At 62.9% G+C, this 55061-nt stretch carries 59 protein-coding genes and 1 pseudogene (2 of these 60 cut by a window edge); 32 read left to right on the top strand and 28 right to left on the bottom strand.

The window, feature by feature from the left end:
• Positions 1 to 171, top strand: the 3' end of a protein-coding gene (locus C8N32_RS09080; protein WP_107892668.1) for an acetate/propionate family kinase. It extends 1062 nt beyond the left edge of the window; the window shows 171 of its 1233 coding nt (coding positions 1063–1233); its start codon lies off the left edge, out of view; it ends in the stop codon at positions 169 to 171.
• Between the two features lie 91 nt (positions 172 to 262).
• On the opposite strand, the gene gyrB is transcribed toward C8N32_RS09080, so the two are convergent.
• The 9 genes from gyrB to mutM all read right to left on the bottom strand — a co-directional run bounded on the left by gyrB (position 263) and on the right by mutM (position 10103).
• Positions 263 to 2680, bottom strand: a complete 2418-nt coding sequence (gyrB, locus tag C8N32_RS09075) for a DNA topoisomerase (ATP-hydrolyzing) subunit B (RefSeq protein ID WP_107892667.1) — start codon at positions 2678 to 2680, stop codon at positions 263 to 265.
• Positions 2681 to 2770: 90 nt separating this feature from the next.
• A complete protein-coding gene (locus C8N32_RS09070; RefSeq protein ID WP_107892666.1) occupies positions 2771 to 3391 on the bottom strand; it encodes a LysE family translocator in 621 nt (206 codons plus the stop codon).
• A complete protein-coding gene (locus C8N32_RS09065; protein WP_107892665.1) occupies positions 3388 to 3813 on the bottom strand; it encodes a VOC family protein in 426 nt (141 codons plus the stop codon). The genes C8N32_RS09070 and C8N32_RS09065 overlap by 4 nt, the downstream gene beginning before the upstream one ends.
• Entirely contained in the window at positions 3810 to 4922 is a 1113-nt protein-coding gene (gene recF / locus C8N32_RS09060; protein ID WP_107892664.1) for a DNA replication/repair protein RecF, read from the bottom strand. The genes C8N32_RS09065 and recF overlap by 4 nt, the downstream gene beginning before the upstream one ends.
• 28 nt (positions 4923 to 4950) lie before the next feature.
• Positions 4951 to 6069 carry a DNA polymerase III subunit beta gene (gene dnaN / locus C8N32_RS09055; protein ID WP_107892663.1) on the bottom strand — a complete coding sequence of 373 codons (1119 nt, stop codon included), beginning with the start codon at positions 6067 to 6069 and terminating at the stop codon, positions 4951 to 4953.
• Between the two features lie 110 nt (positions 6070 to 6179).
• Positions 6180 to 7511, bottom strand: a complete 1332-nt coding sequence (dnaA, locus tag C8N32_RS09050; protein WP_107892697.1) for a chromosomal replication initiator protein DnaA — start codon at positions 7509 to 7511, stop codon at positions 6180 to 6182.
• Between the two features lie 538 nt (positions 7512 to 8049).
• Positions 8050 to 8316 carry a 30S ribosomal protein S20 gene (rpsT, locus tag C8N32_RS09045; RefSeq protein ID WP_107892662.1) on the bottom strand — a complete coding sequence of 89 codons (267 nt, stop codon included), beginning with the start codon at positions 8314 to 8316 and terminating at the stop codon, positions 8050 to 8052.
• Between the two features lie 96 nt (positions 8317 to 8412).
• Entirely contained in the window at positions 8413 to 9189 is a 777-nt protein-coding gene (locus C8N32_RS09040) for an enoyl-CoA hydratase (protein WP_107892661.1), read from the bottom strand.
• A 62-nt stretch (positions 9190 to 9251) separates the two neighbouring features.
• A complete protein-coding gene (gene mutM / locus C8N32_RS09035) occupies positions 9252 to 10103 on the bottom strand; it encodes a bifunctional DNA-formamidopyrimidine glycosylase/DNA-(apurinic or apyrimidinic site) lyase (protein ID WP_107892660.1) in 852 nt (283 codons plus the stop codon).
• Positions 10104 to 10188: 85 nt separating this feature from the next.
• On the opposite strand from mutM, the gene ubiE reads away from it, so the two are divergent.
• Both ubiE and ubiB read left to right on the top strand, forming a co-directional pair.
• Positions 10189 to 10941 carry a bifunctional demethylmenaquinone methyltransferase/2-methoxy-6-polyprenyl-1,4-benzoquinol methylase UbiE gene (ubiE, locus tag C8N32_RS09030; protein ID WP_107892659.1) on the top strand — a complete coding sequence of 251 codons (753 nt, stop codon included), beginning with the start codon at positions 10189 to 10191 and terminating at the stop codon, positions 10939 to 10941.
• 1 nt (position 10942) lies between these two features.
• The gene (gene ubiB / locus C8N32_RS09025) at positions 10943 to 12472 is read left to right on the top strand and encodes a 2-polyprenylphenol 6-hydroxylase (RefSeq protein ID WP_107892658.1); all 1530 of its coding nucleotides are present in this window, start codon (positions 10943 to 10945) and stop codon (positions 12470 to 12472) included.
• 293 nt (positions 12473 to 12765) lie between these two features.
• On the opposite strand, the gene C8N32_RS09020 is transcribed toward ubiB, so the two are convergent.
• Entirely contained in the window at positions 12766 to 13413 is a 648-nt protein-coding gene (locus C8N32_RS09020; RefSeq protein WP_107892657.1) for a flagellar hook capping FlgD N-terminal domain-containing protein, read from the bottom strand.
• Between the two features lie 12 nt (positions 13414 to 13425).
• Positions 13426 to 14616, bottom strand: coding sequence for a flagellar hook-length control protein FliK (locus C8N32_RS09015; RefSeq protein ID WP_107892656.1), 1191 nt, complete (start codon positions 14614 to 14616; stop codon positions 13426 to 13428).
• A gap of 103 nt (positions 14617 to 14719) precedes the next feature.
• Between C8N32_RS09015 and C8N32_RS09010 the strand changes: the two genes are divergently transcribed.
• From C8N32_RS09010 to C8N32_RS08985, 5 genes are all read left to right on the top strand, one after another.
• Positions 14720 to 14986: a rod-binding protein gene (locus C8N32_RS09010; RefSeq protein ID WP_244905911.1), complete on the top strand. Its 267-nt coding sequence runs from the start codon at positions 14720 to 14722 to the stop codon at positions 14984 to 14986.
• The gene (locus C8N32_RS09005) at positions 14976 to 15302 is read left to right on the top strand and encodes a hypothetical protein (RefSeq protein ID WP_107892654.1); all 327 of its coding nucleotides are present in this window, start codon (positions 14976 to 14978) and stop codon (positions 15300 to 15302) included. Before C8N32_RS09010 ends, C8N32_RS09005 begins: the two co-directional genes overlap by 11 nt.
• 430 nt (positions 15303 to 15732) lie before the next feature.
• Positions 15733 to 16095: a flagellar biosynthesis regulator FlaF gene (gene flaF, locus C8N32_RS08995; RefSeq protein ID WP_242509519.1), complete on the top strand. Its 363-nt coding sequence runs from the start codon at positions 15733 to 15735 to the stop codon at positions 16093 to 16095.
• Positions 16092 to 16496: a flagellar biosynthesis repressor FlbT gene (gene flbT, locus C8N32_RS08990; protein WP_107892651.1), complete on the top strand. Its 405-nt coding sequence runs from the start codon at positions 16092 to 16094 to the stop codon at positions 16494 to 16496. Before flaF ends, flbT begins: the two co-directional genes overlap by 4 nt.
• A complete protein-coding gene (locus C8N32_RS08985) occupies positions 16493 to 17284 on the top strand; it encodes a DUF1217 domain-containing protein (RefSeq protein WP_107892650.1) in 792 nt (263 codons plus the stop codon). The genes flbT and C8N32_RS08985 overlap by 4 nt, the downstream gene beginning before the upstream one ends.
• A gap of 9 nt (positions 17285 to 17293) precedes the next feature.
• On the opposite strand, the gene C8N32_RS08980 is transcribed toward C8N32_RS08985, so the two are convergent.
• A complete protein-coding gene (locus C8N32_RS08980; protein ID WP_107892649.1) occupies positions 17294 to 18616 on the bottom strand; it encodes a FliI/YscN family ATPase in 1323 nt (440 codons plus the stop codon).
• Positions 18617 to 18697: 81 nt separating this feature from the next.
• Here C8N32_RS08980 and C8N32_RS08975 point away from each other — a divergent pair, with 81 nt between their 5' ends.
• The 9 genes from C8N32_RS08975 to C8N32_RS08935 are packed head-to-tail and all read left to right on the top strand — an operon-like array spanning position 18698 to position 23203.
• A complete protein-coding gene (locus C8N32_RS08975) occupies positions 18698 to 19078 on the top strand; it encodes a FlgB family protein (RefSeq protein WP_107892648.1) in 381 nt (126 codons plus the stop codon).
• A gap of 9 nt (positions 19079 to 19087) precedes the next feature.
• Positions 19088 to 19468 carry a flagellar basal body rod protein FlgC gene (flgC, locus tag C8N32_RS08970; RefSeq protein WP_107892647.1) on the top strand — a complete coding sequence of 127 codons (381 nt, stop codon included), beginning with the start codon at positions 19088 to 19090 and terminating at the stop codon, positions 19466 to 19468.
• Between the two features lie 13 nt (positions 19469 to 19481).
• Positions 19482 to 19778, top strand: coding sequence for a flagellar hook-basal body complex protein FliE (gene fliE, locus C8N32_RS08965; RefSeq protein ID WP_107892645.1), 297 nt, complete (start codon positions 19482 to 19484; stop codon positions 19776 to 19778).
• Entirely contained in the window at positions 19778 to 20044 is a 267-nt protein-coding gene (locus C8N32_RS08960) for a flagellar biosynthetic protein FliQ (RefSeq protein WP_107892643.1), read from the top strand. Before fliE ends, C8N32_RS08960 begins: the two co-directional genes overlap by 1 nt.
• A gap of 3 nt (positions 20045 to 20047) precedes the next feature.
• A complete protein-coding gene (locus tag C8N32_RS08955; RefSeq protein ID WP_107892641.1) occupies positions 20048 to 20764 on the top strand; it encodes a flagellar hook-basal body complex protein in 717 nt (238 codons plus the stop codon).
• A 13-nt stretch (positions 20765 to 20777) separates the two neighbouring features.
• A complete protein-coding gene (gene flgG / locus C8N32_RS08950; RefSeq protein ID WP_107892639.1) occupies positions 20778 to 21563 on the top strand; it encodes a flagellar basal-body rod protein FlgG in 786 nt (261 codons plus the stop codon).
• Positions 21563 to 21982 (top strand): flagellar basal body P-ring formation chaperone FlgA, encoded by a 420-nt coding sequence (gene flgA / locus C8N32_RS08945; protein WP_107892637.1) that lies wholly within the window; start codon positions 21563 to 21565, stop codon positions 21980 to 21982. Before flgG ends, flgA begins: the two co-directional genes overlap by 1 nt.
• Positions 21983 to 21995: 13 nt before the next feature.
• Positions 21996 to 22721, top strand: a complete 726-nt coding sequence (gene flgH / locus C8N32_RS08940) for a flagellar basal body L-ring protein FlgH (protein ID WP_207186974.1) — start codon at positions 21996 to 21998, stop codon at positions 22719 to 22721.
• Positions 22722 to 22732: 11 nt separating this feature from the next.
• The gene (locus tag C8N32_RS08935; RefSeq protein WP_107892635.1) at positions 22733 to 23203 is read left to right on the top strand and encodes a flagellar basal body-associated protein FliL; all 471 of its coding nucleotides are present in this window, start codon (positions 22733 to 22735) and stop codon (positions 23201 to 23203) included.
• Here C8N32_RS08935 and C8N32_RS08930 read toward each other — a convergent pair.
• From C8N32_RS08930 to C8N32_RS08885, 10 genes are all read right to left on the bottom strand, one after another.
• The gene (locus C8N32_RS08930; protein ID WP_146159698.1) at positions 23200 to 23478 is read right to left on the bottom strand and encodes a hypothetical protein; all 279 of its coding nucleotides are present in this window, start codon (positions 23476 to 23478) and stop codon (positions 23200 to 23202) included. The genes C8N32_RS08935 and C8N32_RS08930 overlap by 4 nt on opposite strands.
• A 65-nt stretch (positions 23479 to 23543) precedes the next feature.
• Positions 23544 to 24620 (bottom strand): EscU/YscU/HrcU family type III secretion system export apparatus switch protein, encoded by a 1077-nt coding sequence (locus tag C8N32_RS08925; RefSeq protein ID WP_107892631.1) that lies wholly within the window; start codon positions 24618 to 24620, stop codon positions 23544 to 23546.
• Entirely contained in the window at positions 24617 to 25363 is a 747-nt protein-coding gene (locus tag C8N32_RS08920) for a flagellar biosynthetic protein FliR (RefSeq protein WP_244905910.1), read from the bottom strand. Before C8N32_RS08920 ends, C8N32_RS08925 begins: the two co-directional genes overlap by 4 nt.
• Positions 25360 to 27453, bottom strand: a complete 2094-nt coding sequence (flhA, locus tag C8N32_RS08915; protein ID WP_242509532.1) for a flagellar biosynthesis protein FlhA — start codon at positions 27451 to 27453, stop codon at positions 25360 to 25362. The genes C8N32_RS08920 and flhA overlap by 4 nt, the downstream gene beginning before the upstream one ends.
• The gene (locus C8N32_RS08910) at positions 27446 to 28153 is read right to left on the bottom strand and encodes a lysozyme family protein (protein ID WP_107892627.1); all 708 of its coding nucleotides are present in this window, start codon (positions 28151 to 28153) and stop codon (positions 27446 to 27448) included. The genes flhA and C8N32_RS08910 overlap by 8 nt, the downstream gene beginning before the upstream one ends.
• Positions 28154 to 28219: 66 nt before the next feature.
• Complete coding sequence (locus C8N32_RS08905) at positions 28220 to 30181, bottom strand: hypothetical protein (protein WP_107892625.1); 1962 nt, start codon at positions 30179 to 30181, stop codon at positions 28220 to 28222.
• Complete coding sequence (gene motA / locus C8N32_RS08900) at positions 30178 to 31047, bottom strand: flagellar motor stator protein MotA (protein ID WP_107892623.1); 870 nt, start codon at positions 31045 to 31047, stop codon at positions 30178 to 30180. Before motA ends, C8N32_RS08905 begins: the two co-directional genes overlap by 4 nt.
• Positions 31048 to 31111: 64 nt before the next feature.
• Entirely contained in the window at positions 31112 to 31693 is a 582-nt protein-coding gene (locus C8N32_RS08895; RefSeq protein ID WP_107892621.1) for a MotE family protein, read from the bottom strand.
• On the bottom strand, positions 31693 to 32022 hold the full coding sequence (locus C8N32_RS08890; RefSeq protein WP_107892619.1) for a DUF6468 domain-containing protein: 330 nt from the start codon (positions 32020 to 32022) through the stop codon (positions 31693 to 31695). Before C8N32_RS08890 ends, C8N32_RS08895 begins: the two co-directional genes overlap by 1 nt.
• A gap of 10 nt (positions 32023 to 32032) precedes the next feature.
• A complete protein-coding gene (locus tag C8N32_RS08885; RefSeq protein ID WP_107892617.1) occupies positions 32033 to 32509 on the bottom strand; it encodes a flagellar basal body-associated FliL family protein in 477 nt (158 codons plus the stop codon).
• Positions 32510 to 32640: 131 nt separating this feature from the next.
• On the opposite strand from C8N32_RS08885, the gene fliF reads away from it, so the two are divergent.
• The 9 genes from fliF to C8N32_RS08840 all read left to right on the top strand — a co-directional run bounded on the left by fliF (position 32641) and on the right by C8N32_RS08840 (position 41619).
• On the top strand, positions 32641 to 34194 hold the full coding sequence (fliF, locus tag C8N32_RS08880) for a flagellar basal-body MS-ring/collar protein FliF (protein WP_107892694.1): 1554 nt from the start codon (positions 32641 to 32643) through the stop codon (positions 34192 to 34194).
• Positions 34194 to 34781: a FliH/SctL family protein gene (locus tag C8N32_RS08875; RefSeq protein ID WP_107892615.1), complete on the top strand. Its 588-nt coding sequence runs from the start codon at positions 34194 to 34196 to the stop codon at positions 34779 to 34781. Before fliF ends, C8N32_RS08875 begins: the two co-directional genes overlap by 1 nt.
• Positions 34774 to 35046 (top strand): FliM/FliN family flagellar motor switch protein, encoded by a 273-nt coding sequence (locus tag C8N32_RS08870; protein WP_107892613.1) that lies wholly within the window; start codon positions 34774 to 34776, stop codon positions 35044 to 35046. The genes C8N32_RS08875 and C8N32_RS08870 overlap by 8 nt, the downstream gene beginning before the upstream one ends.
• Positions 35047 to 35088: 42 nt before the next feature.
• Positions 35089 to 35778, top strand: coding sequence for a flagellar type III secretion system pore protein FliP (gene fliP / locus C8N32_RS08865; RefSeq protein WP_107892693.1), 690 nt, complete (start codon positions 35089 to 35091; stop codon positions 35776 to 35778).
• An 86-nt stretch (positions 35779 to 35864) separates the two neighbouring features.
• Positions 35865 to 36704, top strand: coding sequence for a flagellar motor protein MotB (locus C8N32_RS08860; protein WP_107892611.1), 840 nt, complete (start codon positions 35865 to 35867; stop codon positions 36702 to 36704).
• A gap of 59 nt (positions 36705 to 36763) precedes the next feature.
• Positions 36764 to 38035: a flagellar hook protein FlgE gene (locus C8N32_RS08855; RefSeq protein ID WP_107892609.1), complete on the top strand. Its 1272-nt coding sequence runs from the start codon at positions 36764 to 36766 to the stop codon at positions 38033 to 38035.
• A 12-nt stretch (positions 38036 to 38047) separates the two neighbouring features.
• Positions 38048 to 39508: a flagellar hook-associated protein FlgK gene (gene flgK / locus C8N32_RS08850; protein WP_107892607.1), complete on the top strand. Its 1461-nt coding sequence runs from the start codon at positions 38048 to 38050 to the stop codon at positions 39506 to 39508.
• A gap of 3 nt (positions 39509 to 39511) precedes the next feature.
• Positions 39512 to 40519 carry a hypothetical protein gene (locus C8N32_RS08845; RefSeq protein ID WP_107892605.1) on the top strand — a complete coding sequence of 336 codons (1008 nt, stop codon included), beginning with the start codon at positions 39512 to 39514 and terminating at the stop codon, positions 40517 to 40519.
• Positions 40519 to 41619 (top strand): flagellar basal body P-ring protein FlgI, encoded by a 1101-nt coding sequence (locus C8N32_RS08840; protein ID WP_107892603.1) that lies wholly within the window; start codon positions 40519 to 40521, stop codon positions 41617 to 41619. Before C8N32_RS08845 ends, C8N32_RS08840 begins: the two co-directional genes overlap by 1 nt.
• Here C8N32_RS08840 and C8N32_RS08835 read toward each other — a convergent pair.
• The 6 genes and pseudogenes from C8N32_RS08835 to C8N32_RS08810 form a co-directional block, all read right to left on the bottom strand.
• Positions 41606 to 43840: a hypothetical protein gene (locus tag C8N32_RS08835; RefSeq protein WP_107892601.1), complete on the bottom strand. Its 2235-nt coding sequence runs from the start codon at positions 43838 to 43840 to the stop codon at positions 41606 to 41608. The genes C8N32_RS08840 and C8N32_RS08835 overlap by 14 nt on opposite strands.
• Positions 43841 to 43915: 75 nt before the next feature.
• A complete protein-coding gene (locus C8N32_RS08830; protein ID WP_107892599.1) occupies positions 43916 to 44125 on the bottom strand; it encodes an RNA polymerase factor sigma-54 in 210 nt (69 codons plus the stop codon).
• Positions 44126 to 44188: 63 nt separating this feature from the next.
• Positions 44189 to 45577 carry a mechanosensitive ion channel family protein gene (locus C8N32_RS08825; protein WP_170106762.1) on the bottom strand — a complete coding sequence of 463 codons (1389 nt, stop codon included), beginning with the start codon at positions 45575 to 45577 and terminating at the stop codon, positions 44189 to 44191.
• A 66-nt stretch (positions 45578 to 45643) separates the two neighbouring features.
• Positions 45644 to 46346: pseudogene (locus tag C8N32_RS08820) on the bottom strand (IS6 family transposase).
• A gap of 170 nt (positions 46347 to 46516) precedes the next feature.
• Complete coding sequence (locus C8N32_RS08815; RefSeq protein ID WP_107892595.1) at positions 46517 to 47071, bottom strand: ActR/PrrA/RegA family redox response regulator transcription factor; 555 nt, start codon at positions 47069 to 47071, stop codon at positions 46517 to 46519.
• A 67-nt stretch (positions 47072 to 47138) separates the two neighbouring features.
• Positions 47139 to 47759 carry an SCO family protein gene (locus tag C8N32_RS08810; protein WP_107892692.1) on the bottom strand — a complete coding sequence of 207 codons (621 nt, stop codon included), beginning with the start codon at positions 47757 to 47759 and terminating at the stop codon, positions 47139 to 47141.
• A gap of 97 nt (positions 47760 to 47856) precedes the next feature.
• On the opposite strand from C8N32_RS08810, the gene regB reads away from it, so the two are divergent.
• The 6 genes from regB to addB form a co-directional block, all read left to right on the top strand.
• Positions 47857 to 49248, top strand: coding sequence for a sensor histidine kinase RegB (regB, locus tag C8N32_RS08805; protein ID WP_107892592.1), 1392 nt, complete (start codon positions 47857 to 47859; stop codon positions 49246 to 49248).
• 101 nt (positions 49249 to 49349) lie between these two features.
• Positions 49350 to 50921, top strand: a complete 1572-nt coding sequence (locus C8N32_RS08800) for a PAS domain-containing protein (protein ID WP_146159697.1) — start codon at positions 49350 to 49352, stop codon at positions 50919 to 50921.
• A gap of 42 nt (positions 50922 to 50963) precedes the next feature.
• Complete coding sequence (gene tsaE, locus C8N32_RS08795) at positions 50964 to 51452, top strand: tRNA (adenosine(37)-N6)-threonylcarbamoyltransferase complex ATPase subunit type 1 TsaE (RefSeq protein WP_107892587.1); 489 nt, start codon at positions 50964 to 50966, stop codon at positions 51450 to 51452.
• Complete coding sequence (locus tag C8N32_RS08790) at positions 51445 to 52464, top strand: aminoglycoside phosphotransferase family protein (protein WP_107892585.1); 1020 nt, start codon at positions 51445 to 51447, stop codon at positions 52462 to 52464. Before tsaE ends, C8N32_RS08790 begins: the two co-directional genes overlap by 8 nt.
• Entirely contained in the window at positions 52449 to 53132 is a 684-nt protein-coding gene (locus C8N32_RS08785; protein WP_107892583.1) for a nucleotidyltransferase family protein, read from the top strand. The genes C8N32_RS08790 and C8N32_RS08785 overlap by 16 nt, the downstream gene beginning before the upstream one ends.
• Positions 53125 to 55061, top strand: the 5' portion of a protein-coding gene (addB, locus tag C8N32_RS08780) for a double-strand break repair protein AddB (protein WP_107892581.1). It continues 970 nt past the right edge of the window; the window shows 1937 of its 2907 coding nt (coding positions 1–1937); its start codon is at positions 53125 to 53127; its stop codon lies off the right edge, out of view. The genes C8N32_RS08785 and addB overlap by 8 nt, the downstream gene beginning before the upstream one ends.

Genomic DNA, 55061 nt, shown 5'->3' with positions numbered 1-55061 from the left:
GCTGAAAATGCCACGGTCATTTCCCCGGATCACAGCCGCATCCAGGTAATGGTGATTCCCACCAGCGAAGAGCTTGTGATCGCACGGGCCATCAAGCGGTTTCGCGAGGCCCCGAATATGCCGGAAGCGGGCGGTAAACCTCTCGGTCAGGCGGGGCCGGACCCCGCTTGAAATATCCCGCGGCACGCGGCGGCGCGTTTCGGCCTTGCCGGGCCTGAAGGGCCCGGCTTCTCACATCATCGAGGCAAGGCCCCACCCGGTCTCAGAAATCGAGATTCGCAACGCTCAGGGCGTTTTGCTGGATGAATTCGCGGCGCGGTTCCACCACATCGCCCATCAGCTTGGTAAAGACTTCATCCGCCTGGGCGACATCTTCAATCTTCACCTGCAACAGCGTGCGCGCCTCCGGATCCAGGGTGGTTTCCCACAACTGGTCCGGGTTCATTTCCCCCAGACCCTTGTAGCGTTGCAGGGCCAGGCCCTTTTCACCTTCGGACAGGATTGCCTGTAACAATGTGCTCGGGGCATGAATCGGTTGCACACGATCCTTTCGGATCAGCCTTGCAGGCGCACCATAGGTTTCTTGCAGTTTCCCGGTCAGGCCGCCCAACCGCCGGGCTTCGGCAGAGCGCAGCGCCGGGCCGTCCAGCGTGCGAACCTCCTCCACCCCACGCAGCATGCGTGACAGACGCAGACCGTGGTCCTGGGTGGGGCGGCCCTGCCAGCCGCGTTCATATTCCAGCGCGACAAGATTCAGCCGCTCGGCCACGTCTTCGGCAATCCCCTGAAGGTCTCCATCCAGCTGGCCGGGCAGGAAGGCCCCGGCTATGGCGGCCTGCTCAAGGATATGGACCGGGTAATGAGTGGGGAAGGCGGCCAGGATGCGCCGGACCTGCCGGGCCTCGTCCACCAGCCGGGTCAGGTCCTGCCCGACGATCTCTTCGCCGGAACCAAGCCGTAGCACCGCGCCCTCGACCCCCATCTGGACAAGGTAATCCTCCAGCGCGTTCTGATCCTTCAGGTAAACCTCGGACTTGCCGCGCGCCACCTTGTAGAGTGGCGGTTGCGCAATGTAGAGATAGCCGCCCTCGATGATCTGAGGCATCTGCCGGAAGAAAAACGTCAACAGCAATGTCCGGATGTGGGCCCCATCCACATCCGCATCGGTCATGATGATGATCTTGTGGTAGCGCAGCTTCGAAATATCGAATTCATCGCGCCCAATACCAGTTCCCAGCGCAGTGATGAGCGTGCCGATCTCCTGGCTTGACAGCATCCGGTCAAAACGCGCGCGCTCCACGTTCAGAATTTTGCCGCGCAGGGGCAAAACGGCCTGATTGGCCCGCGCGCGGCCTTGCTTTGCGCTCCCTCCGGCGCTGTCCCCCTCGACGAGAAAAAGCTCGCTGTGGGCGGGGTCTTTTTCCTGGCAATCGGCCAGTTTGCCGGGCAGGCTGGCGACATCCATCGCCGTCTTGCGCCGGGTCAGTTCACGGGCCTTGCGGGCGGCTTCACGGGCCAGTGCCGCCTCGACGATCTTGCTGACGATTTGCCGGGCCTCGTTGGGGTTTTCCTCAAACCATTCCGCCAGCTTTTCATTCACGAGGCTTTCAACTGCGGGACGCACCTCGGAGCTGACCAGCTTATCCTTGGTCTGGCTTGAAAATTTCGGGTCCGGCACCTTGACGGACAGCACGCAGGTCAATCCTTCGCGGGCATCGTCGCCGGTAAAGTTGACCTTCTCGCGCTTGGCGATCCCGCTGGATTGCGCATAGGCATTGATGGTGCGGGTCAGCGCGCCGCGAAACCCCGCAAGATGGGCTCCGCCGTCACGCTGGGGAATGTTGTTGGTGAAGGGCAGGACCGTTTCGTGGTAACTGTCGTTCCACCACATCGCAATCTCGACACCGATTCCGTCCCGCTCCCCCGCCATGAAGATCGGGTCCGTCATCACCGCTGCCTTGTGGCGGTCAAGGTAACGCACGAATTCCCGCACGCCGCCGTCATAGTGCATCTCTGCGCGCAGGGGTTCGGAGGGGCGTTCGTCCTCAAGCACGATGCGGACACCGGAATTCAGGAAGGCCAGCTCCCGCAGGCGGTTTTCAAGGGCCGCAAAGCTGTAATCCAGGCTGGAAAACGTATCGAGAGACGCCATGAAGCGCACCTCGGTCCCGCTTCGCCCTTCGGCTTCTGAAACGACACGCAGATGCTCGACCGTCTCGCCCCGTTCGAACCGGGCGTAATGTTCCTTTCCGTCGCGCCAGATGCGCAGTTCCAGCCAGTCCGAAAGCGCGTTCACCACCGAAACGCCCACACCGTGCAGGCCCCCCGACACCTTGTAGGAGTTCTGGTCGAACTTCCCGCCCGCATGAAGCTGGGTCATGATGACCTCAGCGGCCGAGACCCCCTCCTCCGCATGTAGATCGACAGGAATGCCCCGGCCATTGTCGCGGACAGAGATGCTGGAATCGGCGTGAATCTTCACGCTTACCTCGTCGGCATGACCGGCCAGCGCCTCATCGATGCCGTTATCGACCACCTCGTACACCATGTGGTGCAGGCCGGACCCGTCATCGGTATCGCCAATATACATACCGGGGCGTTTGCGGACAGCTTCCAGCCCCTTGAGAACCTTGATGGAATCGGCGCCGTATTCCTGCTGTGCCTGTACGTTTTCGGCCATGCGAGCCTTCCTTGGTAATTTTACGAGTTTATAGGCTGCCACCGTGGGTTTGTCACGCGCCGGGCCCAAGTTTCAGGGAATTTGCCACCTTCAGGTAAAGGGTAATACCACCCCCACCGCAATCAGCAGCCCTCCGGCAACGACATTGACCCGCCGCAGCGCACGGGGCGAGGTCATCAACCTCCGGGCCTTCCCCAGCGAGGCCGCCAGCGCGAGGTTCCCCACCAGCGGCACCGCCGCCGATACCGTGCAAATTGCCGCCACATCGCCTGCGGTCAGACTCGTAAGATCGAAAAACCCCGGCAGAATGCCCATGTAGAACAAAACCGCCTTGGGGTTGCCCAGAATTGCCGCCAGCCCGGCCAGAAACCCGGCCCATGCGCCCGGTCGTGTCAGCCGGCTGTCTGCGGCAATCGCCCGGTTCGCATTTCGGATCAGCATCCCCCCCATCGCAAGAAAGATTCCACAGGCGACCCAGCGCAGCACCAGCAGGAAGCTTTCGAATGTCGTCACCAGCCAACTGACGCCCAGCACCGCCAGCAAGGGCCAGAGCACATCCCCCACAACCACCCCCAGCGCCAGCGGCCAGGCCGCGTGGAACCCGCCCGACAACGCCCGCGCCATCAGCGCCACCCAGACCGGACCGGGGGTCAGGAACAGCACGAACAGCGCCCCGGCATAGAGGGTGAGTTCCACGAACGTAAGCGTCATGTCGGGGCCGGCAAGGTCTGGGCGACATCGTCGCCCAGCGTCCAGAAGGGGTTCATCGCCACTTCCCAGACATGCCTGTCCGGGCCCGCATAGCAGCCCGAGCATCCCCCACGGAACACTTTCTGCGGGCACTTCCGTACCATGGCTCCGGCACCAAGAGCCGCCTTGCAGGCAGCACCCGCCTCTGCCCCGGTGACAAAGTTCTGGGCCAGCGCACCTCCCACGGTGCCCGGCATCGCCTCCGGTCGTCCCTGATCCGCCGCCAACACGGCGCGTCCGAAAAGCGCCCGGACCTGTCCGTTCAACCGATAAAAGCTGTTGCCCTCCCGCTCCTGTGCCGGGCGCCAGCCCGGTATGGCACAAAAGGTGCGGGGCAGGTCGGTCACGCCAAAAGTGATGAAGCTCGCACGCTGAGGGGTCATGGTGTGTCCTTTTGCGTCACATGGCTGGTACCGTCCTGTTCGCTCACCGCGACGTACTGGGCACGGGCGGCAAGTTCTGTGAACAAGTCCGCGCCGGTACCGGTCAGAAACGCCTGGGCGCCCAGCGCGGCAATCTCGGCATAAAGTGCCGCGCGGCGCGCCGCGTCCAGATGGGCGGCAACCTCATCCAGCAGCAACAGCGGCGGCGCGCCGAAATCCTGCGCCAGCGCCCGCGCATTGGCAAGCACAAGCGAGATCAGCAGCGCCTTCTGCTCCCCCGTGGAGCAAAGTCGCGCCGGGACAGCCTTGGCGACAAAGGTCGCGTCCATGTCCGCGCGGTGGGGGCCGGACAAGGTGCGCCCAGCAGCCCGATCCGCGGCCCGGCCCCGTGCGAAAATCCCGGCCAGAATCTCCGCATCGGGCAGGTCGGCGCCTTCGGGTCCAGCCAGTGCCAGAGCGGCTTGCGGAAAGGCCGTTTCCGCCCCGGCCTGCGCGGCCTCGATCCGGGCCAGCGCCGCGCGCCGGTTGGCGGCAAGGCGCGCACCTTCTTCGGCCATGCGAGCTTCCAGCGCGCCATACCAGTGCCGGTCCGCGACCCCGTCCTTCAGCAGGCGGTTGCGCTCACGCATGGCCTTTTCATAGGCAAGGGCTGTCTCCGCATGGGCGGGGGTGAAGCTCATCGCGATACGGTCGAGAAACCGGCGGCGGCCTTCCGCGGATTCGATCCAGAGCCGATCCATCGCGGGGGTCAGCCACAGGATCCGTGCAATCCGGGCCAGCGCCACCTGCGGCGCGGATTTGCCGTCTATCTCTACCCGGCGGGGCGTGTCAGGGTCGGCACGGCTGTCGATTTCATGAACCTGTCCGCAGCTTTCCAGGACCGCGCCGATCCGCCAGCCAACCCCGGCAGACTGACGGGCCAGATCCCCCACCGGCGCCCGGCGCAGACCGCGGCCCGGAGACAAAAGTGAGACAGCCTCCAGCAGGTTGGTTTTTCCTGCACCATTGGGGCCATAGATCGCCACCGGGCGGCCATCCAAAGACAGTCGCGCCCCGGCATGGGAGCGAAACTGCACCAGCGCCAATTCGGTCAGGGCCAGTCGCACCATGGCCCGGCCTTTCCGGGGCAGGAGCGGGTCACACCCGCATCGGCATCACGACATACACGGCGGAGGTGTCGTTCCCTTCGCGCATGAGCGTCGGATCGCCGGAATTGTTGAACAGAAAAACGGCGTTTTCCCGATCCACCTGGCTGGCGATTTCCAGCAGGTACTTGGCGTTGAAGCCGATCTCCAGGCGCTCGTCGCCATAGGCCACGGCGAGTTCCTCTTCGGCGGCCCCACTGTCCGGGGCGTTGACCGAAAGCACCAGGCGATCTTCGTCCAGCGCCATCTTCACCGCCCGCGACCGTTCCGACGACACCGTCGCAACACGATCCACGGCCCTCGCGAACTCCGCAGCGTCCACCTCCAGCCGGCGGGCATTGTCTTGCGGGATAACACGGGTGTAGTCGGGAAAGGTGCCGTCAATCACCTTCGATGTCAGCGTGATGTCGGGCGTCGCAAAACGCACCTTGGTTTCAGAGACCGACACGGCAATTTCCATGTCGTCATCCTCCAGAAGCTTGCGCAGTTCGCCCACGGTCTTGCGCGGAACGATCACGCCGGGCATGGTTTCGGCCCCGCCGGGCAGGGCCGCGTCGACCCGCGCCAGCCGGTGACCGTCAGTCGCCACACAGCGCAGCACCTGACCCTCCTCCCCCTGCGCCACATGCATGTAGACGCCATTGAGGTAATAACGGGTTTCCTCCGTGGAAATGGCGAATTTCGATTTGTCGAAAAGCCGCCGCAGAACCGAGGCAGGGGCGGCAAAGTTCGATGTGTAATCGGGGCTGGCCATCACCGGGAAATCATCCCTGGGAAGGGTCGCCAGAGAAAAGTTCGACCGCCCGGCCTGTACCGTGAGCCGGCCCGCCGCATTGTCATCGGTCAGCTGCACCAGCGCACCGTCCGGCAGCTTGCGCACGATCTCGTGCAGCGTGATCGCCGAAACCGTGGTGGCCCCCGCACGCTCCACCTGCGCGGCGGCACGGTCCACCACCTCGATGTCGAGATCGGTGGCGCGGAAACGGGCGGAGTCGCCTTCGGCCTCGATCAGGACATTGGCAAGGATCGGAATGGTATTGCGCCGCTCGACAACCGACTGGGCCTGCCCGACCGCCCGCAAAAGGGCGCCACGCTCTATGCTGATCTTCATACCATCACTCCTCATGCCCGCGGGAGGAGAAACCTAACGGTTTTCTCTGTCCGCTCAAGCCTTTTCCCGGACTGTCTGATGCTTTCGCAGACCCGTCAAGGCCACAGCGCCTAACCTTCCAGCGTACGGCGCAGCAAGCGCAGGTCTTCCTCGATCTGACTGTCGGCGGCGCGCAGCTCGTCGATCTTCCGGACCGCGTGCATGACGGTGGTGTGATCCCGCCCGCCGAAGCGGCGGCCGATCTCGGGCAGGCTGCGCTCGGTCAGGTGCTTGGACAGATACATCGCCACCTGTCGCGGGCGGGCCAGCGTGCGCTGACGGCGTGGTCCGATCATGTCCGACAGGCGAATATTGTAATGTTCGCTGACCTTGCGTTGAATTTCCTCGATCGTGACCTTGCGTTCAGAGGTGCGCAGAATATCGGACAGACAATCCTGCGTCAGATCCATCGTGATCTCGCGCCCGACCAGCGTTGCGAAAGCGAACAGCCGGGTCAGCGCACCTTCCAGAACACGCACGTTGGTGACAATGCGGTGGGCGAGAAACTCCAGCACCCCATCGGCCAGAACCAGATCGGGATACTGCTGACGGTAATCGTCCACCTTCTGTTGCAGGATGCCCAGGCGCAGTTCGTAATCCGTCGGGTGCAGGTCCACGACCAGGCCACATTGCAGGCGGCTCTTGATCCGCTCCTCGAGATCCTTGATCTCGCCCGGCGCACGGTCGGCAGAAATGATGATCTGTTTGTTCTGGTCCACCAACGCATTGAAGGTATGGAAAAATTCCTCCTGCGTGCTGTCCTTTCCGGCGATGAACTGTACGTCATCCACCATCAGAACATCGACAGAGCGGAAAAGCTCCTTGAAGCCCATCGTGTCCCGCTCCCGCAGAGCCTGAACGAAGCGGTACATGAACTGCTCCGCCGACAGGTAAACCACCCTCAAATGCGGCGATTTCTTGTGTAAATCCCACGCAATGGCATGCATCAGGTGGGTTTTGCCCAAACCGACCCCGCCGTACAGAAACAAGGGGTTGAACGAAACAGCTCCGCCTTCGGCCACGCGGCGGGCAGCGGCATGCGCCAGTTCGTTCGGCTTGCCGACCACGAAGCTGTCAAAGGTGAAACGCGCATCCAGCGGCGCACCGGGCATATCCGCCACCGGTTCGGGCGGGCGCGCGGGCTGCACAGGAGCGCGGCGCGGCGCGGCAACGCTAAATTCAAGCCGCTGCACCGGCTCCCCATGCCTGACCAGGTGCCGGAGAATCTGGTCCCCGAAATTGCGCGAGACCCAATCCCCCACAAAGCTGGTGGGCACATCGAACCGGGCCACGCCCTGGCTGACAGAATGCAGTTTCAGGGGCGAAATCCAGGTGGCAAAATTGCTTTTCCCGATTGCCTGCTCAAGCGTTTCGCAAATACGTCCCCAGGTTTCTTCTGTCATTTTTATCCCGTAACCGACCGTACTGTTTTCGTTGACCGCAAGGCGGCGGGATTCACTCGGACCGAAACTGCAACGCCCGGCACACATGCCAAGCCATTGCCTTTACCCCCGAACAGGCACCGACCACAGGCCCCGGTTCCTGGCTCAGGCCAGCCGGGTTCTGATATCGTGCCTTGCGCAGGCAAATGGACAGTCGGATATTTCGGCGACAGCCAGTACAGGCTCTGACAGATCCGGCGCGAATCTCAACACACGCCACATGGCCGGAACTGCCCGCCCACATGGGCACCAACGCGCCCGGATCACCCCCAGTAGCTGCGGATTATCCTTTTGTCCCCCCAGTCGATATGAATCGCTGCCCAAAGCTAGCAATCTCTGTGAAGGCTGCGCAACAGAACTTCGCGCTTGACTCATTCTTTCCATGAACGAATCCGGAAAGCTGTCAGCACCCTTTTTTGCAAGGGCTCAAAAGCAAACGAAAAAGGGGGCACAGCCCGTGGCTGCGCCCCCTTTTTCGAAAATACCGACCGCGCCGTCGTCAGGCACCCAGGGCTTTCACACGGGCCGACAGGCGGGACATCTTGCGGGCAACGGTGTTCTTGTGCAGCACGCCTTTGGTCACACCGCGCATCAGTTCAGGCTGGGCCTGGCGCAGGGCAGTGGCCGCCGCGTCCTTATCGCCAGAGGCGATGGCTTCCTCCACCTTGCGCAGGAAGGTGCGGATGCGCGAGCGGCGCGCTTTGTTCACGGCGAAGCGGCGCTCATTCTGGCGGGCACGCTTTTTTGCTTGGGGCGAATTTGCCATAGGTTCGTGTTCCCGGTTCTGGGTCTTGGAAATCTGAAGTCGCGTCTTTAGGGCCGACTCGGCGGTAAGTCAACCGCAATTGGCACAATACGGCCCTTATTTGTCACGGAACTGTGGTTCGCGCTTCTCGACGAAGGCCGCCATGCCCTCGGTCTGGTCCTCGGTGGCAAAAAGCGCGTTGAACATGCGGCGTTCAAACAACAGCCCCTCCCGCAGGGTTGTTTCGTAGCTGCGGTTGACCGATTCCTTGACCGCCTTGACCGTCAACGCGGATTTTTCGGCAATCTTCTGCGCGGCCCCCATCGCCTCTTCCATCAGTTTCTTGGCGGGAACGACACGGCTGACAAGGCCCGCCCGCTCTGCTTCTTCGGCATCCATGAAGCGGCCGGTCAGGTGCATGTCCATCGACTTGGACTTGCCCACGAAGCGCGTCAGGCGCTGGGTGCCGCCGATACCGGCCACCACGCCGAGATTGATTTCAGGCTGGCCGAATTTCGCCGTGTCCGCCGCGATGATGAAATCGCAGATCATGGCCAGTTCGCACCCACCGCCCAGCGCATACCCCGACACTGCCGCGATGATCGGTTTGCGGCAGGCCAGAATCGCCTCGGTCTCACGGGTGAACAGGTCCTCGCTGAATACATCCACGAAAGACTTGGTGCTCATCTCGCGGATATCGGCCCCGGCGGCGAAGGCCTTTTCCGACCCGGTCAGCACAATACAGCGGACCTTGTCGTTGGCATCCGCCTGGGTCACCGCATCGGCCAGTTCGCCCAGCAACTCGGCGTTGAGCGCATTGAGCGCATCTGGCCGGTTCAGCCGGATCAACGCAATGTGGTCTTCAATCTCGACGATCAGAGTCTTGTAGGCCATGGCGGAACTGTCCTCCGTTCTGTTCGACCCGAGTCCTTACCAGCCTGCGGCCATGGTTCAAGTTATCTTTGGCAGCAGGGGCAGTAGAAACTGGACCGCCCGGACTGCACGATCCGCCGGATCGTGCCCTTGCAGCCGGGGGCGCGGCAGCCCCCCCCCTCCCGCCCGTAGACCCTAAAATCATGCTGGAAATACCCCAGCTCCCCACTGGTCTGCCGGTGGTCGCGCAGCGACGATCCACCGGCATCGATGGCATCGGAAAGAACGTTGCGTATCACCGGCACAAGTGCGGCAATGCGGCGCGGAGCGATTCGCCCGGCGGCCCGCAGGGGCGAAATTCCGGCACGATGCAGCGCCTCGCACACATAGATGTTGCCCAGCCCCGCCACGATCCGCTGATCCAGAAGCGCCGTCTTCACCGGCATCCGTCGGCCGCGCAGCCGGGCGATCAGGTACGCCTCGTCGAACGCATTGCCAAGCGGCTCTGGCCCGAGGTCGCGCAGCAGGGGGTGCGCCCCCACCCGGTCCGAAGGCGTCAGGTCCATGACGCCGAAGCGGCGGGCATCGTTGAACGTCACCCGTGCGCCCCCCGCCATGTGCAGCACGACATGGTCGTGTTTTTCAGGGGTGGGGGGATTGAAACGGAAGGCCCCCGGCATTTCGCCGGACACCATCATCCGCCCGGACATTCCAAGATGGATGAGCAGCGTCTCATCCGTATCCAGCCCGGCGAGGATATATTTGGACCGCCGTCCCAGATGCACCACCCGCGCCCCGGCCAGCCGCTCCGCCATCCGCGGCGGAAAGGGGCGGCGCAGGCCGTCGCGGCGCAGGTCCGCCCGCACGATTACGCGACCTTCCATCGCAGGCAGAAGCCCGCGACGCACTGTCTCTACCTCTGGCAATTCGGGCATCGGGTCTTTCTTCCTGTCAGGAACGCATTGTAAGCACCGCTGAGCGCCCTATAAGAGAGGCGCAAATGACGAACGGCAAGGCCCCATGACAGAGAACGCGCAGAAAACCACCCACTTCGGCTTCAAGACCGTGGCCGAAGAGGAAAAGGCCGGAATGGTTCACGGTGTCTTCACCAGCGTCGCCTCGCGCTATGACCTGATGAACGACCTGATGTCGATGGGCGTGCACCGGGTCTGGAAAGACGCAATGATGGACTGGCTCGCCCCGCGCCCGCATCAGCGGCTGCTGGATGTGGCCGGCGGCACCGGCGACATCTCTTTCCGGTTTCTCAAGCGTGCTCCGGGCGCCAGTGCCGTCGTCCTGGACATGACGGAATCCATGCTGGTCGAGGGGCGCAAGCGCGCCGAGGCCGCGCAGATGTCTGCCAGTCTCGACTGGGTGGCCGGCGACGGCATGGCCCTGCCGTTCGGGGACAACAGCTTCGATGTCTTCACCAACTCGTTCGGGACCCGAAACATCACCCGCATCCAGGATGCCCTGAACGAAGCCTACCGCGTACTGCGCCCCGGCGGGCGGATGATGATCCTGGAGTTCAGCCAGTTGCCCAACCCGGTGATGCAGTGGGCCTATGACCGCTATTCCTTCAACGTCATCCCGCCCCTGGGCAAGCTCGTGGCCGACGACCGCGACAGCTATCAGTATCTCGTCGAATCCATCCGCAAGTTTCCAGACCAGGAAACCTTCGCCGGAATGATCCGAAATGCGGGATTCGAACAGGTCAAATACCGCAACATGTCGATGGGCATCGTCGCACTTCATTCGGGCTGGAAATTGTAAATTGCGCGGACCTCACAACATATGGCGGCTCGTCCGCACCCTCGCCACACTGGAACGCACCGGCGCCAACCAGCTTGTCCTGAAGGAAGTCGAAGCCCCCGCCGGGGTGCGTGCCGCCGCCCGCGCACTGGGCTGGCCGCTGAAATGGCTGGGCGACAGGGGCGATGAAACCCTGCCTCCCGCAACCCGCGCGCTAACCGCCCTGGGCCCGGCCTATATCAAGTTCGGGCAGATTCTTTCCACACGGCCCGACGTGGTCGGCCCGGATCTGGCCGTACAGCTTCGGGTGTTGCAGGACAAGCTGCCGCCCTTCCCGCGTGAGGTTGCCATGCAGACCATCGCGCAAGAGCTTGGCGTCCCGGCGGAAGATGTCTTTTCGGAATTTTCCGAACCCATCGCCGCCGCCTCCATCGCACAGGTGCACAAGGCACGGCTGGCCACCACGGGTGAAGAGGTCGCCGTTAAGGTTCTCCGCCCGAATGTGGAACGAAACTTCCGCAAGGACATCGATGCCTTCTACCTGGCCGCGTCATCGATCGAGTTCCTGTCGCCTGCCTCACGCCGGCTGCGCCCGACGGATGTCATCAGGCATTTCGATGGGGTCGTCACCGGGGAGCTGGACCTGCGGGTCGAAGCTTCGGCGGCGGCGGAGTTCGCCGCGAATACGGAACAAGACGCGGGGTTCAATGTACCAAAGGTCATCTGGCCGTTTTCGGGCAAACGGGTAATGACGCTGGGCTGGGCCGAAGGGGCCCCCTTGGGCGACAACGCCGCCCTGGATGCCGCCGGCCATGACCGTTACCAGCTGGGAGAGCGGGTTCTGTCGATGTTCCTGCTGCATGCGCTGCGCGACGGCTTTTTCCATGCGGACATGCACCAGGGCAACATGAAGGTCGCCGCGAACGGCGACATCATCTGTTATGACTTCGGCATCATGGGGCGGATCGATGAATACACCCGCCGCGTTTATGCCGAAATTCTCTACGGATTTATACGGCGGGATTATCGCCGCGTCGCAGAGGTGCATTTCGAGGCCGGTTACGTTCCCGCCGACCGCGATATCGACGAGTTCGCGCAGGCGCTGCGCTCCGTGGGGGAACCCATCTTCGGCATGGACGCCACTCATATTTCCATGGCGCGGCTGCTGGCCTACCTGTTCGAGGTGACGGAACGCTTCGGCATGCGCACCCGGACAGAACTGATCCTGCTGCAACGCACCATGGTCGTGGTCGAGGGCGTCGCCCGGTCATTGCATCCCAGCATCAACATCTGGCAGGTCGCGCGCCCAATCGTTGAAGACTATATCAAGGAGAGCCTCGGTCCGCGGGCGCTGACCCGCGATCTGCTGCGCACGGCGCGTGTTCTGGCAAGGTTCGGCCCGCACCTGCCGCATATGGCAGAAACCGCACTGATCCGGCAGTCACAGGACCCGGCCCCTGTATCGCGCCGCCCGGTCGCACTTCCCGCGCTCTGGATGGGGGCGGGCGCCCTTTTGGCAAGCGGGCTGATCGGGCTGGTAGCGTTGCTCTGAGGCTGCGGCCCTCCGCTGGCGAGGGCATCGCCAGACAGGTCATACGGTAACGTCGTGGCCCTGGTCTGAGGAAACGGCCCAACCCTGAATCGAGAACGGCCGCATCCCCCCCGCGAGGCGGAAAAACCCCGTATCGTGGTCCCACCTTTCGGGCAGAACCCCTGTGACCGGCGGGCCACCATGCGCCCGCCTCTGACACGGACACACCCTGCCCGGCAGGTCAGGCCGGATGAGGCCTGTCATCCCCCGTAGCCGCGCGGCCGGCCACGGTAATCCCGCGGCCCGCAGAGGAATTACGGGCTTCGCAGGCCACGCACATCTTCGGCAAAGACGGCCTGACCGTTTTCCAGAAGTACCACCGTCTGGCCACGGTCCTGACGCAGTTCGACGATGCGGTTATAGGTCAGGGCCGGGGTGGTTCCGATCACCTCTTTCCCGGCCAGGCTTTCGACCGTGAAACCGTACACCCCCTCTTCCACCGGCAGACCGCTTTCGTCGGTTCCGTCCCAGGTTACGGGACCGCCCTGGGGGTCGATCTCGATCCGCCGGATCTCGGAACCTTGGGCATCGGTAATCACCAGCATCGCGGCCTCTGCCCCCTTGGCGGTCAGCGTCTCGACCGTCACGGCCCCACCGGAAACCTGTGCCGCGGCCGGGCTGAGCGCCTCCATCCCGATCCAGGCCCCGTAGCGGGTGATTCCGCCGTTTAACGTATCGGCCATCGCGGACAAAAGCTCATTCGTGCGAACCTGTTGTTCCACTCCGGAAAATGTAGCCAGCTGAACCGCGAATTCGCTGGATTGCATCGGGTTCAGAGGGTTCTGGTTCTGCATCTGTGTCGTCAGCATGCGCAGGAACGTCTCGAAATCCGAACTCAGCCCATTGGCGGGGCCCGTCTTGCGGGATGGGGCGGTTTGGGCGGCAGCGTTGGAAATCTCCATGGATGTCTCCTGTCAAAGGCGGATATCGAGCCCGGCACTCAGGCGCAGGCGAACCGGACGCGAGGGGTCGGGCTGCTCCCCCCCTCCCTCCGAACGGGCGGGCGTTTCGCCTTGCGGGGCCTGGCGGTGCTGCCCAAACGAAAAACTGACCTGCCCGTAGCCCATCTCCCGCAACTGGGCGCCAAGCTGGTCGATGTGGCGGCGCATCAACTCCACCGTTTCCGGACGATCGGCCTGAACCGTAACGGAAACCCCTGCGTCAGACGGCGAAATCGTAAGCCGCAGACGGCCCAGTTCCTCGGGGCGGAGATGCACGTCCACGGCCCCCTCCGGGGTGGTGCGGATGACCTCTGCCACCTGCGTGGCAAGGTTGGCCGGCACCGGAACCGGCACCGGCGCCGGAACGGGTGTGGACACCCCCCCGGCGCGGGGTATCTCGACCGGGGCGGACAGGGGAGCGTGCCCTTCCGGCCCAGGGGCGCCGATCTGTGGCACGGTCTCTGCAAGCGGGATTGCTGGGGCGCCCGGGCCCGGCACTACCGCCGCAGGGCGGGGCGGCGCGTCTGCCACGGGGCGGGGCAAAACAGGGGCATGCCCCGCCCCCTCCGCGAGACGGATCGGGGCTTGTAACGCAGGCATCGTGTCAGGGCGCAGGGTCTCCTCCCCTTGTGGAAGATCGGCGGGAAAGACCCGCAAGGAGCGGGGCGCGGGCGCAGGGGGCCCAGGCACAAGGGGAGCGGAGACCGGGACAGGTGTCTCCACCGCTCCGGCGGTGGCCCGCGGGTCGATGCGAACCTCCTCCTCCGGAAAAACCTGCCGGGGCAGGGGGACAGGCCCTTCCTCTCCGGGGACAGAGGGCTCCGTTTTCCGGGCGCCGATCTCCCCGCCGGTCTCTCCGGGAATAGCCGGCATGGGCACGGTGGAAATCTCTCCGTGGGGATGGATCTCAAGGTCGCCCGGCGGGGGCACCGCCGGATCGTCCGATGGGGGGGGCTCCGGATCGCCCGGTGGGGACAGTGCCGGATTTTCGGCCTTTTCCCCGGCGATGCCGGATATTGCGCAGTCTTCCCCGCCCTTTGCCGCGAAAAGCCCTGCAAAGAAACGGGCAAATCCGCTGGCGGGCACCTCGGCGGCGGTAGCGGCGGCATTTTTTTCGCCGCCGGGGAGCAACGCTCCGGCTGCGGCAATCGGCTGAACGGTCATGGAATTCTCCGTCTCGGGTTCTGCAAGTATCGCGGCAACGGGTTACCGCTTCTTTACCCCCGCCACGTCATAACGCGCCCATCGTCAACCGATGAGGTGCCCCATGATCCAACCCCCAGCCCTTTCCCCCCAGGCCCCGCACACCCCCGCCTTGCGGCAGGCGGCACAAAAACTTGAGGCCGGTTTTATCGGTGAGATGCTGAAACACGCGGGCCTTGGTACGCGCGACGCATTTGGCGGCGGCACGGGAGAGGCGCAGTTTGTCTCCTTCCTGCGTGCCGAACAGGCAAAAGCCATTGCGCTCGCAGGGGGGATCGGCCTTGCGGAAACCCTGTTCGAAGCCTTGAAGGAGCGTGCCGATGCCCGCTAACGCCGCCACCCTGTCTGCCCTTCTGGAGCGTGAGCGCAGCTTGCTTGTGGCAGGCGCGCTGGAAGACATCGCCGCGTTGGCCCCGGAGAAAGAGCGCCTGGCGCGGATGCTGTCCGTGGACCGGCCGGAGGGTCTCATCCCGCTGCAGGCCACGATACGCCGCAACGAAACTCTTCTGGCGGCCGCTCTGGCCGGTTTGCAGCAGGCCCGGGAAACCGTTTCCGGCCTTGGCCATGGCGGCTCCCTGCGTACCTATGACTGCCATGGCCAGAGCCGGGGCCTGGGGGGCGGGGCCTGCATTCTCCGGCGGGTCTGAGGGATTTGCCTCAAATCCACCATAACTTTCCCGGCAAATTAGGCGCGCATTAGGAAGGAACACGGAGTCTGGACCTTGCACCTTCGCAAAAAGGTGGCGCGGAGCGCCTCGCCCCGCATCGGTAGAAACCGTTCGCGCCACGAGATGTGGCCACGCCGCCCGGCGCAAAGCGCCTTTCCGAAGGAGTCTGAAATGTCGAACACCCGGACCGTCATCGCATCAGCAGCCCGGCATCTCCCAGGCGCCAGGCCCGGCTGGTCGGCACAGACACATATTGGTTCGCCACCCCGACGCCGGCGATGGCCGCCCAGCGGTCACCCCGGGGCTGCCGCTTTTCGCTGACTGACGGATGCGGAGCGAAGCCGCTGCACCGGTTTTCTTTCGTAATCACACAAAATCAAGGGAAGGATTCGCCTTGAACGCGTTGAACATGGCCAAATCCGCTTATGCCGCTCCACAGATCGTATTGAGCACCGCGCGCGGCACAGAATACCGGGTCATCTCCCGCATTACCGCCCGCATGGCCGAGGCTGGAAAACATGGGACCCAAAGCTGGCCCAGGCTGGTCGCCGCGTTGCACGACAACCACCGGCTGTGGACGGCCCTCGCCATTGACCTTGCCTCCCCCGGCAACAAGCTGCCGGAGGCGCTGCGCGCGGAGATTCTCTCACTGGCCGATTTCAGCCTGCGCCACACCGGCGCCGTTCTCGCCCGCAAGGCCGAGATTGCGCCCCTGATCGAAATCAACACCGCCATCCTGCGCGGCCTGGCCAAAACGGAGCAAACAGCATGAGCGGCCTGGTTCTCAAGCTTGGGCCCGGAGAGCGGGTACTGATCAACGGTGCGGTAATCGAGAACGGCGATCGCCGAAGCCGGCTGAGCGTGATGACGCCGAACGCGAACATCCTGCGCCTGCGCGATGCACTCCACCCCGAAGAGGCCAATACGCCAGTGCGCCGTCTGTGCTATGCCGCGCAACTGGTGCTGTCGGGCGACATGTCGCCCGAGGCATCGCGCCTGCCCCTGCTGCGCGGGATCGAGCAGCTCAGCCAGGCCCTGACCGATCCGGACAGTCACAGGAAACTCGCCCAGGCCACGGATGCCGTCATCGCGGGTCAGTATTATCAGGTTCTCAAGGCTCTGCGCGGTCTGCTGGCGCGCGAAAAGCGCCTGCTTGTCGGAGAGCCGGGATGAGCTTTCAGCCAGTCGTCCCGATCACTGGCTATGCGGGCTGGACGTTTCTGACCCGTACGCTGGACCGCCAGGAAACCCTGTATGCGCAAAGTCCGGAAATCTCGCGTAAAATACAATATTTCAAGGAAAATATCGGCAAGATTACAACGGCGGAGGCACTTGTGGCCGACCGCCGGCTGCTGGAGGTCGCGCTGGGGGCATTCGGCCTGGACGGCGATATCGACAACCGGTTTTTCATCAAAAAGGTCCTGAGCGACGACCTGACCGACCCGAAGGCTCTTGCAAACCGCCTTGCGGACAAACGCTATCTCAGTTTCAGCAAGACATTTGGATTCAACAACCCCGCAGGCCCCGCAACGGGCTCCGCAGGATTTGCCGACAGGATCGCGGAGGCATTCGGGAAAAAGGGCTTTGAAGTTGCCCTGGGGGAGCAAGACCAGTCTCTGCGCCTGGCGCTGAACCTGACGCGCGAGATCGGAAAGATCGCAGATGGAGCCGTGTCCGACGACGGGAAGTGGCTTTCCGTCATGGGCTCAGAGCCTTTGCGCCGTGTGTTCGACAAGGCATTCAACCTTCCACAGGCTTTTGCAGCCTTGGATCTCGACCGGCAAATGGACACCTATCGCGCCAAGGCCGCCCGGCTGCTGGGCGTGACCCAGTTCGACCAGTTCGGCTCCGCGGATGTTCAGGAGCGTCTGATCCGGCGATTCATGGTGCACAGCGAGATCGAGGCCGGACCCTCCGGTTTCGGACCGGCCCAGGCGGCTCTGGCCATTCTGATGTCCTGATCGTCCCGCTCAAAGCACAGGGGAAAGCACGGCGTGCAGTCTTTCGAAACTGCTCTGCACGCCGTCCGGGGCGGCTTCGGACAGGAAACCGTCCAGAGCAGGCCAGACCCGCACCGCCTTGTCGACCTCCGGATCTGAGCCTGCGGAATACAACCCGGCCTGAATCATCATTTCGGCCCGGTCATAGACCCCCAACAGGCGTCGTGCCGTCATGATGAGGTGGTTTTCGGTCTCACTGGCTGCGGCAGGCAAACTGCGCGACACGGACCGCAGAAGATTCACCGCCGGAAAACGCCCTCTTTCGGCAATCTGACGGTCCAGAACAACGTGGCCGTCCAGAACCCCGCGCAGGATATCGGCCACGGGTTCATCCATGTCAGACCCGGCCACCAGAACGCTGAACACGGCGGTGATATCTCCCGCACCCGCACCACCCGGCCCGGCACGCTCTGCCAGTGCCATGATTTCCTGCGCGGTGGAGGGCGGATACCCCCGCAACGCGTTGGTCTCGCTTGCGGCCAGCGCAAGCTCCCGGTGCGCCTCGGCAAAGCGGGTCACGGAATCCGCCAGGAACAGAACGCTCTTGCCTCGGTCCCGGAAATGCTCCGCAACTGCCATCGCAGCCCAGGCCGCCCGCCGCCGCACAAGAGGGGACCGGTCCGCCGTGGCCGCCACGACAACCGACCGGGCCATACCCTCTGTCCCCAGGACATTATGCACGAATTCCCCCAGTTCCCGCCCACGCTCCCCGATCAGAGCCAGAACCACGATATCCGCCTGAACGCCACGAGCAAAGCTGGCCAGCAGGGTCGATTTTCCCACACCCGACCCGGCAAAAAGCCCGATCCGCTGCCCGCGCACAAGGGGCAGAAGCGTATCGAAAGCCGCCATCCCCGTGGCCAGCCGCACCCCCAGACCCCGCCGCCCGACCGGGGCGGGCGGCACGGCGCGCAGGGGGCGGGGGCGCGGACCGGGCATCAAGGGCCGCCCGTCCAGAGGGTTGCCGAACGGATCTATGATACGGCCGCGCCATCTGTCATCGGGGGCGATCTCGCTGCGCCCGGTCAGAAGAACGCTATCCCCCACCGAAAGCCCGTCCGGCACGCCATCGGGCAGAACGGTGACGCAATCACGCGCCAGGCTCAGTATCTCTCCATGGCGTCCGCCCCCCCCCGCCGGACGGAGGCAGACCATGTCCCCCAGCGCCGCCTCCCGCGACAGGCCCGATACCGTCACGGTGCCGCCCCGGCTTTCGGCCACACGCCCCAACGGCCGTACGGGGCTGAGCGATTCCACCCGCGACACAAGCGGCGCAAAGGGACATGAGGGCATCGGGTTCTCCTTCTGGCGAGTACTTACCGTTTCTAAAGGAATCGCCCTTAAGGCTTGGTTGAAAGCGAAGGAGAATCCGCGATGTTCGATAATCTGCAAGTGCTGCGCATGGCCGGGGGGCTGGCATGGCACGCCGCCGGGCGACAGGACGTCATCGCGCGCAATATCGCCAATGCAGACACCCCCGGTTACCGCGCGCAGGACGTCACCCCCTTTGCCGAAATGTACCGCAACGGCCCCCCCATGGCGCTGCGCACCACACGTCCGGGCCACTTCACCCCCACCGCGCGGGAGCAGATCGGGCAAGGGGCCGTGACGGGGGTTCCCTCCCCCAACGGCAACTCCGTTTCGCTGGAGGACCAGATGGTCAGCGCCGTCGAAACGCGACAACAGCACGATCTGGCCCTGACGGTTTACAAATCCTCGCTGGGAATTCTGCGCTCCAGCCTCGGGCGGCGGTAAGGGCGCGTTATGGGAGATATCCTTCAAACCCTCTCGATCTCGGCCAGCGGGATGCGTGCGCAAGCCGCCCGCCTGCGCCATGCGTCGGAAAACATCGCCAATGTCGACACCCCCGGTTATCGCCGCAAATTGATCGTGTTCGAGGCCGCGCCCACGGACGGAACCGTCAGAACCGGGCCGGTCTCACTCGACCGGAGCGCGCTACCCAGGCTCTATGACCCCAGTCACCCGATGGCGGATGAGACGGGGCATTACCTCGGCTCGAACGTCGACCTCGTGGTGGAAATCGCCGACGCACGGGAGGCCCAGCGCAGCTACGACGCGAATGTCAAAATCCTTGACCAAACCCGCCAGATGACCCGCAGCCTGCTGGATCTTCTGCGCCGCTAACCGGAGTTCGAAGATGGACTTTACCCCTGTTCTCGCCGCAAAGGGCTACAGCTCTGCGCGCCCTCTGACCCAACCCGCACCCGGCACCGCCTCGGAAAAGCGCGGCGGGTTCGCCGCCGCCGCCGCCGCCGATTTCGTGCAGACCCTCAAGACCGGGGAACAAACGGCCAAATCTGCCATGATCACGGAGGCCGACCCACATGCGCTGGTTCAGGCCCTGGCCAAGACGGAGCTGGCCGTGGAAACCGCCGTGACCGTCCGCAACAAGATCGTCGAGGCCTATCAGGAAATCCTGCGGATGCCCGTGTGATGACCGAGGCCGACTTTTACGACACACTCCGCCAGGGGTTGTGGGTATCGGTAATGATCTCCACCCCCATCCTCATGGCCGCCCTGGTGACCGGGGTTGCAATCGGGTTGTTTCAGGCCCTGACCTCGATTCAGGAAATGACCCTGACATTCGTTCCGAAGCTGGCGGCCATCGTCGTGGTCTTCTGGCTGTCGATGGCTTTCATGACAGAAACGCTGGCAGACTTTTTTTCCCGGCAACTGGTGCCCCTGATCGCGGGAAGCTGACCCATGGACAATACGATCTACGCCACATTGACGCGCCAGTCGGGCCTGATGCGCGAAATGCAAAGCATCGCCCACAACATCGCCAACGCCTCCACTGGCGGTTATCGGCGCGAAGGGGTGCTTTTCTCGGAATATGTCACCGCGCTGGAAGGTCCGGGTGGTGCGCTGGCGATGGCGCGGGCGAACGTGCGCCACATCGACCTCGGACAGGCTCCGCTGACACAAACGAACGCGCCACTGGACTTCGCCATCGAGGGGGAGGGGTTCTTCATGGTCGAAACTCCACAGGGTCAGCGCCTGACCCGGGCGGGCAGTTTTACCCCCAACGAAATGGGGGAACTGGTTACCCCCGACGGTCATCGCCTGCTGGATGCGGGCGGTGCACCGGTCTTCATGCCGCCGGACACCGCTGATGTGGCGCTGTCGGCCGATGGGGCGCTGTCGGCCGGTGGGCGCCCCGTGGCAGATATCGGCCTGGTCCTGCCCGAAGATCCGACCCGGATGCAGCGCCAGTCCGGAACGCTGTTCGACCCCGACGGCCCAACGCTGCCAGCAGACACCGCGCGCCTTTTGCAGGGATATCTTGAACAATCCAACGTTGATCCGATCGGCGAAACCGCCCGGATGATCGAGGTCCAGCGCGCCTATGAACTGGGTCAGAATTTCCTCAGCCGTGAGGATGACCGGATTCGCAACGTCATCCGAACGCTCGGTCAGTAAAGAAAGGACAAGGATGCGTGCTCTACAGATCGCCGCCACCGGCATGTCGGCCCAACAGATGCGGGTTGAGGTCATCTCCAACAACCTCGCCAACATGAATACCACCGGCTACAACGCCCGCCGGGCGGAATTCGCCGACCTGCATTACCAGCAGGTCAGCCGCCCCGGAACGATCAACGCCACCGACGGCACGGTGCTGCCCACGGGGGTACAGCTTGGTCTGGGTGTGCGGCCCGCCGCAGTCAGCGTGGCGCTGAAACAAGGCGCACTGGCCCAGACCGGAGCCGATCTGGACATTGCCATCAACGGCGACGGATTTCTTGAGATCACGCTGCCTTCCGGAGAGCCGGCCTACACCCGTGACGGCGGGCTGAAGCGGAACGCTGACGGGCTGATTGTTACCGCAGATGGGTTTCCCGTCGCTCCCGGTGTGACCATCCCCGACGATGCCAGCAGTCTATCCGTCAATGCGCAGGGCGAGGTTTATGCCTATTTCACCGACGAGCCGGAACCGGAACTTCTGGGCCAGTTCAATCTCGTGCGATTTTCCAATCCAAAAGGGTTGGAGGCGATCGGTTCCAACCTGTTTCGCGAGACCGCCGCTTCGGGCATCGGGCTGGCAGGCATTCCAGGAGAGGACGGGTTCGGGACGCTGCGCCAGGGGTATCTTGAAAGCTCCTCGGTCGACGCGGTGCGCGAAGTGACCGAACTGATCGAGGCCCAGCGCGGGTATGAACTGAACGCCAAGGTCATCACCGCCTCGGATCAGATGCTGGCCGCGACCACGCAGGTGCGCTGATGCGATGGCTTGGGCTGATCGGGCTGGTGGCGCTGCCCGCAATGGCGGACACCGTGACCGCGACCCGCACGATCCGCAGTCAAACGGTTCTGGAACCACAGGACGTAAGCCTTATGCCCGGGGAGATTCCCGGAACACTTTCCGACATACGGGATGCCTTGGGGTTGGAAAGCCGCGTCATTCTTTATGCAGGGCAGCCGATTCGCGCACAGGACCTTGGCCCGCCCGCCATCATTGACCGTAACCGGATCGTAACCCTGATCTACCGGAAAGGCACATTGACCATGACCGCCGAAGGCCGTGCCATGGATCGCGCGGCCGCGGGGGAGCGGATACGGGTGATGAACCTGGAATCCCGCACCACCGTGAGCGGTACGGTCACAGAGGGGGGGGAGGTACTTGTCTCTTATAGCGACTGAAAGAGACTCGATATTGCGCCTTGGCCTTGGCCTGAGTCTGCTGGTACTGGCGACCGCCTGTGGGCGGCTTGGTAACGTCGGCCAGACGCCCGAATTCGCGCCCGTTGAAACTGGAAACGCCTATTTCGCGATGACCTCAGCCCCCTTTCCGACCGAAACGGAAACGCGGCCCCCGGTACAGGCGGCCTCACTCTGGCGTGGAGGCCGGCAATCGCTTCTGGGTGACCGGCGTGCGGAACAGCAGGGAGATATCCTGACCGTGGTAATCCAGATCGATGAGAAGGCGGAGATTTCCAACTCTTCAGAGCGCGAACGCAGCGGGTCGGAAAGCATGGGTGTTTCAGGGTTGTTCGGCATACCGCAACGGCTGAACGATCGGTTGCCCGAAGGTGCCTCGATGGAGGATGCGGTCTCAACCAGCTCCGCGTCGTCCTCGGGTGGGGAGGGGTCGGTGAAGCGCAAGGAAAAGCTGACGCTTCGCATCGCCGCCACGGTGACGAACGTTCTGCGGAACGGAGTCATGCGGATCGAGGGATCACAGGAGGTCAGGGTAAACTTCGAGATGCGCGAGTTGCTGGTTAGCGGCTACATCCGTCCCGAGGACATCTCCCGCCAGAACGAGGTGACCTATGACAAGATCGCCTCCGCACGGATTTCCTACGGTGGGCGCGGGCAGATCACAGATGTACAACAGCCGCGCTACGGCCAGCAAATCGCTGACATCATTCTACCGTTCTGAAAGGACGTCCGATGGGAAAACTTTTGCCCGCAATCCTGGGGCTGATCGGTCTGGCGGTGGGGGCCGGGGCGGGGGCCTTCCTCAGGCCCGCAACCGACATGGATACCCCCCAGGGGACCCCGCCCTTGTTTCCGACGCCGCCGCATATGGCCGACACCCCACTGACCTACATGCAACTGGAAAACAAGTTCATCGTGCCTCTGGTCTCCGAAGACCGGGTTCGCTCGCTCGTGGTGCTGTCTCTTGGGTTGGGGATTCTCGAGAAAGACAAGGACACGATCCTGTTCCAGGAGCCAAAACTGCGCGATGCCTTCCTTGAAGTTTTGTTCGCCCATGCGAATGCGGGCGGGTTTGACGGTGCCTTCACCGAAAGCGTCCCGATGGATGCCCTGCGCCGGGCCCTGGCCGAAGCTGCAAGAACAACGTTGGGGCCGGTCGTGCGAGAGGTCCTGATCATGGATATCCTGCGGCAGGATGCCTAACGCACCTTGTCCAGGAGATTTCGCAGCGCCGCCTGCCGCCCGAAAGCGCGCAGGGCGGCCTTCTTAACCTGTTCTTCGGCCACCCGACAGCGCGCGATTTCTCCGTTGAGATTCGCCCGCCGCGCAGCCATGTCATCTCTCCATAGTGCATGGGCACCGGCACGGCTGGCGATGTCCTGGACAGTTTCCGGTGTCCCGGACAAGGCCACGGCAATCCTCTCGGCCTGGAATTCGGCAACTTCCCGGCGTGTCCGGGCGCGGCGCAGATCTTCCATGGTCCGATCCAACAATATCTGTGCCAGGCACTGCATATCGGCCAGACGCCTTTTCTGTTCCGGGGTCATGAACGGGACCTTGCCCGCTGGCGCATGTCCTCGGCGAAACGGATCGCGGCCGCAACCGGGCGATACTGATCGGGTGGAACCTCCTGCCCGATCTCAACGGTTGCATGAAGAGCCCGCGCGGTGGGCACGTCTCGATGCACGGGCACACCGGCTGAGGCAGCAGTTTCGCGGATTCGCGCGGCGATCTCATCCACCCCTTTCGCGACGCAAACCGGCGCGCCGGGCATATCCTGACTCCATTTCAACGCTACAGCGTAGTGGTTTGGATTGACGATCACGACGTTGGCGCTCGGCACGTCATTCAGCATACGGTTTGTGGCGATATCCATCCCCTTTTGGCGGCGTTGCTGTTTCATGTGAGGGTCGCCCTCGCTTTCCTTGATCTCGTCCTTCAGTTCCTGATGAGACATGCGGTTCTTTCGTCGGTGATCGAACGCCTGCCAAAAGAAGTCGATCGCCCCGATAGCCGACGCGATCACCACGGCGACCATCAGAAACTCCACCGCCAGGTGCATCATTGCTGAACTCGCCGGAGCCGGGGGCAGGCGGGGAGTGGCAAGAATCTCATCAATCCGGGCAAAAATGTAGACCCCCAGCAAAACCGAATAGATCACCAGCTTGGCGGCACTTTTGGCAAACTCGAACAGGCCGGACGGACCAAATTTCTGCCGGGCCGTCTGGACTGGATTCAGGCGTGATGCTTTCGGCTTAATCTTGTCCGGTGCAACCACGAAGGCCCGCTGCGCAATGACCGAAACCAGGACTGCCACAGCGGGAACAAGAAACCATGGGACCAGCCCCCCCCCCAGGGCAAGAATCAGCCCGCCGGCCGGGGCTCTGCCGCCATCTTCCAGCAACAGGGGGGCAAATGTCGGGGCGCGGTCCAGCAGGACCATACCGATCGACCCGAAACCCACGAACCCCGACGCCCCCAGTGCCAGCGCAACAAGCACCAGCCCGGCATAGGACGCGGCAGTATGCAGATCCGTCGAGCGGGCGACTTCCCCCTTTCGGCGTGCCTGATCGAGCTTTTTTGGTGTCGGCTCATGCGGTTTCTCGGCGGTTTCGCTCATGCCGGAACCGAAAGTGGATTGGAAAGGGTCTGAACAAAAAGATCTTGCCAGACCCCAAGGATCAGGGGCAAGGACAGGAACAGCAGAATCAACCCGCCCAGCATCAGCGCCGGCGCACCCACGAAAGCGACCATAAGCTGTGGCATTGCCTTGTTGATAATCCCCAAGGCCATATTGTAAAGTAAAGCCCCGACAACGAAGGGCATGGCGAGACTAAACGCCAGCCCGAAAGCCCAAGCAAACCGTTTCATACCCCAATCCGCCAGTTCTGACGATCGGGGCAACAGGCCGGGGGGCAGAATTTCATAGGAAAGCGCGAAAATTTCGACCACCCGCACATGCAGGCCGGTCATCATCGCCACCGCCAACCCGGACACCACCATAAGCCGTCCCATTGCAGGCTGTGGGTCCAGAGCCACGCTACCAAGAACCTGCGCAAGTGAAATCGATTGCGCGGCAAAGTCTCCCGCCATTTGCAGGGCATAAACCAAAAACCGCAGACCCAGCCCGAGGGCCAGCCCACAAACGGCCTCGGCCGCCATTGTGGCGGGGGTCAGCGGCACACCCACCAACTCCGTCTGTATCAGCGGCGCAACCACCACCGTAAACGCGACGCTCAGCGCCAGGCGGATCCGCAGGGGCACCATTCGCTCCCCGAAACCGGGCAGCATTGTCATTGCCCCCCCCACCCGCAGGAACACCAAACCATAGGCAGAAAGGTAAGGTGCAAGATCGACCGTCACGCTCCAACCTGCCCTACCAATGCCGGGCGCGCCAACATCCCGATTTCCTCGAAAGACAGAACCGGGTTCGAAATTCCCTTCGCGGACAGGACCGTTTTCAAAAATCTCCGCCGTCGCGCCGGGGTTGCAACCACGGCGGCAACCCCACCCTTTTCAGCCTCGGAAAGCGCCGCAGCCACCGCGCTGGCCAGGTGGTTGAACTGATCGGGCGACAGGGCCACATCGATCTGCCCATAATCACCGTTCACTTGGTGATCGGTAAATCTTTTTTCCCACTCCGGCGCAAGTTGAACCAGAGGGATTGTTCCATCCTCGCGCCGATACTCGGCCACTAACTGGAATGCCAGTCTTTGGCGCACATGTTCGCAAATTGCCGCCGGTGCGGGAATGGTGTGACGGATCTCGGCAATCGCTTCGAGGATCAGAGGCATGTTGCGAACCGAGACACGCTCCTCCAGCAGAAGGCGCAAAATCGAAAGAAGCAGGTCGAAAGGCACCTTTTCCGGGATCAGTTCGTCGATCAGGCGGCGGTTGGCTGCGGCGCGCCCGGCATCGGACAGGTTGGTCAGTTCATCAAGCAACCGCCGCAGGGTTTTGTGCGTCATAAGACGTGCGAAATTCTGCTGGATAACTTCGAGAAGGTGGGTCGCCAGAACCTCTGTCGCGGAAACCACCGTCACACCGCCCAGCACCACCTCCTCGCGTGAGCTTTGGGGAATCCAGCGGGCCGGGGCACCGTAGACGGGTTCGCGCACATCCTCACCTGGCGGCATGGGAATACCATCCTCGGTCACCAGCGCAAGAACCCGATCCGGGCGCACATGATCGCGTGCCACGACGACACCCTGTACGCGGATTACATAGGTTCCCGCATCCAGCGCGCCGTTATCCGTCAAGCGGATCTCGGGCAGGATCAGGCCAAACTTTTCCGCCACATGGCGGCGCATCGAGGTGATGCGAGGCTCCAGCCCGCTGGCCGGATCCAGCACCATTGCGACGAGATCCGGCGCAAACTCGACATGGATGTCATCAAGGTCGAGAAAATCACCCATCGTCGTATGCGCCGGCTCAGCCATGTCTTCTTCTGGTACGTCGGGCTGTGAACGCCCGGCATGTCGGGTGGCAAGATAGGCCGCAGACCCAAGGGCCAGCGCACCGGAAACGAAGGGCAGGAACGGCAGGCCCGGCACCAACGCGAAAAGCGCCATCAACACCGCCACCGTGCCCAGTGCGGCAGGGTAACGGCCAAGCTGTTCGACAATGGCGGTGTCCGCCGCCCCAGAGGCCCCGCCACGCGCCAATAACAGCGCCGAAGCGATGGAAATGATGACCGCCGGAATCTGGGTAACCAGCCCATCCCCCACTGTCAGGATGGCATAGGTTTCAAAGGCGCGGGCAAACGGCATGTCATGCATGACGACACCCATCGCAAGCCCCATCACAAGATTGAGCAGCGTAATCATGAGCCCGGCCACGGCATCGCCCTTGACGAATTTCGATGCTCCGTCGAGCGACCCGAAAAATGTCGTTTCCGCCTGCTCACGCTCACGGCGGGCCCGTGCCTCTTCGTGAGAGATCGCGCCCGCGGCCATGTCACTGTCGATGGCAAGCTGTTTGCCGGGCATCCCATCCAGCGCAAAACGTGCGCCCACCTCGGCCATTCGGCCCGCACCCTTGGTAATGACGATGAAATTCACGATCATCAGAACACCGAAGACGACAAGGCCCAGAAATACGCTGCCCCCCATGATGAACATGGCAAAGCCTTCGATAACATTGCCCGCCGCCTGCGTCCCCGAATGGCCCTGACCGATGATCAGCTTGGTCGAAGACACATTCAGCGACAACCGCAGCATCAAAGATGCCAGCAGGATCGTTGGAAAGGCCGAGAAGTCCAGTGGACGTTCAATAAACAGGGTAACCGTGAAAATCAGGATCGCCAGCGCAAAGGACACCGCCAGGCCGATGTCCAGCACGGCCGCCGGAACCGGCAGGATCATCATCACGATCACCGCCATCAGCGCCAGCGCCAGAAGAACCGTCGGACGGAACAGATTGGAAACCCGGAACTTCACCATGCCATCACTCATGCCCCTGAATCCGGGCGATCAACGGCATCCCCGCAGGCGCAACGGGCACCAGCGAGCCTCGCGCGGGCGCACCTGCTCCCCGGAACAGGGGTTGTGGCCCCCCGACTCGCCGTGCGGAGGCGGATGTCCGGGTGTCTTCGCGGCTCAATCCCGCCAGGAACCGGTCAAACCGCTTACGATATCGGGTTGCGAATTTTGGCGTGCGGGAATGGTATGCCCCCGCTGCGGCGCTCCAGCTTCCGGTTTCACGATAAAGACCCGCCAGGAACCGCGCAGCATAGAGAGCGCCTGCCTCCGGGTCGAGCATATGGTCAAGCGACCCGAACCCAGCCCCATGCCAGCGGAAATTCAACTGAAAGCAGCCCATGTCGAAACTTCGCGCCCCCGCCTTGCGATGGCGCCTTGCGTAGTCAAGCGCCTCTTGCGCGGTTTCAAACCAAGTCCCCTTGCCCTGAATGTTCACGGTCCAGGGCCAGGGGCGCACGCGCCCGTCCTGCGCACGGCCTGTTTCTGTCAGGGAAATCGCCAGGAGGACGTCTACGGGAACTCCGGTCTTCCGGGCTGCAAAATGGGCGGCACTCACGCATATGTCCGAGGTGGCGTCCCGCTCCGCCGCGACCGCGATCAGCGGAAACACCAAGCCACAAATCGCTGCGCCACTCCACCACCTCCCCCACGCCTGCAGGGCGGACAGAACCATTCTGTCACCTCTTCATTCAGATTCCCGGACACGGTAGCGCGCCACCCTTTCCAAATCGTAAGCGCCCTATTGCCTGGTCTGCTCCAACAACGCCCGAACCGCCTCCTGTGTCCGCACGCTCCGTTCAAGTTTCGCACGGGCAGTCGCGAGGGGTGGCTTGTCCTCGACGAAATCCTCCGTCCGATACGAATCCGCCAGGGCCTTTTGCTCTGTGCTTCCAATTTCCTTCAGGCGATCCCAATCCTGATTTTCCCAGGCTGACAGAGCGTCAGAAAGAGGGGTAGGTTGAGAAGGCTCCACCCTGGCCGGGGCTGAAAACAGGCGTGACGCTTCTTTTGGGAATCCGATTGCACGCAGGCGATCGGCCAGGACGGCGCGCACCGCACCCCCCGGATGCGGCATGTCAGGCCGGGACGTGAGCGCCAACCCATAGCGCAATACCTGCGCATCGGTTCCATGGCGGGCCAACTCTGCGATCACACGATCCGACAGGGCCTGATCCGCAAGCAGGTTATGCCTGCGCATCTGCTCGAAAACTTCCGTGAATTTCCCTTCACGCGCCCGGGCCTGCAAAACCGCACGGTAAAGCCGGCTTCCCAGAGGCTCCCGTCGGAGCTCAAACGCAAGTGCAAGCGCATTCTCCAGCAACAGCGGTTCGATCTTCTCGTCGCGCTGCAACTTCTCTTCCAGCAAAAGCGCAAGTGCCTCAGGGGCTTCGGGTCCCGGGGTATTCGCCACCCCATTCAGGATGCCTTCCGCCGGGCCGGCCTGACCGCTTTCAAGCTTCACCTTCGCATCCACAAGCGCCAACGCTGCATGCCCCGCGGCACCGCGCTCCATCGAATCACGAATGAAACTGGCGGTATCGGCATCGTCAACCTGAAGAAACCTGTCCGCCAGCGCCGGCCCGATCTGACGGCGCAAGGCGGGCGGCAAATCGGAAAATGCCCGGCGGATCGCCGGGACGCGGATCTCGTCGCTTGGCTTCAGCCGCGTCTGAGCCATAACCGCCCAAAGCGCAACCGGCCCGTCGCAGGACATCTGGCGCCGCATTCTTTCGGCATCGGGTGAGGGCCTTCCCTCCAGAGCCGCGGCGAGCGTGGCGTAAAGCCAGGCGTCTTCAATCAACCCATCATACTGAGCAAGAGTTGCACGCGCCTCAGCCCCGAATCCCAGGTGGAGATAAAGTCGCACCAGAGTCTCGACCGCCCTGCTGTCGGGGCGGTCGCCCCCGTCCAGCAACAGCGCGCGCGTAGCAGAAAGCTGCTCCGCGATCGGGCGGGCATCCCCCCAATCACGCAAGGCAAGCTTGTCATTTTCGATGCAAGCCTCGCCATCGGCCGCTTCGGGCAGCGCGGCCAGCCGGTCCCGTTCCAGACTTGAACGGACGCGTATGTTCCGCCCCGCGTCCAGATCCGGCGGCGCCGAGACCGGCGCCGGCAATTCATCGGCCGGCTCCAGCAGGCCTTCAGAGGCCGCCCGACCGATTTCACGAGCCATCTGCCGGGCAAAGGCGGACATGGCGGCAGAAGAGGGTTCAGACTTCGGCTCCGGCAGGAACGGTTCAATCAGATTGATCGGGGGACGCCTTGCCGAAGGGGGCGGCAAACTCACGGCCGGCTGTGACGACAAGGGAACTTCGAACCGGGCACCGGGACCCGGCGCACCATCCCGGATATCGATCACCACAACCCCCCGCCGATAATCGAAGGCATGGGCGTGATGCATCCCGTCCACCTTCAGGCGGAGCTCTGGGCCGACGGTTTTCTCAACCCCCTGAAGACGCGTCCGCGTGATCAGACGAAAAACGCGCGAAAGATCGGCCTCGAAGTCCTCCCGGTCGAACCGTAGGAGATACCCCTCCGCAGTTCGACCCAACTCCCACTTAATCGGGTCGTCAAACAGAAAGACAAGACGACTGAAGGTCGGATGATCCCCCGACAGGACGCGAACCTGTTCCGGGCGGGCAGGAAACGCTATCAGTATGGCAAGAATGACCACCGCCAGAACGGACTTGGAATGGCTCATGCGGCCTCCTTTCGCGCGGATTTAAGCGCCTCTTCAAGATCCGCGAATCTCGGGCGGTTTACTGCTGGCGTTGCCTGGCGGCCGACCTCAATGCACAGATTCGGCGGATGATTGTAGAGATTCGCGACCAGAACCTCCCGGATCAGACGATAGAAGTGGATCTCTTCCTCGACGATGGCTTTCAGCTTGGTGGAAAACGGGCCAACCAGCCCATAAGCCAGAAAAACCCCCAGGAAAGTCCCCACCAAAGCCCCGCCAATCAGCCTGCCCAGAACCTCCGGCGGCTGATCGATCGAGGCCATTGTCTTGATCACCCCCAGCACTGCGGCCACGATGCCCAGCGCGGGCAGCCCGTCCGCCATGGTTTGCAGCGCCCGGCTGGAATGAAGCGAATCCTCCATGCTGGACTCGATTCGCTTTTCCAGCATTTCCTCGACCTGGTGCGGATCGTCATAGTTCATCGAAGCCGAACGAAGGGTGTCGCAAATCAACTCCACGGCTTCCCGGTCAGAGAGAATCTTCTGATAGCGCGCAAATATGTCAGATCGGTCGGGCGCTTCGATATGTTCTTCGAGAGAGATCGGGTTCTGGCGTGCGAGGCGGATCAGTTCGAACAAAAGACACAGGAGATCGCGATAATCCTCCGGCTTCCACTTCGCCCCGCGGAACACCTTCGGCAGATCGCCCAGAACTCTCCTGATCCCGTTCAGATCGTTGCCGATGACAAATGACCCGGTCGCCGCGCCCCCGATGATCGCCAACTCGTAAGGCATGGCGTGCAGGACAATGGACATTTTGCCCCCGGCAGCAATGTAACCGCCAAACACCATGGCAAATACGAGGACAATTCCGACCAATCCGATCATTCCAAATCTCCTGTCGCCCCCCTGTTGGTCACGACATTTTTCAGAAAGGCGTTAAGAAATCTCTTCACCGTGCCGGAGCGGCCGCGTTGCGCCCAGCCACGACCACGCTGATCGAATAGGCCACCTCAGGGGTCAGTCCAGCCAGGACCTCCGCCGCAGCTTCGGGGCGCATCCGGGCCAGGAACCCGGCAGCAAAATCCGGCGCCATGGCCTCGAACAATCGCGCAGCATCCTTGGGCTTCATCTTTTCGTAAACCGCCGTCAGGCGCGACACGTCATCCTCCGCCGCCTTTTCCGCAACAGACACGACCCGGCGCAAATCGGCCTGGGCTTCGTTCAGCAAAGCAATCTGGCGGGAAAGCTCGACCTCGGCGAGGTCGAGTGCCCTGCTGCGCTTTTCAAGGGCGGCGGCTTGCGCATCCAGCTCCGCATCGCGTTTGCGCACGGCCTCAAGTGCTGCCGCAAGATCTGGCGCTGGCGTACAGGGTCCACTGTCGCGCACAGAAAAATCCGGGATCTCCTTTGCAACCGCAAAAGCGACACCATCGCCCATCCGCACCAGACCCGAAGTGACAAAAAACACCGCGATCAGGAACAACACACCACGCCCTGGGCGCAGGGGGGAAGGGGTGCCGCGCGCTGCCATCAGCCTGCCTCCCGGTGGTGTCGCCACATGGGCACGGGATCCGGCTCGGGGAGGGTCTGCACAGACGCGACAAGAAGCTCCAGCCGCCGGGCAACGTCTTCCGCCCGTACCGTCAGATCCTGGAGCGATGCGGAGGATTCGCCCGCCGTCCTGCGTGCCGCCTCCAGCGCCCGCGTCATGTCGTCCACCTGCGCGGAAAGGGTCGCAATCGCCCCGCCCATGCCTCTTTCCAGGTCATTGAACCGGCGCAACCGGCGCGCCAGGAGGTTGCAGTAAACCGCACCACCCAGCGCCCCGGCGATCAGCAGAAAATCGGCAATCAGTCCCATAAGCGCCTCCTCAGTTTATGATGAATTCCGTGACAAGCAGATCCTGCACCCGGCCTTCACCGGTGATCATCTGAATCCGGCGCAACATCTGGGCCCGCAGGCGAAGCAATGCGGCACGGTCTTCCAGAACTTCCAGATCCACCGCACGCAAGTAGCCGTTCAGAACGTCAAGGATGCGCGGGATCAGAAAAGATACCTCCTCCCGATATTCCGGCGCGGTCTGGAGATGCGCGGTAAAGCGGAGGTGGCGCGGCTCGGACAGCGGGCCGAGGGTCACGACAACCGTATCGAGCGGCACGAACGCCATCTGAGATCGGGCCTGTGTGCCACTGCCTGGCCCATACGCCATTTCCTGCCGGGCCGCACCCAACAGATCCCGGAAGGTCACAAAAAATCCCCCCGTCCCGAGAACAAGGGCCAGAAGAAGGCCCGCCAGCAAAGGCAGGCGCATGTCCTGACGCGGGTTTTTGATGGGCGTATCTGCCATTTCGGCCTCCGGTTCGTTCCGCTTGTCTTCGCCATAACCACAGAGAGCTAACCGAATATTAAGACCAGCTCGCCAAACAGGCGGGGCCTGCGGGCAGAAGCCCTTGAAAGGAGATCTCTTTGGCCCAGATCATGGCCCTCTGGTCAGAGCTTGACGTCAGAAAACGGATGATCGTTGCTGCGGCGACGGCCGGTGTTTTCGTGGCTGTTCTCATGTTGTCGCGTCTCGTGGCGACTCCCGGCATGGCCTTGCTGTATTCGGGCCTGGACGAATCGGCGGCCGGGGGTGTTGTGCGGGCGCTGGAACAACAAGGCGTCGCACATGAGATTCGCGGTAACGCCATTTTCGTCGACAGCGCACAGCGCGACACCCTGCGCATGACGCTTGCCACAGAGGGGCTGCCCGCCAACGGGGCCGCAGGGTACGAACTTCTGGACACCCTGACCGGCTTCGGCACCACATCGCAAATGTTCGATGCCGCGTACTGGCGCGCGAAGGAAGGGGAACTTGCCCGGACCATCGTTGCCAGCCCCCGGATCAGGGCCGCACGGGTACACATCGCCCGGCCGATGGGCGGAGCGTTTCGCCGCGACGCATCTCCGTCCGCCGCGGTAACGGTCACGGCGGCGGCAGGCGCCATCGGGCCGGATCAGGCGCAAGCACTGCGCTATCTCGTGGCCTCGTCGGTGGCGGGAATGTCCCCTGCCGATGTTTCCGTGATCGACGCCGCATCGGGGATTGTTCTGCATGAAGAAACCGGCCCGGGCGCTGCGATGTTCGGAACCGATCGCGCGGCGGAGTTGAGGCAAAATGTCGAGCGGCTGCTGATCGCCCGCCTCGGGCCGGGGCGCTCGGTCGTCGAAGTCAGCGTCGAAACCGTGACCGAAAGCGAATCGATCCGCGAGCGTCTCGTCGACCCGGAAAGCCGCGTCGCGATCAGCACCGAAAGCGAGGAGCGCGCCTCCAAATCCGAAAACGGAGCGGCCGGCGCGGTCACCGTCGCCAGCAACCTGCCCGACGGCGATGCGCAGGGCGGTGGAAATTCCGCACGCACGGATTCCGAAACCCGCGAGCGCGCGAATTACGAGATTTCAGAAACCGAACGCGAGGTTCTGCGCCAGCCCGGCGCGATCAGGCGCCTGACGGTTGCAGTCCTGATCGACGGCCAACAGACGGTCGCCGCCGATGGGACATCCGGCTGGACACCTTTGCCCGACACTGAAATCGAGGCCCTGCATGACCTCGTCGCCTCGGCAGTGGGATATGATGAAGCTCGTGGCGACGTGATCACGCTGCGTTCTCTGCCGCTGCAATCGGCTCCGGCCACGGGAACGGGCCCTGGCAGCCCCGGCACACTGGACAAGCTTTTGTCTCACCCGATGGCCTTGATCCAGATGGCAGCCCTTGCACTGGTGGCGCTGATCCTCGGGTTGTTCGTGCTGCGCCCCATTCTGACCCGCCAACTCCAGGCCCTTCCCGTGCCGCCGGGCCTGGATGGCGAGGTGGAAATGGCCAGTGCCTTCGATTTCCCGGTAAGCGCCATGTCGGAGAATGGCAATGGCGGTCAACTGGCCCTGCCGACCGAGGATGCCGTGGCCCGCCTGCGCGAGATGATCGAATCCCGGCAGGTTGAAACGGTCGAAATTCTGCGCAACTGGATGGAAGAACCCGAGGAACAGGCCTGATGTCGTCACGGCTGCGACTGGAGAGTTTTGACGGTGTGCCCCCCGACGCGCCCGGCCCTGCGGAAGACACCGGCGCCTTGCGCACCGCAGCTTACGAAGAGGGTTACAGTGCCGGATGGGACGACGCGATCGCCCGGGAAGCCGCGGAGCGGACACGCATCGGGACAGATTTTGCAAAAACTCTTCAGGAGATGGCCTTTTCCTACCACGAAGCCCGCAGCAGCGTGATCCAGGCCCTCAGCCCCCTGCTTCAAGCGATGGCCGAACGGATTCTGCCGCAGGCAGCACAGGCACGTTTTGCCGAAACCGTTCTGGAGGCAGCAACGGATCTGGCCGCCTGTGTTGCCAACCGGCCGGTCGAGATCCGCGTCGCCCCGGAAAACCTCGAAGCGCTTGAACGGCTTCTGCCTCCTGATCCACCGCTGCCCGTCACCGTGACGGAGGATGCCACGCTTGGTCCGGGGCAGGCCTGGATCGGCGGCCCGGAAACAGAGCGTGAGGTCGATATCGACACGGTGCTGACAGAGCTTTCAAAGGCTGTCGACGATTTCCTTTACCTTGAACAGGAGACCCGACCCCATGGTTGACAACCCGACCGGACCGAACCCCTTGAACAGCGTGCCCATCGAGGTGACCGTGGCCCTGGGCCGGGTCCGCCCGCTGGTAGGGGAACTTCTTGCCATGGGCGAGGGGGCGATCCTGCCCCTGGACCGGGGAATCGAAGATCCGGTTGAGCTTTACATCGGCGACCGCCTGATCGCCCGTGGCGAGTTGCAGGAGATTGACGGAGAGCCCCACGGCCAGATCGCCGTACGCCTGACCGAGGTCGTCGACCTGAGTCAGGGGTTCTGATCGGTGGGGCGCGTTCTGCTGGTGGCTTTGGTCCTTGGCCTGATGACGGGCGGGGCACACGCACAGGAAATTGCCATCTCAATGGGCGGGGACGGGTCGCTGTCCTCCCGCGCGATCCAGCTTTTCGCGCTGATTACGGTACTCAGCCTTGCACCGGGGCTGGCGATCATGCTGACCTGCTTTCCCTTCATCGTGACGGTTCTGGCAATTCTGCGCCAGGCGATCGGCCTGCAACAATCGCCGCCCAGCATGCTTCTGGTCAGCCTCGCGCTGTTTCTGACCTATTTTGTGATGGATCCCGTCCTGACCGAGGCCTGGCAGGCCGGAATCGCCCCGTTCCTTAACGAAGCCCTCAGCGCGGAAGAGGCCCTGCCCCGCGTTCTGGAGCCCTTCCGGGGCTTTATGGCCACCCGGATGGACATGGAGACATTCGAAACACTTGCCTCCCTGCGCCCCAACGCCGTACCCGCGGACATCCCGGCCCGCGATGCGCCGCTTTCAGTTCTGATCCCGTCTTTCATGCTCAGTGAAATCGCACGGGCCTTCGAGATCGGATTCTTGATTTTCCTGCCCTTTCTCGTCATTGATCTCGTGGTTGCAGCCATCCTGATGTCCATGGGGATGATGATGGTGCCCCCGGTGGTGGTGTCGCTGCCATTCAAGCTGGCGTTTTTCGTGGTCTCGGATGGCTGGCGGCTTTTATCCGAAGCCTTGGTGCGCAGCTATGTGTGACGCGCGACATCAACTGGATTTCAAGCGTTAAGTCCCCGTTCAGACCCCTGCGCTATCCCGGTTCCGGGTGATAGCGAGGTGATCTCATGGGCGCAGCGGTAAACGCGCCGGTCATCATCAAACGTAAAAAGGTTGTGGTCGAGAAGAGCCACTATGGCGGCGCGTGGAAAGTGGCCTATGCCGATTTCGTTACCGCGATGATGGCCTTTTTTCTGCTGATGTGGCTGCTGAGCGCGACAACGGAAAAACAACGCAAGGGGATCGCGGATTATTTCGACCCGACCGTCCCGATCAGCCGGGTTTCCGGCGGCGGGGATGGGGCGTTTGGCGGGGAAAGTCTCGCGTCGGAAGATCGTCTGGCCCAGATCGGGGTGGGCGCAGTTCATACCCGCCCCACCGCCGACCGGCAGGCCCGCGGCAGCACGGGCACCGATTCAGACGGCGCCACACAGGAGGAAACCCGTGCCCTGAAGGATCTGGCCGACAGCCTGATGGGGATCAGCGGAGAAACGCTTCTGGACGACCGGATCAGGCGGCATATCATGACCCGGCTGACCGATGAAGGACTTGTGATCGAACTGTTCGACATTGAAGGTGCGCCGCTGTTTGCACCAGAAACGTCCCGCCCCACCCCGCAGACCAGGGAAATCGTCACGGTTCTGGCCAATCTTTTCCTTGTGGTCAGGAATGACATTGCCATCGAGGGACACGTGCGGGCCGGGCCGGTCATCCTGCGCCACAACCCGGTGTGGGAGCTTTCCACCCAACGGGCGCAAACCGCGCGCCAACTTCTGGCTGAGGCCGGATTCCCGTCTTCCCGATTGCGCCGGGTCACCGGCCACGCCGACCGGTCCCCCGCAACGGGCAACCCAATGGCCCTTCGCAACAACCGCATCAAGATGATCCTGCTTCGCAGCAGCCGTTAGGCCCCCGTTAAGCGGCGCACGGTAGGCAAGAAGAAACGGCGCAAAAGAAAGGACGTGCCATGACGATTTCCTCATCGCTTCAGGCTGGGGTAGCCGGGCTGAGCGTCAATGCCAGCCGCCTGGCAACCATCTCGGACAATATCGCCAATGCATCGACCTTCGGATACAAGCGGGCGGAATCCAGCTTTCATTCCCTGGTGATCGGCGGCTCGGGCAACTACACGGCGGGCGGCGTGCGCACCACGACCAGCCGCGCCATCGGGGAGACGGGCCCGATGATCAGCACGAAAAACGCCACGGATCTGGCCATCGCAGGGCGCGGGATGCTGCCGGTCACGCCATCCACCAGCCTCGGCGGGCCGGGAACGCCCCCCCTGATGCTCACCACGACGGGCGGGTTCCGTCCTGACGCCGCGGGTATCCTGACCGGCGAATCGGGTATGGTTCTTTTGGGCTGGCCCGTCAACAGCGACGGCACCGTGCCGCCCTTTTCCCGTGACTCCGCCGATGGCCTGCAACCCGTTCGGCTAAGCGGAGCACTGGCCGCCCAGCCGACCACGCAAATCGACCTGGGGGTCAATCTCCCGGCCTCTGCCGCGCCCGGCGACAGCCTGCCCGTGCCGGTGGAATATTTCGGCAATCTCGGCGCAAGCGAAACACTGGAGCTTTCCTTTACCGCCACGGCCAACCCGAACGAGTGGACCCTGACGGTGAGCGACTCCGCCAGCGGCCCTGCGACAGTCGGCGAATATACCCTGGTTTTCCGGGACAGCCGCACCGGCGGCGGAACCCTGGACAGCGTCACCCCCCTGGGCGGATCCCCCGCCTATGATGCGGCAACGGGCAGGATAGAGCTGGCCGTGGCCGGCGGCCCGATCGACCTGAATATCGGCAAGCCGGGCGACACCGGCGGCATGACACAGCTGGGAGACCAGTTTTCCCCGAACCGGGTGTCGAAGAACGGTGCACCGGTCGGCACCCCCATTGACGTGGAAGTGGATGAACAGGGTTTCGTCCATGCCATCTATGACACCGGCTTCACCCAAAAGATCTTTCAGGTCCCTCTTGTGGATGTCCCCAACCCCGATGGTCTGAAGGTGCTGGACGGGCAGGCTTACCAGGTCTCTCGCGAGAGCGGCGATTTCTTCTTGTGGACGGCCGGGACCGGCCCCGTCGGAGAGATTCGCGGATACGCGCGGGAGCAATCGGCAACCGATGTCGCCGGTGAGCTTACCAACCTGATTCAGACCCAAAGGGCCTATTCCTCGAACGCGAAAGTCATCCAGACTGTCGACGAGATGCTTCAGGAAACCACCAACATCAAACGCTGATAGGGGGCCGCCATGAGCATTTCCAGCACCTTGAACAACGCAATGTCCGGGCTTGCCGCGGCCTCGCGCGGGACCGAGGTGATTTCGGCAAATATCGCGAATGCACTGACCGAAGGATACGGACGACGTGACCTTGTATTGTCGGCCGCCATGTCAGGTGGGCAAAGCGCGGGGGTACGTATCGACAGGATCAGCCGCTTCGAAGACCCGACCTTGCTTGGCGCAAGGCGTCTGGCCCAGGCTGCGGGCAGCGCAGCGGCCACCCAGGCGGAATTCTGGAACAGGATGGAAAAGGACATTGGCCTACCGGGCGACCCCGGCGCCCTGGTCAGCCGGCTGACACGGTTTGAAAGTACGCTGGTGACCGCTGGCGCCACGCCATCGTCTCCGAACGGGCTTCGGGGGATACTGGATGCCGCCAAGGGGCTTGCGCAGACTTTCGGCGCCCTTTCGGAATCGATCCAAGCCCGCCGAATGGACGCCGACCAAGGCATTGCCAGCGCAGTCCGCAAAATCAACACGACCCTCGGCAATGTCCTGAAGCTGAATACGGACATTCGCAAGGGCCTCGCCGCAGGGCAGGATGTCTCCGCCCTGCGAGACCAGCGCCAGACGGCTATCGATTCGATCGCGGATCTGGTTCCCCTGCGCCAAGTCGAGCGGGAGGGAGGGGCCGTCGCTCTCTATACCGCCGGCGGGGCCACGCTGCTGGAAGGGAGCCGCCCTGCACGGCTGGGTTTTGTCGAAACCGAAACCATCACCCCACATATGTCGATCCAGGCCGGCACGTTGTCGGGCCTTTCCATTGAAGGAACGCCTCTGACGGCGGGCATGTCCGCCAGATTGCTTGGCGGCGGCAAATTGGCTGCCCTGTTCACAATCCGTGACGAAAGTGCCGTCTCCGCCCAGACCGCACTCGACAACCTGGCGCGCGACCTTGCTGAAAGATTTCAGACGGTCGTATCAGATCCAACCCTTCCGACCGGGGCGCCGGGCCTCTTCACCGATGCCGGATCGCCCGCCATTCCTGCGGATGAGACAGGCCTTTCCGCACGGCTTTCCGTCAACGCTGCCGCAGACCCGGCACAGGGCGGGGCGCTTTGGCGGCTGCGCGACGGGCTGGGCGCCGCAACCCCTGGCGACCCTGGAGATTCGCGCCTTTTGAATTCTTTCTCGGACGCGTTGAGTTCCGCACGAAGCCCTGCGACAGGCCCCTTCGCACCTCAGAAAGGCAGTGCCTCGGAGCTTGCGGCCCGATTTCTTTCACAAACTTCGACACAGCGCCTCTCTGCCGAGGGCGAACAAGCCTTCACCACCTCCCGCGAAGCCGAACTGCGCGCGGCAGAACTGGCCAACGGCGTCGATACGGATTCCGAGCTTCAAAGCCTGTTATGTCTTGAAAAGGCCTATGCCGCCAATGCCCGCGTTTTACAGGTTGTCGACGGTCTGATGGAAAAACTTCTGGGGATTTGAACCATGACCATCCGCAACATGGGCGATATGGCCCAGTCCTTCCAACTGCGCCGCAGCTCGGCGGACCTCCGTTCAAGATTGACCGATCTGGCAAAGGAAATGATATCGACGCGAAAATCCGATATCGGGAGGGAGATTTCCGGCCAGTTCGAACCTCTCGCCGATGTGGAGCGCGGGCTTGGCCTGATGAGCAGCTACTCCACGTCACTGGCCAGCGCGGCCACTCTCCTTGAAGCCCAACAAGCCGGTCTTTCCAGCATCCGGTCAGAGATCGACGCGATCGGGGATTCCCTGATCAACGCCAGAACTCTGGATATTTCCAGCCTCCGCCGGATCGGAGAGGAGGCCACACACAGGTTTTCAGGCGTCGTATCCACGCTCAACACCCGTATCGCAGGTCAATCGGTTTTCGCCGGGCGTGCGACCGCCAGCCCCGCGCTCGCCCCGGCGGCGGAAATCCTTTCTGCAATTCGGGACGAAATTGCCGCGGAGACTACGGCGGCGGGGGCGATCACCCGGATCGAGGCATGGTTCAACACACCGGGCGGTGCGTTCGAAACAATGGCGCTGAAAGGCTCGGCACAGCCTGCCGGACCGCTGCGCCTGACGGACACCGAAACACTGACACTGGAAACCACCGCTGCGGACCCCGCCCTGCGTGACAGTCTGCGGCTTTTGGCGACAGCCGCGATCCTCTCTGACCCTGCCGCGCTTGGGGGCGATACCGCCGCGCAAAAGGAGCTTGCATTCCTGATGGGTCAATCCGCGCAAGGCAGCGAAGAGCGCCTTGTCGGCCTCTCGGCGCAAGTCGGCTGGCAAGAGGAACGGGTGGAAACCCTTCGGACGCAAACCGGCGCACGACGCACGGCGCTGGAAATCACGCGCAATGTCATCACCTCCGCAGACCCTTTTGAAACCGCAACGGCGCTGAAAGAGGCCGAGGCCCGGCTGGACGCGATTTTCACTGTAACTGCCCGCCTGTCCCGCCTGTCCCTGACGGAGTACCTGTAATGCGCGCCCTTGCCCTGGCGATCCTGGCTTTTCTGATCGCATTTCAGGTAACGGCCGCCCCTGTCCGGATCAAGGATCTGGTCGAATTCGACGGGGTCCGCGGAAACGATCTGGTTGGCTACGGGCTGGTGGTGGGGCTCAACGGATCAGGAGACGGCATCCGTAACGCCCCCTTCACCGAGGAAATCATGTCCAGCATTCTCGAACGGCTTGGAGTGAATGTTTCGGGGGAACAGTTCCGCCCGCGCAACGTCGCCGCAGTGTTCGTCACTGCCGAGCTGCCGCCTTTTTCCCGCGCCGGATCACGGATCGATACGACGGTTTCGGCGATAGGCGACGCCAAAAGCCTTCTGGGTGGAACGTTGATCATGACCCCGCTGACGGCCGCGGACGGGCAGGTTTACGCCGTTGCCCAAGGGACTGTCATTGCCGGTGGCGTCGCCGCGGAAGGGGCCGCCGCCAGCGTTGTCCAAGGGGTCCCCACGGCGGGTGTCATTCCCTCCGGTGCGCGGGTCGAACGGGAGATCGATTTTGAGCTCACTTCACTTGATCGGTTGCGCCTTGCGCTGCGCACCCCCGACTTTACCACCGCCGCAGAAATCGAAAAAACGGTGAATGGCGCCTTTGGCCGGGCCGTAGCACGGATGACGGACTCCGGCACGGTTGAACTGGATATTGCCGCAACACATGCGCGCTCCCCCGCGCATGCACTGCAACGCGTCGAGAACCTGCTTGTCGAACCCCAGCGCAGAGCGCGGGTGGTCGTCGATCAACGCTCGGGCACCATCGTGATGGGCGAGGATGTGCGAATTTCGCGGGTGGCGGTGTCTCAGGGGAACCTGACACTACGGATCGAGGAAACACCGATGGTCTCACAACCCAACCCTTTCGCGCAGGGTGAAACGGTCATCGTTCCGCGTACCAGCGCAACGCTTGAGGAATATCTGGCAGCAGGATTGGCCGAAATTCCGGAAGGGGCCTCCCTGTCGGAGGTCGTCGCAGGGCTGAACGCCCTTGGAGTATCCCCGCGTGACATGATTGATATCCTCAAGAGCATCAAAGCTGCCGGGGCACTGCATGCGGAATTCATCGTACGCTAGCGGTCGCATCTGCCTCAATCTGGGCCAACTTCAGGCGCACGGCGCGATTGCTGTTTCGCGCCAGGATATAAGCCCCCAGCCGGCGCGCGAGATCCGTGTGCCCCTTTTCAAGTGCCCGGTTGAACAATTCGCGCTGGTAACGGGGAAAATCCTTCCGGGCGCGCAGAATCCGGTAGAATTCCTGTGAGGTCAGATCCCCGGACAGAGCCTTGAGGATGATGGTCGACAGCACGCCCATCTGATTCAGTGACGACCCCAGGCGGTGCCCCATAAGCGGTGTGCGCAGATGCGCCACATTGGGATTGGTGAAACGCCGGGCATGGGCGGCGTCAAGCTCGGAGTAAGGATCGTAGAGAATTGAAACCCGCCGCGCCGCGACAGATACCTGCGCCGCATCGCCATAGGGACCGGAGAAGTCTCTGTCCCACACCACGCGGTAGCGCGTCTCCCAGGGTACGACCGATTTGTCGACAGTCGATTGCGGGCTGATCGCGACCACCTCCGCCCCTGGCGATGCCGGGCAAAAGGCACAGGCGGCGTAACCGCCCATCGATGCCCCGTAGAAAACAACCCGCCCGAATTCCCTGAAAAAGCCGCTGTCGCGCAGTTCATCGAACTGCTCGGCAACCCATGGGTTTCGGTACCACGTCCATCCTCCGGCCAGAACGCCCAGCATCGACCAGCCCTGTTCCTTGATCAGAGAAAATCCCCAGGGGCGCCGGTCATCGCGCTTGTTCATGGCAATATCGAGGTTATCGAACGTGACCACCAGCGTATCCTTGCTGCGCGGCATGTAGAGGAAGGAATGTCCCTCCGGCCCCGCGCGAAAGAACCCCTCCGGCCCGGCAAGCCGGGGGGCGATTTCCGCCCAGTCGCCTTCGGATTCATCGGCCTTGGGCGGGTTCGGGGTCATGATGACGCGCAATACGTCCTTTCCGTCTTCAACCCGAGTGGAAATCTGCCGGTTCGTCCCATAGCCGCGCAGCAGCGGAAAGCCGCCGGACCCTTTCCGAATATCCATGAACAGGCGCGTGTCCGAGTGCAGACAGCTTTCCAGGAAAGGCTTGACGCCGCTTACCTTGAACCTGTCGCCATAACCGCTGAGGTTACACAGGACATCCACCGGACGCACTTCCTTCTGCGTGCGGATGATGCGGATACGCTCCGGTTCGACACCGTTTTCCGTCAGAAAGCCGACATACCCGTCAATCCACTCCGGCGGGTTTTCGGTGAAGTTGCCTTTTGGGTCGAGGCTGAACACTTGGATTGCACAGTCAAACCTGTTATGGGCGGCCAGAGCAAAACCGGGCGCCGCACCGGTCAGGTCGGCAAATGTTTCGACCGCATCCTGGTCAAGCTCATAGATCAGCCCTCCGTCAAAGCTCGTTTTTCCCCGACTTCCGATCGGGGCAGAGCCGGGCACGATATGGTGCTGCGTGACGATCCTGTCGAAGAAAGAGCCTTTGGGCGGCAAACCATTGTGGAAATTGCCCAACTGGCGCTTGTTCGACGCCCAGACATGGAGCGCCGTGGTATTTTCTGTCAGCACATCGTCGACCATCCCGGCCCGACGCATGAACAGGCGCCGGTCGGGAAAGGGCACGGGGTAGAAAGCATCCATCGGCTGCACCTTATCCGCAAGGCCCAGCGCATGTGTATAATGGGTCACCATGAGGGGGCCCCATACCCCCCAGGGCTGCTGGCTGACGTGAACGGGCTGCCCCGCATCGCGGGCCTCTTCGTAACCCCGCCGGACTTTGGGCGGCAGGAACGGCGCGATGGCAAAGCGGTCCCCGGTGAAATCGAGCATCTGACACAGCATGTCGCTGTCGGCGGGCAGGCCCAGAACGGCATTGTTGACACGCCGTTCGCCGGGCAGTTCAAACCCCATGACATAATCGCTGTCATAGGTCATCGGGCGGTGGCAATAGACGTCGGTATCGATCCAGATCATCCCGGGGAACCGACGGATCATGTGCAGGCGAAAAAGATCCGCAAACAGGGCATAGCTGTTCTTCTTCTCGTATTTTATGAAATCGTCGGTATCGAGGACTTCGCGACCGTCGCGACAGAGGACACCCTCCGGGACGTTGGGGATATTCTCGTACTGGAACAGGGTGATCTTCTGCCCCTTGTCCACAAAAGACTTCAGGCAGACTTGCTCCATCCAGCTCAGTTCACCGCCAATCCACAATGTCCCGACTTCGCGAGTGCGCACCATTTCATTTACCCGGCAACCCTTGTTGTCGTAGAAGGGTAAGACCCTGAAAGACCGATGTATACCGGAAATACAGGATCAGTCGCGGGTGGCAACCGCCCGCCGCGCATAAGAGGGTGCGATGCCCAGTTTTCCGCGGTACGTGACGACCGTGCGCCGGGCCAGTATGGCCCCCTGTTCCCTGGCCTGCCGGACGATCGCCGCATCGCTGAGCGGTTTGTGCGGGTCCTCGGCGGCAACAATCCGTGAGACCAGCGCAATGATAAAATCCTGTTGGCCCCCCCCCATCGGGTGGTCCGTTTTGATTGTTAGGCTGCTAACTGGTCAAAATACTGGGACCACCTCTGACCATCAAAATTTCTTTTCAGCGGTTTCTTCGCTACCATCTTCTTCGGTCGGCAAGGATACAATGGAAACATCGGTGCGCATTCTCAGGTCTTGCTGAGGATAGGGCACTTCAATGTTGTGTTGTTTGAATTTTTTCCAGATAAGTAAAAGCACTTCGCTGGCCACATTTGCGACGCCGTTTTCAGGATCGTCGATCCAAAAGCGTAATTCGAGATCTATAGAGCTGCTTCCAAAGCCTCTCATCAAACAGGCAGATTTCGGAAAACTCAACACGCGAGGAGTTTCGTCTGCCGCTTCAAGGCACAGTTTCCGGGCGAGATCGATATCGGTGTCATACGACACACCAACGGGTATACGGCGGCGCGACGTCTTGTCGGAATGGGTCCAGTTTGTAACAACATTTGAGATCAGCACTTCGTTCGGAATAAGCGTTTCCGTCCCATCGCGGGTTCGCACCGCAACGTATCGTGTTGTCATTTTCTTGACTTCACCATACGTCGGGCCGTTGGCGGTTTCGACCTCTATGACATCACCTGGTTTCACAGACTTTTCGACAAGCAGAGTATAGCTTGCGATCAGGTTCTCTACTGTACGGCGCAGGCCCAAACCAACACCGATACCGACGGCGCCGGAGAAGACGGCAAAAACGGTCAGGTCTACACCGATAGCAACCAGCGCAATCATCACCGCCAGGACAATCAGAAGCATGCGCAGCAATCGGGTGATCAAGAGCCGTAGGGCGGAACTCATTTTTTGCGCGGACTGCAAACGGCGTTCGACGGCTGCCGTGAGCGCACTCGCTCCCCAGATCAGAACTGCAATGAGGATAAGGCCTTTGACAATCGCCCACGCCGTAATTTGGACAGGGCCGACAGAAAAACCGGTTTCGCGCAACCACCCGATCACGACGTCCAGCAACCCAACGGAGTTCAGGGCGGCCGCGGACCAGGCGACCCAGGAGAACACCTGGCTCCAATAATGCGATGGAATGAAAATCGACACTGTGCGGATGACAACGAATGCCAGCAACAGGCTGTTTGCGAGCCGCAAAAATTCAATCGGCAGACCCAAATGGGCAAAAACATTCGTCACGATGCTCACCAAGATCAGCCATGCCACAGGCATCGCTATTGCCGACGCGGTGCGCATCAGGCGCTGAACAGTGACGCCAAGCGTCCTTTCATTGCTGAGTCTTTCCAGCAGGCGTTTGACCCGCCGGCGCAGCAACAGCGCAAGAAACAAGGTCGCGGCTATGGCCGCAATCTGGTAGAGCGACTCGAATGTGAGAAAATTGCTGTAGAACCAGTCGTACAGTTTGCGCAAATGGCCGGTGACGGCTTCGGCGACCTGCTCTACTTCTTGTTCGACGATTGTCTGTTCTTCATTTTCCATCGGACACCCCTGGGACATTCTCAGGTTATTTCCGGCTGCCCACAAGATTCGAGTTGCATGTTGGGGTCAGGCCGAGAGTTCGCGTACATATTCGACCCAAAGCTCGAAGGCGTCAGCTCGGACGTAGCAATAGGAACTGCTGAAAGACGGTTACATTTGGGGCGGAACAGCGCGGCGATTTGATCGTGAACCGACAAGAACCGCTGCGCCTGGCCGGGTAACTTGAAACGACCATAACCTTCTCTCGCCGCCGCGTGTGTCTGTGCAAGACTTTGGCGCAATTGTTCAACCTATTGTGCTGGCGGTGATCGATCCCAAGGGCCGGACCTGCCTTTGCGGCGCCATATGAGCACAGCTTGTCAGTGATGACCGCCCGTGTTTGCCCCGAGGTCTTGAACAATTTCCGGAAAAAGCGCATCGCGGTCGCCTTGTTACGGCGGGACTGAACCAGAACATCAAGAACATCGCCGTTGGCATCAACCGCTCGCCAGAACCAATGTTTGCGGCCCTTGATCGGCACGACGACCTGTCGAGGTGCCATTTATCGGTGGGGCGTAGCCGATCCCACCGGACCTTCGCAGCAAACTGGACACCGAAACGCGCAACCCGGTCCCGGACCGTTTCTTAGGAAACCGTGATCCCCCGTGATGCCAGCAGATCCTCAACGTCACGCAAGCTGAGGGCAAATCGATGGTAAAACCGCGTAGCCGATGATCGAGCGCGGGAAACGGAACCCTTTGAGCCGGAACAGATCAGACAAATTCAACATCACACGGCGCTAAACTGCGAGGCCGCTTTCCACAACCTGACAATGCCTGTGCGGGGGTTCTGTGCAAAAAACCCCAGGCGCACTGAAACTTCGCGCAATTTGATCTTCGGTGCCGCAAAAATGTGCACCCAGGGCGCTTTCCCGCATACAGAAAACGGGGCAAGGCTCCGTCAGCGGGGGCTGCGCTTGGCGAGGATACGCTGGAGCGTGCGGCGGTGCATGTTCAGCCGGCGGGCGGTTTCGCTGACATTCCGATCGCACAGCTCATAAACGCGCTGAATGTGCTCCCACCGCACCCGATCCGCCGACATGGGGTTTTCCGGTGGGGGCGGCAGGGCCTCACCTTTGGTCAGCAGGGCGGCCATGATATCGTTCGCATCCGCGGGCTTGGAAAGGTAATCCGTCGCGCCGACCTTCACCGCGGCGACCGCCGTGGCGATGGCGCCATACCCGGTCAGCACAACAATGCGGCTGTCGGGACGCTTTTCACGCAGAGCCTCGACCACATCAAGCCCGTTGCCGTCCTCAAGCCGAAGGTCGATAACCGCATAAGCCGGCGGGTTCGTCCTGGCAATAACCTGGCCCGCCGCCACGGTGCCGGCTGTAACCGGTTCGAACCCGCGCTTTTCCATGGCGCGCGCAAGACGACGCAGGAACGGCTCATCATCATCTACAAGAAGAAGTGAGCGGTCTTCCCCGATATCTTGCAGTTCGCGGTCTGCCATGGGGGCACCTCCAGTCCTAAGCTATCGTATTCCGAGGGTTTTATGACGATATCTTCACGCGGTCAATTTAGTTCACGGCGCGAATATAACATTCCACCCGATCGGCCATGTCTTCGGGTCCGACGTCACGTTCAAAATAGTCCACAACCCCAAGTCCGGGAAAAACGAGATAGGTGAAGGTCGAGTGGTCGATCAGGTAAAATTCGTCTTCCGGGTCGCGCACCTTGTAGAAGGTCCGGTAGGCGCGGCTGGCGGCCTGAACCTGCTTGGGCGTGCCCGTCAGCCCGATCATGCGCGGGTGCATGTATTCGGTGAACTCCTCCATCAGTTCCGGAGTGTCCCGGTCGGGATCGACCGAAATGAACACGGGCGTCACCCCGACTCCACGCTCATCCAGAAGATAGGTGGCCTGCGCGTTGCGGGTGTTGTCCAGAGGGCAGACATCCGGACAGAAACTGTAACCGAAATAAAGAAGCGACGGCCCGGTGACGACATCGCGTTCGGTCACGGTTTCACCGGTCTCGCTGACAAGGGTGAAGGGGCCGCCGATCTTGTCGAGGCCCGGCGGGCGCGGACCGGGGCGGCACTGGTCAAACCGGTCGGGTTCCGGCACCGAAAGCGCCCACCATCCGCCCAGGCCGGCAACGATGGCCGCAACCGCCGCAAAGATCATACGTGTCCGGGGCATGGGCGTTTCCTCGCAGCGGTCATTTGCGCGCATTGATCGTCTCTTGTCCACATTTTAACAAGGGTAAATTGAAATAACAGCGCGAACGGAACCCGAAATGGAGACCCCCAAAAACCAGCAGGCCCCGATCGAAAGGAGCCACTGGATTCGATTGCGGACACTGGTTCTGCTGCGGTGGGTGGCCATCACCGGCCAGCTTGTCGCGATCACCGTTGCATGGGTGAATTTCGATGTCAGGCTGGAACTGGGCTGGAGCCTTCTTGCCATCGGCATCGCCATCATCGCCAACATGATCTGGCTGTTCGTCTACCCTGAAAGCAAACGCCTGACAGAATCGGAAACCCTTCTGGCGCTGCTGTTCGATCTTGGGCAGCTTTCTTTTCTCTTGTTCTTGTCGGGGGGGCTGAACAACCCGTTTGCGCTGCTTCTTCTGACTCCGGTCATCATTTCCGCTACGGCGCTGCGGTTCCGGTCCACGCTGTTGATGGGCGTCATCACCATAACGATAGCGACATTCCTGGTCTTTTTCTACATGCCCCTGACAACCGTCGGCGGGCCGATGCCACAGCTTCCGCCGATTTTTCTTTTCGGGTTCTGGGCCGCTATCGTGATCGGAGTCGTGTTCCTGGCGCTCTATGCGGGCCGCGTCGCGTCGGAGATCAACTCAATGTCGGACGCGCTTCTGGCCACGCAGATGGCCCTCGCGCGGGAGCAGAAACTGACCGACCTTGGCGGTGTCGTCGCGGCCTATGCCCATGAGCTGGGCACGCCCCTGGCCACGATCAAGCTGGTCAGTTCGGAGTTGATGGAGGATTTGTCCGACAAGGAGGACCTGCGCGACGACGCGGCGCTGATCCGCGACCAGGCGGACCGCTGCCGGGATATCCTGAGATCCATGGGCCGGGCCGGTAAGGACGACCTTCAGATGCACACCGCCCCTATAGGCAGCGTCATCAACGAGGCTGCGGAGCCGCATCAGGACCGGGGCACGAAAATCATCTCCACTGTCGCGCCGGGGCCGGGCGTCATGACGCAACAACCGGTAATCCGCCGCCGCCCGGAGATCATTCACGGGCTGCGCAACTTCATCCAGAACGCGGTGGATTTTGCCGCCACGACCGTCTGGGTTGAGGCCAACTGGACGGATTCCGAACTGACCGTGCGCATCATGGATGACGGCCCCGGCTTCCCACCCCACCTGATCGGCCGTATCGGGGACCCGTTCGTGCGCAAGCGCAAGACCGAACAGGAGGCCCCCGAACGCCCCGGATATGAGGGGATGGGACTTGGCCTGTTCATCGCCAAGACCCTGCTGGAACGCACGGGCGCGGTGCTCAGCTTTGCCAACGGATCGGATCCTTTTCTTGCCAGCACCGAACAGCCCGAGCGCAGCGGGGCCGTGATCGAGGTGATCTGGTCCCTGGAAGCCGTTCTGCCTGACCCGGCAACGGGTTCTGCCCTGGGGGAAAACCAGCGGATAGAGGCGTGAGTTACCCTATACGGCCGACAAATTAACCTAATTAACCTACTGTTAACCTAATTTGAGGTGTACTCGCCCTGTAGCCTGAGGTCATCCTGGGAAAGGTTGATTTGTCACCCACGTGGGGAATTCCCCTGGTGCTTCTCGTCTCATCGCTGGTCGCCGCGCTGGTTGCGCTGGTCCTTGTGGCGTGCCTGCCCCCGCGCGGCCCGCGCAAAAGCCCCCCCCAGTCGGAGGACGAAGGCACTGTTTTCCTGTTCGAGGGGCAATCGCTGGCCGATGCTTCTCCCGCGGCGCTGGAAATCCTGGCGCACGGATCGCCCGATCTTCCCGAGTGGCCGCGCCTGATGGCAATTCTGCGGCCCCGATTTCCCGACCTGAAGACAGAGTTGAAGACCTTGCACGACCGCGCGCCCGGTGGACAGGATGTCGTGCTTCATGAGCCCGGCGGCACAGGCACGCTGAGGCTCCGCAGGCACCGGCAAACCCTTCGCCTGACTCTGACGGGCCCGGACCGCGGCGGCGCGGCCGAAGCCACCGTACGCGCCTTGCACGATGAGCTGGAAATCCACCGCGCCGCGCTGGAGGCCGCACCCGTTCTGATCTGGCAGCAGGACAAGGCAGGCGATGTCATCTGGGCAAATCGCGCCTACCTTGACGGGCTTCTCCGGAGGCCGGGCGGACCCGCAGCCCCGGCCTGGCCCCTGCCGCGCCTGTTCCTGGACGAGGGCGCGGCCGGAGCGAACGGGCGCCCGGTTCCCAGGCGCATCTCCCTTTTGAAGGAGGAGGCCCGGCTCTGGTTCGACCACGTGACCGTCCCGCAAGGGGAAGGCAGCCTGCATTTCGCCCTGCCTGCCGACGCGGCCGTGCAGGCCGAGAAGTCGCTGCGCGACTTCATCCAGACCCTGACGAAAACCTTCGCCGACCTGCCCATCGGGCTGGCCGTGTTCAACCGCGCGCGGGAACTGGTTCTGTTCAACCCCGCACTGACAGGGCTTTGCGGCCTGGAGCCCGAGTTCCTCGGCGCCCGCCCGCACCTGACGGAAGTCCTCGACCGGCTGCGCGAAACCCGGATGATGCCTGAGCCCAAAAACTACAAATCCTGGCGCCAGCAAATCACCCGGCTGGAGCGTGACGCCGAGAACGATGCCTATGAGCAAACCTGGACGCTGCCCTCAGGGCTGACCTATCGCGTAACCGGCCGGCTACACCCCGACGGGGCAATCGCCTTCCTGTTTCAGGACATAAGTGCGGAAATCTGCATGACCCGCCGTTTCCGTGCGGAGCTGGAAACCGGGCAGGCGGTGCTGGATACCATGCCGGAGGCCATCGCCGTTTTCGATGCTGCCGGGGTTCTGACCACCTCGAACGCAGCTTATGCGCAGATGTGGGGCCATGATCCGATGGATTCCCTGGGGGAGCTGGGGCTGTCCGAGGCCGGTGCCCGGTGGCAAGGCCGCTTCCGGAACGACGCGGCGTGGCAGAAATTGCAGACCGCGCTGTGGGCCAGTGGCGGGCGCACGGGGTGGGCGGGCGTTTTGCATATGCGCAATGGGATCCCAGTGGAAACACGGGTGGCCCCCCTTTCGGGGGGGGCGCTGATGGTGGGGTTCATTCGGCTTCCCCTGGGCGCGGGGGCGGCAAACCCGGCGGGCAGCACCCTTTCGGCACCGTTTCGCTGATCCCCGCTTGCAGGCGGGGCGGGGCGGGGTAAAACTGCCCTCATGACCGCTTTGCCCCTGACTGTCACGTTCCGCGACGAATCCGAAACCCGTGCCTTTGCCATCCGTCTGGGCGCGGCGCTGCGCAAGGGGGACGTGCTGCTTTTGCATGGCCAGGTCGGGGCCGGGAAAACGGCCTTTGCCCGTGCGCTGATCCAGTCGCGCCTGCCGGTCCCCGAAGACGTGCCCTCCCCGACCTTCACGCTGGTGCAAACCTATGACGGCGACGGGCTGGAAATCTGGCATGCCGACCTCTACCGCCTGACCCACCCGGACGATGTGCTGGAACTGGGCCTGGAAGACGCCTTCTCCACCGCCATGTGTCTGGTTGAATGGCCCGACCGCCTGGGTGGCCTCGGGCCTCCAGGGGCGCTGCACCTGCATTTCTCTGTCACGGACACCCCCGGCCTCCGGCATCTCAGGTTGTCTTCCGACGATGCCCGCTGGGCCGCTGTGGTCACAGCCGCAAAAGAAGGATTTCCCCATGACTGAGCGTGCCTTTCTGGCCACCCGTTTCGTGGAAGCCTCCGGCTGGGGCGCAGCGACGCGCACCACGCTGGCGGGCGACGCCTCCGCCCGCCGGTACGAACGCCTGACAGACCCGGATACGAACGCCCGCGCGGTCCTGATGGACGCGGATACGGCAAGGGGCGAAGACGTCCGCCCGTTCATTACCATCGCCGAACATCTTCTGGCCCTTGGTCTCTCCGCACCGCGCATCCTGGCCCGGGATACAGAATCCGGGTTCTTAATGCTTGAGGATCTGGGCGATGATCTCTACGCCCGCGTGGTGCCGCGGGCGCCGGACCTGGAGGAGATGCTCTACGAAACCGCAACGGACCTGCTCGCCAACCTGCACCAGACCCCCCCGCCCGCGGGAATCGCCGCCTATGACCCCCCCCTGATGGCCGAGATGGCGTGCCAGCCCTTCGACTGGTATCTGCCCGCTGCGGACGCCGGAACCGATGCGGGAGAACGCGCGGCCTTTCGCGCCGTGGTCGAGACGCTCTTGCGCCAGCATTGCGACACTGCGCCGGTTCTGGTGCTGCGCGATTACCACGCCGAAAACCTGCTGTGGCTGCCGATGCGTCGCGGGGTGGCGCAAGTCGGCCTTCTGGATTTTCAGGATGCGATGGCCGGACACCGGGCGTATGATCTGATCTCGCTTCTGGAGGATGCGCGCCGCGATGTGCCGCCAGCCCTGGCGGAAAGCATGATTGCCCGTTACCTGGCCCGCACCGGCTTGCCGGAGGCCCCCTTCCGCGCCGCCTGTGCGGTTCTGGGGGCACAACGCAACCTGCGTATTATCGGGGTCTTCGCACGTCTGTGCGTGCGCGATGGCAAGCCCGGCTACCTGAAACTGATGCAGCGGGTCTGGGGGCATCTGCAAAACGACCTGTCACACCCGGCGCTGACCGGGCTGCGCGCACGGGTGGACCGGTTGATCCCCGAACCCGGCAATGCGATTCTCAAAAGGATCGAGGCCAAATGCCCGATGCCGTGATGCTCTTTGCCGCCGGGTTCGGGACCCGGATGGCCCCCCTGACGGCAGATCGCCCCAAGCCGCTGATCCCGGTTGGGGGAAAGCCGTTGCTGGATCACGCGCTGGGCATTGCACAAAGCGCCGGGGTTGGGCGAATCGTGGTGAATACCCATTATCTTGGGGAACAGATCGCAACCCACCTGGCGGAAAGCGCGGTCACTCTTTCCCCTGAAACACCCGACATCCTGGACACGGGCGGGGGGCTGCGCCACGCACTGCCGTTGCTGGGGGCCGGACCGGTCTTTACCCTCAACACCGATGCCGTATGGACGGGGGAAAATCCGCTGACACGGCTGGCCCGCGCCTGGGACCCCGCGCGGATGGATGCGTTGCTGCTGCTGATTCCCAGAGAAGCCGCACTCGGCCACGCGGGCATGGGGGACTTCATGCCCAACCCCGATGGCCGTCTGAAACGCGGCCCCGGCGCAGTTTATTCCGGCGCGCAGATTCTCAAGACCGGCGGGCTGACCGAAATACCGGAGCAGGTGTTTTCGCTGAACCGGCTTTGGAACCGGATGCTGGAAAGGGGCCGCCTTTTCGGGGTGCTGCACAGGGGCGGCTGGTGCGATGTCGGCACGCCGGAGGGCATTCCGCGCGCCGAGGCAATGCTGGAGGCGGACGATGTTTGACTTCCCCGGCCCCCGCCTGTTCGGTCTGCCCCCCGGCGCGGATTTCCCGCGTCTGCTGGTAGTTGGACTGCTGGCCCGAATGCGGGGCTGCCCGCCCGAGACGCTGGCGCGGGTGGAGCTTTACGTCAACACTCGCCGCATGCAGCGCCGACTGACCGCCCTGTTCATGGAGGGTCCGGCGCGCCTTTTGCCGCGCATCCGGCTGGTTACCGACCTGGCCGGGGATCCGGCTTTCGCCGACCTGCCCGCACCGGTGCCCCCCTTGCGCCGCCGGCTGGAGCTGGCGCAGCTTGTCGGGGCGTTACTGAAGGCCCGGCCCGATCTCGGCCCCGGAACGGCCGTTTACGACCTGGCTGACAGCCTTGCCGCCCTGATGGACGAAATGCAGGGTGAGGGGGTCCCCCCCGAGGTTTTGCACGGGCTTGATGTCAGCGGCCTGTCGGAACATTGGGCCCGGTCGCGGGAGTTCATCGCGCTGGCGGAACAGGTCATGGCCGGCGATGCCCGCGATGCCGAAGGCCGGCGCCGCGAAGTGGTGACGCGCCTCGCCGCACGTTGGCAAGAGGCCCCCCCCGATCATCCGGTTCTCGTGGCTGGCTCCACGGGGTCCCGCGGAGCGACGGGGCTGTTCATGCAAGCTGTGGCCCGTTTGCCGCAAGGGGCCGTGGTGCTGCCCGGATTCGACTTTGACCAACCTGCCGCCATCTGGGCCGGTCTTGACGATGCGCTTGCGGCCGAGGATCATCCGCAATATCGCTTTCGGGCGCTGATGCGCGCGCTGGACCTGCCCCCGGAAGCCGTTCGGCGCTGGTCCGATGCCCCTGCGCCCTGCCCGGCGCGCAACCGTCTGGTATCGCTTTCGCTGCGGCCCGCGCCGGTCACCGACCAATGGCGGGACGAAGGCCAGCACCTGGAAGACCTGCGGGCGGCAACCTCGGACATGACCCTGATCGAGGCGCCTTCGCCGCGGGTGGAGGCCCTTGCCATCGCGCTGCGCCTGCGCAAAGCGGCGGAAGAGGGGCGGGCCGCCGCGCTCATCACCCCGGACAGGACGCTGGCCCGGCAGGTCACCGCCGCGATGGACCGCTGGGGCGTCGAACCCGATGACAGTGCGGGCCTGCCGCTGCCGCTCGCCGCACCGGGGCGGTTGTTGCGCCACATTGCGGCGCTGTTCGGTCAGGCGCTGACGGCGGAAGCCCTGCTGACGCTGCTCAAGCACCCGCTGGTGGCAACGGGCGGCGCGCGGGGCGACCATCTGCGCTGGACGCGGGATCTGGAACTGTTCCTGCGCAAGGGCGGGCCCGCCTTCCCCGACCGTGCAGCACTGGACCGCTGGGCTGCTGCCCATGCAGACGGGCGCGCGGGCTGGGCCACATGGTTGGCCGACACGCTGGAGCCCTGCGCCACAGTGGGCGTCCGTTCCCTGAAAGATCACCTGATCCACCATATTGCGCTGGCCGAAGCCCTTGCCGCCGGGGCGGAGGGCACACCCGGTGCCCTTTGGGACGGACCCGCCGGAGAGCAGGCCCGCGCCACCTGCGGCACGCTGACCGCCGAGGCTGGCCATGGTGGGGAAATGGCCCCGGCCGATTATGCCGGCCTTTTCACGGCGGTCTTGCGGCGTGAAGAGGTCCGTAACCCTGTTCAGGCCCATCCGGGCGTGATGATCTGGGGAACGCTGGAAGCCCGTGTCCAGGGGGCCGGGCTGTTGATCCTCGGTGGCCTGAACGAGGGCGTCTGGCCCGAAACCCCGCCGCCCGACCCGTGGCTGAACCGTCAGATGCGCAAGGAGGCCGGGCTTCTGCTGCCGGAACGGCGCATCGGGCTGGCTGCCCATGACTTCCAGCAGGCGGTCGGTGCAAAAGAGGTTGTCCTGACCCGCGCCATCCGCGACTCGGAGGCCGAGACCGTCCCGTCACGCTGGCTCAA

Source organism: Rhodovulum imhoffii, from assembly GCF_003046545.1.
Classification (GTDB): Bacteria; Pseudomonadota; Alphaproteobacteria; order Rhodobacterales; family Rhodobacteraceae; genus Rhodovulum; species Rhodovulum imhoffii.
This window is presented reverse-complemented; position numbering and strand designations above follow the sequence as displayed.

What these genes read in the sequence shown, in the direction of transcription:
- gyrB (WP_107892667.1), bottom strand. Translation starts at nt 2,680, where the DNA reads ATGGCCGAAAACGTACAGGCACAGCAGGAATACGGCGCCGATTCCATC.
- C8N32_RS09070 (WP_107892666.1), bottom strand. Translation starts at nt 3,391, where the DNA reads ATGACGCTTACGTTCGTGGAACTCACCCTCTATGCCGGGGCGCTGTTC.
- C8N32_RS09065 (WP_107892665.1), bottom strand. Translation starts at nt 3,813, where the DNA reads ATGACCCCTCAGCGTGCGAGCTTCATCACTTTTGGCGTGACCGACCTG.
- recF (WP_107892664.1), bottom strand. Translation starts at nt 4,922, where the DNA reads ATGGTGCGACTGGCCCTGACCGAATTGGCGCTGGTGCAGTTTCGCTCC.
- dnaN (WP_107892663.1), bottom strand. Translation starts at nt 6,069, where the DNA reads ATGAAGATCAGCATAGAGCGTGGCGCCCTTTTGCGGGCGGTCGGGCAG.
- dnaA (WP_107892697.1), bottom strand. Translation starts at nt 7,511, where the DNA reads ATGACAGAAGAAACCTGGGGACGTATTTGCGAAACGCTTGAGCAGGCA.
- rpsT (WP_107892662.1), bottom strand. Translation starts at nt 8,316, where the DNA reads ATGGCAAATTCGCCCCAAGCAAAAAAGCGTGCCCGCCAGAATGAGCGC.
- C8N32_RS09040 (WP_107892661.1), bottom strand. Translation starts at nt 9,189, where the DNA reads ATGGCCTACAAGACTCTGATCGTCGAGATTGAAGACCACATTGCGTTG.
- mutM (WP_107892660.1), bottom strand. Translation starts at nt 10,103, where the DNA reads ATGCCCGAATTGCCAGAGGTAGAGACAGTGCGTCGCGGGCTTCTGCCT.
- ubiE (WP_107892659.1), top strand. Translation starts at nt 10,189, where the DNA reads ATGACAGAGAACGCGCAGAAAACCACCCACTTCGGCTTCAAGACCGTG.
- C8N32_RS09020 (WP_107892657.1), bottom strand. Translation starts at nt 13,413, where the DNA reads ATGGAGATTTCCAACGCTGCCGCCCAAACCGCCCCATCCCGCAAGACG.
- C8N32_RS09015 (WP_107892656.1), bottom strand. Translation starts at nt 14,616, where the DNA reads ATGACCGTTCAGCCGATTGCCGCAGCCGGAGCGTTGCTCCCCGGCGGC.
- C8N32_RS09010 (WP_244905911.1), top strand. Translation starts at nt 14,720, where the DNA reads ATGATCCAACCCCCAGCCCTTTCCCCCCAGGCCCCGCACACCCCCGCC.
- C8N32_RS09005 (WP_107892654.1), top strand. Translation starts at nt 14,976, where the DNA reads ATGCCCGCTAACGCCGCCACCCTGTCTGCCCTTCTGGAGCGTGAGCGC.
- flaF (WP_242509519.1), top strand. Translation starts at nt 15,733, where the DNA reads ATGGCCAAATCCGCTTATGCCGCTCCACAGATCGTATTGAGCACCGCG.
- flbT (WP_107892651.1), top strand. Translation starts at nt 16,092, where the DNA reads ATGAGCGGCCTGGTTCTCAAGCTTGGGCCCGGAGAGCGGGTACTGATC.
- C8N32_RS08985 (WP_107892650.1), top strand. Translation starts at nt 16,493, where the DNA reads ATGAGCTTTCAGCCAGTCGTCCCGATCACTGGCTATGCGGGCTGGACG.
- C8N32_RS08980 (WP_107892649.1), bottom strand. Translation starts at nt 18,616, where the DNA reads ATGCCCTCATGTCCCTTTGCGCCGCTTGTGTCGCGGGTGGAATCGCTC.
- C8N32_RS08975 (WP_107892648.1), top strand. Translation starts at nt 18,698, where the DNA reads ATGTTCGATAATCTGCAAGTGCTGCGCATGGCCGGGGGGCTGGCATGG.
- flgC (WP_107892647.1), top strand. Translation starts at nt 19,088, where the DNA reads ATGGGAGATATCCTTCAAACCCTCTCGATCTCGGCCAGCGGGATGCGT.
- fliE (WP_107892645.1), top strand. Translation starts at nt 19,482, where the DNA reads ATGGACTTTACCCCTGTTCTCGCCGCAAAGGGCTACAGCTCTGCGCGC.
- C8N32_RS08960 (WP_107892643.1), top strand. Translation starts at nt 19,778, where the DNA reads ATGACCGAGGCCGACTTTTACGACACACTCCGCCAGGGGTTGTGGGTA.
- C8N32_RS08955 (WP_107892641.1), top strand. Translation starts at nt 20,048, where the DNA reads ATGGACAATACGATCTACGCCACATTGACGCGCCAGTCGGGCCTGATG.
- flgG (WP_107892639.1), top strand. Translation starts at nt 20,778, where the DNA reads ATGCGTGCTCTACAGATCGCCGCCACCGGCATGTCGGCCCAACAGATG.
- flgA (WP_107892637.1), top strand. Translation starts at nt 21,563, where the DNA reads ATGCGATGGCTTGGGCTGATCGGGCTGGTGGCGCTGCCCGCAATGGCG.
- C8N32_RS08935 (WP_107892635.1), top strand. Translation starts at nt 22,733, where the DNA reads ATGGGAAAACTTTTGCCCGCAATCCTGGGGCTGATCGGTCTGGCGGTG.
- C8N32_RS08930 (WP_146159698.1), bottom strand. Translation starts at nt 23,478, where the DNA reads ATGGAAGATCTGCGCCGCGCCCGGACACGCCGGGAAGTTGCCGAATTC.
- C8N32_RS08925 (WP_107892631.1), bottom strand. Translation starts at nt 24,620, where the DNA reads ATGAGCGAAACCGCCGAGAAACCGCATGAGCCGACACCAAAAAAGCTC.
- flhA (WP_242509532.1), bottom strand. Translation starts at nt 27,453, where the DNA reads ATGAGTGATGGCATGGTGAAGTTCCGGGTTTCCAATCTGTTCCGTCCG.
- C8N32_RS08910 (WP_107892627.1), bottom strand. Translation starts at nt 28,153, where the DNA reads ATGGTTCTGTCCGCCCTGCAGGCGTGGGGGAGGTGGTGGAGTGGCGCA.
- C8N32_RS08905 (WP_107892625.1), bottom strand. Translation starts at nt 30,181, where the DNA reads ATGAGCCATTCCAAGTCCGTTCTGGCGGTGGTCATTCTTGCCATACTG.
- motA (WP_107892623.1), bottom strand. Translation starts at nt 31,047, where the DNA reads ATGATCGGATTGGTCGGAATTGTCCTCGTATTTGCCATGGTGTTTGGC.
- C8N32_RS08895 (WP_107892621.1), bottom strand. Translation starts at nt 31,693, where the DNA reads ATGGCAGCGCGCGGCACCCCTTCCCCCCTGCGCCCAGGGCGTGGTGTG.
- C8N32_RS08890 (WP_107892619.1), bottom strand. Translation starts at nt 32,022, where the DNA reads ATGGGACTGATTGCCGATTTTCTGCTGATCGCCGGGGCGCTGGGTGGT.
- C8N32_RS08885 (WP_107892617.1), bottom strand. Translation starts at nt 32,509, where the DNA reads ATGGCAGATACGCCCATCAAAAACCCGCGTCAGGACATGCGCCTGCCT.
- fliF (WP_107892694.1), top strand. Translation starts at nt 32,641, where the DNA reads ATGGCCCTCTGGTCAGAGCTTGACGTCAGAAAACGGATGATCGTTGCT.
- C8N32_RS08875 (WP_107892615.1), top strand. Translation starts at nt 34,194, where the DNA reads ATGTCGTCACGGCTGCGACTGGAGAGTTTTGACGGTGTGCCCCCCGAC.
- C8N32_RS08870 (WP_107892613.1), top strand. Translation starts at nt 34,774, where the DNA reads ATGGTTGACAACCCGACCGGACCGAACCCCTTGAACAGCGTGCCCATC.
- fliP (WP_107892693.1), top strand. Translation starts at nt 35,089, where the DNA reads ATGACGGGCGGGGCACACGCACAGGAAATTGCCATCTCAATGGGCGGG.
- C8N32_RS08860 (WP_107892611.1), top strand. Translation starts at nt 35,865, where the DNA reads ATGGGCGCAGCGGTAAACGCGCCGGTCATCATCAAACGTAAAAAGGTT.
- C8N32_RS08855 (WP_107892609.1), top strand. Translation starts at nt 36,764, where the DNA reads ATGACGATTTCCTCATCGCTTCAGGCTGGGGTAGCCGGGCTGAGCGTC.
- flgK (WP_107892607.1), top strand. Translation starts at nt 38,048, where the DNA reads ATGAGCATTTCCAGCACCTTGAACAACGCAATGTCCGGGCTTGCCGCG.
- C8N32_RS08845 (WP_107892605.1), top strand. Translation starts at nt 39,512, where the DNA reads ATGACCATCCGCAACATGGGCGATATGGCCCAGTCCTTCCAACTGCGC.
- C8N32_RS08840 (WP_107892603.1), top strand. Translation starts at nt 40,519, where the DNA reads ATGCGCGCCCTTGCCCTGGCGATCCTGGCTTTTCTGATCGCATTTCAG.
- C8N32_RS08835 (WP_107892601.1), bottom strand. Translation starts at nt 43,840, where the DNA reads ATGGTGCGCACTCGCGAAGTCGGGACATTGTGGATTGGCGGTGAACTG.
- C8N32_RS08830 (WP_107892599.1), bottom strand. Translation starts at nt 44,125, where the DNA reads ATGGGGGGGGGCCAACAGGATTTTATCATTGCGCTGGTCTCACGGATT.
- C8N32_RS08825 (WP_170106762.1), bottom strand. Translation starts at nt 45,577, where the DNA reads ATGGAAAATGAAGAACAGACAATCGTCGAACAAGAAGTAGAGCAGGTC.
- C8N32_RS08815 (WP_107892595.1), bottom strand. Translation starts at nt 47,071, where the DNA reads ATGGCAGACCGCGAACTGCAAGATATCGGGGAAGACCGCTCACTTCTT.
- C8N32_RS08810 (WP_107892692.1), bottom strand. Translation starts at nt 47,759, where the DNA reads ATGCCCCGGACACGTATGATCTTTGCGGCGGTTGCGGCCATCGTTGCC.
- regB (WP_107892592.1), top strand. Translation starts at nt 47,857, where the DNA reads ATGGAGACCCCCAAAAACCAGCAGGCCCCGATCGAAAGGAGCCACTGG.
- tsaE (WP_107892587.1), top strand. Translation starts at nt 50,964, where the DNA reads ATGACCGCTTTGCCCCTGACTGTCACGTTCCGCGACGAATCCGAAACC.
- C8N32_RS08790 (WP_107892585.1), top strand. Translation starts at nt 51,445, where the DNA reads ATGACTGAGCGTGCCTTTCTGGCCACCCGTTTCGTGGAAGCCTCCGGC.
- C8N32_RS08785 (WP_107892583.1), top strand. Translation starts at nt 52,449, where the DNA reads ATGCCCGATGCCGTGATGCTCTTTGCCGCCGGGTTCGGGACCCGGATG.